General features: G+C 38.3%; 43 protein-coding genes and 1 pseudogene. 23 read left to right on the top strand and 21 right to left on the bottom strand.

Annotated features, from left to right (window positions below):
* Window positions 1-42 precede the first annotated feature (42 nt).
* From FN809_RS16975 to FN809_RS16965, 3 genes are all read right to left on the bottom strand, one after another.
* On the bottom strand, window positions 43-1,374 hold the full coding sequence (locus FN809_RS16975) for a PAS domain-containing sensor histidine kinase (protein ID WP_142534729.1): 1,332 nt from the start codon (window positions 1,372-1,374) through the stop codon (window positions 43-45).
* A gap of 387 nt (window positions 1,375-1,761) precedes the next feature.
* Window positions 1,762-3,609, bottom strand: coding sequence for a glycoside hydrolase family 13 protein (locus tag FN809_RS16970; protein WP_142534728.1), 1,848 nt, complete (start codon window positions 3,607-3,609; stop codon window positions 1,762-1,764).
* 60 nt (window positions 3,610-3,669) lie between these two features.
* Window positions 3,670-5,652 (bottom strand): ChaN family lipoprotein, encoded by a 1,983-nt coding sequence (locus FN809_RS16965; RefSeq protein WP_185957608.1) that lies wholly within the window; start codon window positions 5,650-5,652, stop codon window positions 3,670-3,672.
* Between the two features lie 355 nt (window positions 5,653-6,007).
* Between FN809_RS16965 and FN809_RS16960 the strand changes: the two genes are divergently transcribed.
* Window positions 6,008-6,685 carry a LytR/AlgR family response regulator transcription factor gene (locus FN809_RS16960; RefSeq protein WP_185957607.1) on the top strand — a complete coding sequence of 226 codons (678 nt, stop codon included), beginning with the start codon at window positions 6,008-6,010 and terminating at the stop codon, window positions 6,683-6,685.
* Window positions 6,686-7,949: 1,264 nt separating this feature from the next.
* Here FN809_RS16960 and FN809_RS16955 read toward each other — a convergent pair.
* Genes FN809_RS16955 through FN809_RS16945 form a run of 3 tightly spaced genes read right to left on the bottom strand, consistent with a single transcriptional unit; the run spans window position 7,950 to window position 13,632 of the window.
* Window positions 7,950-9,005, bottom strand: coding sequence for a SusE domain-containing protein (locus FN809_RS16955; protein ID WP_142534724.1), 1,056 nt, complete (start codon window positions 9,003-9,005; stop codon window positions 7,950-7,952).
* 26 nt (window positions 9,006-9,031) lie between these two features.
* Window positions 9,032-10,618 carry a RagB/SusD family nutrient uptake outer membrane protein gene (locus FN809_RS16950; RefSeq protein ID WP_142534723.1) on the bottom strand — a complete coding sequence of 529 codons (1,587 nt, stop codon included), beginning with the start codon at window positions 10,616-10,618 and terminating at the stop codon, window positions 9,032-9,034.
* Between the two features lie 47 nt (window positions 10,619-10,665).
* Window positions 10,666-13,632 carry a SusC/RagA family TonB-linked outer membrane protein gene (locus FN809_RS16945; RefSeq protein WP_142534722.1) on the bottom strand — a complete coding sequence of 989 codons (2,967 nt, stop codon included), beginning with the start codon at window positions 13,630-13,632 and terminating at the stop codon, window positions 10,666-10,668.
* Between the two features lie 864 nt (window positions 13,633-14,496).
* Here FN809_RS16945 and FN809_RS16940 point away from each other — a divergent pair.
* From FN809_RS16940 to FN809_RS16925, 4 genes and pseudogenes are all read left to right on the top strand, one after another.
* Complete coding sequence (locus FN809_RS16940; protein ID WP_185957606.1) at window positions 14,497-14,958, top strand: LytR/AlgR family response regulator transcription factor; 462 nt, start codon at window positions 14,497-14,499, stop codon at window positions 14,956-14,958.
* A gap of 629 nt (window positions 14,959-15,587) precedes the next feature.
* On the top strand, window positions 15,588-15,806 hold the full coding sequence (locus FN809_RS16935) for a hypothetical protein (RefSeq protein WP_142534720.1): 219 nt from the start codon (window positions 15,588-15,590) through the stop codon (window positions 15,804-15,806).
* Between the two features lie 215 nt (window positions 15,807-16,021).
* A complete protein-coding gene (locus tag FN809_RS16930; protein WP_142534719.1) occupies window positions 16,022-16,480 on the top strand; it encodes a hypothetical protein in 459 nt (152 codons plus the stop codon).
* A 252-nt stretch (window positions 16,481-16,732) separates the two neighbouring features.
* A pseudogene (locus tag FN809_RS16925) lies at window positions 16,733-17,125 on the top strand (transposase); the annotation flags it as partial.
* A 69-nt stretch (window positions 17,126-17,194) separates the two neighbouring features.
* On the opposite strand, the gene FN809_RS16920 reads toward FN809_RS16925, so the two are convergent.
* From FN809_RS16920 to FN809_RS16895, 6 genes are all read right to left on the bottom strand, one after another.
* Window positions 17,195-17,452 carry a hypothetical protein gene (locus FN809_RS16920; protein ID WP_142534717.1) on the bottom strand — a complete coding sequence of 86 codons (258 nt, stop codon included), beginning with the start codon at window positions 17,450-17,452 and terminating at the stop codon, window positions 17,195-17,197.
* A gap of 85 nt (window positions 17,453-17,537) precedes the next feature.
* Window positions 17,538-17,798 carry a hypothetical protein gene (locus FN809_RS16915; RefSeq protein ID WP_142534716.1) on the bottom strand — a complete coding sequence of 87 codons (261 nt, stop codon included), beginning with the start codon at window positions 17,796-17,798 and terminating at the stop codon, window positions 17,538-17,540.
* Window positions 17,799-17,905: 107 nt separating this feature from the next.
* Window positions 17,906-20,083, bottom strand: a complete 2,178-nt coding sequence (locus FN809_RS16910) for a M4 family metallopeptidase (RefSeq protein WP_142534715.1) — start codon at window positions 20,081-20,083, stop codon at window positions 17,906-17,908.
* 288 nt (window positions 20,084-20,371) lie between these two features.
* Window positions 20,372-20,974, bottom strand: a complete 603-nt coding sequence (locus tag FN809_RS16905) for a hypothetical protein (protein WP_142534714.1) — start codon at window positions 20,972-20,974, stop codon at window positions 20,372-20,374.
* Between the two features lie 553 nt (window positions 20,975-21,527).
* Window positions 21,528-22,475 (bottom strand): homocysteine S-methyltransferase family protein, encoded by a 948-nt coding sequence (locus FN809_RS16900; RefSeq protein ID WP_142534713.1) that lies wholly within the window; start codon window positions 22,473-22,475, stop codon window positions 21,528-21,530.
* A 27-nt stretch (window positions 22,476-22,502) separates the two neighbouring features.
* Entirely contained in the window at window positions 22,503-23,282 is a 780-nt protein-coding gene (locus FN809_RS16895; RefSeq protein ID WP_221929463.1) for a sterol desaturase family protein, read from the bottom strand.
* 116 nt (window positions 23,283-23,398) lie between these two features.
* On the opposite strand from FN809_RS16895, the gene FN809_RS16890 reads away from it, so the two are divergent.
* The 5 genes from FN809_RS16890 (at window position 23,399) to FN809_RS16870 (ending at window position 26,921) form a co-directional block, all read left to right on the top strand.
* On the top strand, window positions 23,399-24,010 hold the full coding sequence (locus FN809_RS16890) for a TetR/AcrR family transcriptional regulator (protein WP_185957605.1): 612 nt from the start codon (window positions 23,399-23,401) through the stop codon (window positions 24,008-24,010).
* Window positions 24,011-24,214: 204 nt separating this feature from the next.
* Window positions 24,215-24,427 carry a thioredoxin domain-containing protein gene (locus FN809_RS16885; RefSeq protein WP_142534711.1) on the top strand — a complete coding sequence of 71 codons (213 nt, stop codon included), beginning with the start codon at window positions 24,215-24,217 and terminating at the stop codon, window positions 24,425-24,427.
* 173 nt (window positions 24,428-24,600) lie between these two features.
* Window positions 24,601-25,029, top strand: a complete 429-nt coding sequence (locus FN809_RS16880) for a DsrE family protein (protein ID WP_142534710.1) — start codon at window positions 24,601-24,603, stop codon at window positions 25,027-25,029.
* Between the two features lie 288 nt (window positions 25,030-25,317).
* Window positions 25,318-26,070 carry a subclass B1 metallo-beta-lactamase gene (bla, locus tag FN809_RS16875; protein WP_142534709.1) on the top strand — a complete coding sequence of 251 codons (753 nt, stop codon included), beginning with the start codon at window positions 25,318-25,320 and terminating at the stop codon, window positions 26,068-26,070.
* Window positions 26,071-26,102: 32 nt separating this feature from the next.
* Window positions 26,103-26,921, top strand: coding sequence for an NERD domain-containing protein (locus tag FN809_RS16870; protein WP_142534730.1), 819 nt, complete (start codon window positions 26,103-26,105; stop codon window positions 26,919-26,921).
* Between the two features lie 322 nt (window positions 26,922-27,243).
* On the opposite strand, the gene FN809_RS16865 is transcribed toward FN809_RS16870, so the two are convergent.
* Window positions 27,244-29,175, bottom strand: coding sequence for a TlpA family protein disulfide reductase (locus FN809_RS16865; RefSeq protein ID WP_142534708.1), 1,932 nt, complete (start codon window positions 29,173-29,175; stop codon window positions 27,244-27,246).
* Between the two features lie 427 nt (window positions 29,176-29,602).
* Here FN809_RS16865 and FN809_RS16860 point away from each other — a divergent pair, with 427 nt between their 5' ends.
* Complete coding sequence (locus FN809_RS16860; RefSeq protein ID WP_142534707.1) at window positions 29,603-30,016, top strand: Hsp20 family protein; 414 nt, start codon at window positions 29,603-29,605, stop codon at window positions 30,014-30,016.
* A complete protein-coding gene (locus FN809_RS16855; RefSeq protein WP_142534706.1) occupies window positions 30,009-30,263 on the top strand; it encodes a hypothetical protein in 255 nt (84 codons plus the stop codon). Before FN809_RS16860 ends, FN809_RS16855 begins: the two co-directional genes overlap by 8 nt.
* A gap of 104 nt (window positions 30,264-30,367) precedes the next feature.
* Here the strand turns inward: FN809_RS16855 and FN809_RS16850 are convergent, their stop codons facing one another.
* The gene (locus FN809_RS16850) at window positions 30,368-32,593 is read right to left on the bottom strand and encodes a sensor histidine kinase (RefSeq protein WP_142534705.1); all 2,226 of its coding nucleotides are present in this window, start codon (window positions 32,591-32,593) and stop codon (window positions 30,368-30,370) included.
* Window positions 32,594-33,638: 1,045 nt separating this feature from the next.
* On the opposite strand from FN809_RS16850, the gene FN809_RS16845 reads away from it, so the two are divergent.
* The 6 genes from FN809_RS16845 to FN809_RS16820 all read left to right on the top strand — a co-directional run bounded on the left by FN809_RS16845 (window position 33,639) and on the right by FN809_RS16820 (window position 39,542).
* On the top strand, window positions 33,639-33,860 hold the full coding sequence (locus FN809_RS16845) for a hypothetical protein (protein WP_142534704.1): 222 nt from the start codon (window positions 33,639-33,641) through the stop codon (window positions 33,858-33,860).
* Window positions 33,861-34,025: 165 nt separating this feature from the next.
* Window positions 34,026-34,259, top strand: a complete 234-nt coding sequence (locus FN809_RS16840) for a helix-turn-helix domain-containing protein (protein WP_142534703.1) — start codon at window positions 34,026-34,028, stop codon at window positions 34,257-34,259.
* Between the two features lie 688 nt (window positions 34,260-34,947).
* Entirely contained in the window at window positions 34,948-35,169 is a 222-nt protein-coding gene (locus FN809_RS17805; protein WP_185957604.1) for a hypothetical protein, read from the top strand.
* On the top strand, window positions 35,166-36,725 hold the full coding sequence (locus tag FN809_RS16835; RefSeq protein ID WP_185957603.1) for a CHASE domain-containing protein: 1,560 nt from the start codon (window positions 35,166-35,168) through the stop codon (window positions 36,723-36,725). The genes FN809_RS17805 and FN809_RS16835 overlap by 4 nt, the downstream gene beginning before the upstream one ends.
* A complete protein-coding gene (locus FN809_RS16825; RefSeq protein WP_317131259.1) occupies window positions 36,638-38,320 on the top strand; it encodes a PAS domain-containing hybrid sensor histidine kinase/response regulator in 1,683 nt (560 codons plus the stop codon). Before FN809_RS16835 ends, FN809_RS16825 begins: the two co-directional genes overlap by 88 nt.
* A gap of 49 nt (window positions 38,321-38,369) precedes the next feature.
* Window positions 38,370-39,542: a hybrid sensor histidine kinase/response regulator gene (locus tag FN809_RS16820; RefSeq protein WP_142534700.1), complete on the top strand. Its 1,173-nt coding sequence runs from the start codon at window positions 38,370-38,372 to the stop codon at window positions 39,540-39,542.
* A gap of 99 nt (window positions 39,543-39,641) precedes the next feature.
* Here the strand turns inward: FN809_RS16820 and FN809_RS16815 are convergent, their stop codons facing one another.
* Complete coding sequence (locus FN809_RS16815) at window positions 39,642-43,820, bottom strand: PAS domain S-box protein (protein WP_185957602.1); 4,179 nt, start codon at window positions 43,818-43,820, stop codon at window positions 39,642-39,644.
* Window positions 43,821-44,650: 830 nt separating this feature from the next.
* Between FN809_RS16815 and FN809_RS16810 the strand changes: the two genes are divergently transcribed.
* The 4 genes from FN809_RS16810 (at window position 44,651) to FN809_RS16795 (ending at window position 45,948) form a co-directional block, all read left to right on the top strand.
* The gene (locus FN809_RS16810) at window positions 44,651-44,914 is read left to right on the top strand and encodes a hypothetical protein (RefSeq protein ID WP_142534698.1); all 264 of its coding nucleotides are present in this window, start codon (window positions 44,651-44,653) and stop codon (window positions 44,912-44,914) included.
* A gap of 24 nt (window positions 44,915-44,938) precedes the next feature.
* Window positions 44,939-45,190, top strand: a complete 252-nt coding sequence (locus FN809_RS16805; protein ID WP_142534697.1) for a hypothetical protein — start codon at window positions 44,939-44,941, stop codon at window positions 45,188-45,190.
* A gap of 60 nt (window positions 45,191-45,250) precedes the next feature.
* The gene (locus tag FN809_RS16800; protein ID WP_142534696.1) at window positions 45,251-45,517 is read left to right on the top strand and encodes a hypothetical protein; all 267 of its coding nucleotides are present in this window, start codon (window positions 45,251-45,253) and stop codon (window positions 45,515-45,517) included.
* A 62-nt stretch (window positions 45,518-45,579) separates the two neighbouring features.
* A complete protein-coding gene (locus tag FN809_RS16795) occupies window positions 45,580-45,948 on the top strand; it encodes a hypothetical protein (RefSeq protein ID WP_142534695.1) in 369 nt (122 codons plus the stop codon).
* A 703-nt stretch (window positions 45,949-46,651) separates the two neighbouring features.
* Here the strand turns inward: FN809_RS16795 and FN809_RS16790 are convergent.
* From FN809_RS16790 to FN809_RS16765, 6 genes are all read right to left on the bottom strand, one after another.
* A complete protein-coding gene (locus FN809_RS16790; protein ID WP_142534694.1) occupies window positions 46,652-48,343 on the bottom strand; it encodes a type IV secretory system conjugative DNA transfer family protein in 1,692 nt (563 codons plus the stop codon).
* Window positions 48,344-48,352: 9 nt separating this feature from the next.
* Entirely contained in the window at window positions 48,353-49,360 is a 1,008-nt protein-coding gene (locus FN809_RS16785; protein WP_142534693.1) for a DUF5712 family protein, read from the bottom strand.
* Window positions 49,361-49,362: 2 nt separating this feature from the next.
* Window positions 49,363-49,944 carry a BfmA/BtgA family mobilization protein gene (locus tag FN809_RS16780; protein ID WP_142534692.1) on the bottom strand — a complete coding sequence of 194 codons (582 nt, stop codon included), beginning with the start codon at window positions 49,942-49,944 and terminating at the stop codon, window positions 49,363-49,365.
* 862 nt (window positions 49,945-50,806) lie between these two features.
* Window positions 50,807-51,175 (bottom strand): hypothetical protein, encoded by a 369-nt coding sequence (locus FN809_RS16775; protein WP_142534691.1) that lies wholly within the window; start codon window positions 51,173-51,175, stop codon window positions 50,807-50,809.
* Window positions 51,176-51,229: 54 nt separating this feature from the next.
* Window positions 51,230-52,363: a ParB N-terminal domain-containing protein gene (locus tag FN809_RS16770; RefSeq protein WP_142534690.1), complete on the bottom strand. Its 1,134-nt coding sequence runs from the start codon at window positions 52,361-52,363 to the stop codon at window positions 51,230-51,232.
* Window positions 52,363-53,118 (bottom strand): ParA family protein, encoded by a 756-nt coding sequence (locus FN809_RS16765; RefSeq protein WP_142534689.1) that lies wholly within the window; start codon window positions 53,116-53,118, stop codon window positions 52,363-52,365. Before FN809_RS16765 ends, FN809_RS16770 begins: the two co-directional genes overlap by 1 nt.
* Window positions 53,119-54,074: 956 nt before the next feature.
* Between FN809_RS16765 and FN809_RS16760 the strand changes: the two genes are divergently transcribed.
* Window positions 54,075-55,112 carry a replication initiation protein gene (locus tag FN809_RS16760; protein WP_142534688.1) on the top strand — a complete coding sequence of 346 codons (1,038 nt, stop codon included), beginning with the start codon at window positions 54,075-54,077 and terminating at the stop codon, window positions 55,110-55,112.
* Window positions 55,113-55,371 lie beyond the last annotated feature (259 nt).

Here is a 55,371-nt window from a genome sequence, read left to right as displayed (position 1 = left end):
GCACTTTAAGGGGTCAGCATCCGCCGGAATGTCATGCTAAATTCATGACTTCAACCAACGTTTGCTAAGGGGGTCAGCTTGCTCCGGAATATCCATGTAAGAGGCCGAAGACTTACAATCTTTTTGAATAGTTTTTTGGATTTGTTTAGCATTACAAGGTAACGTAAAATAAAATGTTGAGCCAATGCCTTCCTCGCTTTCTACCCAAATTTTACCGCCAAGCATTTCCAGATAGGCTTCGGTAATCGACAATCCTAAACCTGCGCCCTGGTGAGCCATTTTATTGTGAATGTCAGCTTGCACAAAACGTTTAAATATGGCTTCAAATCTATCTTTTGGAATCCCAATGCCTGTATCTTTTACATAAAATTGCAATTCCTTTTGAGTTTTTGAGCCTGCTATGCTACATCCTAATTCTATTGTTCCTGCATTTGTATATTTAATGGCATTTTTAACAAGGTTGATAAGAATCGTGTTCAGTTTTTTGCGATCGGTTGTAATAATTACTTCTTCAATAGGCAAACTGGTTTTTAGCGAAAATTTTATTCCTTTCGCGTCAGCCTCTGGTCTGAAACAGGTATAGATGTGTTCGCACTGCTCGTTGATATTATATTCTATGATGTCAAGTTCCACAAGTCCTGTCTCAACTTTAGAAATATCAATAATATTGTTGATGATATTAAGCATTCGGATACCACTTTGCTCAATGATACGGATGTACTTTTGTTGCTGATCCGCTGTTAATTCGTGATGTTTTAGTAACTCGGCAAAGCCAAGAATTCCGTTCATTGGTGTTCTGATTTCATGACCAATATTGGCAAGAAAAGCTGATTTTAAGCAATCGCTCTCTTCAGTACTAAATAATTCTTTCTCTGTCTGTTTGAGTTTAGTAAGATCAATATCGATGCAGAAAAATTCTTGCATCTGCCCGGGTATATTAATGATTTCATGGCTTGAAAAAACTGACACGAGTGAGCCATCCTTTCGAATCCGTGACAATTCAGCTGCCGGAATTGGTTTTCCCGTCACGACCATCTCTTTTATCGACTCTTTAACAAATTCTTTCATTTCAGGAGGTATGATCAAATCCAGCAAATTCCGACCAATCGCTTCCTGGGTACTATATCCATATAATTTCTCGGATGCTCGATTCCAGAAATGTGTAGTGCCATCAAATCCATACCCTTGAACAGATATGTTCTCAATGTCTTGTAATAAATGCTGAAATCGTATCTCACTTTGCCTTAAATTAGTTTTCATTAGATTAAGTTCAATTTGGTTTTTTTCGTATAAAGCAATTAAGACTTTATTCTCTTGCTTCAATTCCTGCAATTCTTTTATTAGATCTTCATTGCCTTCAACTATTTCAACCATAATATCTACTATTTATTGTTCCCATTATTTATTTAATTGGTTTAGAAGCATATAGATACTTGCATAGCTATTTTCACGACCAATATTTTTCAATAATCCTAAAGTTTAATAATAATAATACTAAGTATAAAGTTGAGCTAAAGCCCGATGTGAATACATTGCAGTTCTCCCGGATATCCCATCTGTCGCCAGACAGGAATTCCGTAGATTGGCTATTACGTTTAGTATAAGTTCCTTTGACAGTATCTGTTTTGCTTCAGTTTTACTTTTTATTATTACTTCAATTATGTATTTATAGTCACCTAGAAACCAAATACCTGTCATTCAGAGCGAAACGTAATGAAACGAAGAATCTATAACATTAAGCCAGCGTTTATCGGTCAATAGTTATTTAACATCTAAAATCATTGCTGTTTTAGCAGAAATTCTTAATGTATTTTCCACAATAATCTCCTGGTCAGAAATAATCTCTTTCGCTTTAAACTTATTTGGTATTACCTCATTGTATCTGTTCATGTCTAGCAAAACACTTTCGCTGTTTTTGTTAAGTATAACCATCACTTTTTGTTTGTCATTATATCGAAAATAAACATAAACATCATTTTTATCTGGTGCGTAATGCATGAATTTTCCATTGGTAATCGCTGAATTAGTTTTTCTCCAATTTAAAAGTTTTGCAATATAGTATTGAGCTTCTTTTTCTTCTTTGGTCAAGCCCTTTCTTGTAACTGCATTTTTAGAATCACCATCCCAACCGCCATAAAAATCGCTTCTTCTCTGTCCATCGCTTCCTGCTTTATCATTGAAAAACAAAACCTCTGTTCCATATAAAAACTGTGGAATACCGCGCATGGTTGTATACATTGCTATTCCAAGTTTCCATTTTTCGAAATTTTTATTTATTCTTGAATAGAAGCGGTCTAAATCATGATTATCAGGGAATATCAACTGATTCTCTGGATGCGGAAATAAATAATCCTGTGCTACACTTTGATAAACATCTCTCCAGGTTGAAAACCAACTATCTGTACGATTCAAGCTAGAAATTACTTGCTCATTCAAAGAAAAATCCATCAAAGTTGGCAAATAACATTGATAGCCATCTGTGTTTTTTTTGTCAATTTGCCAATATGCAGTTTGAGCAATATTTCGAGAGAGCTCTTCTCCAACAATATTTAGTTTGGGATATTCAGCAAGGATGGTTTTAGTCCAATTGGATAAAAACTCTTTGTCTATATATGAAAAAGTATCTTCCCTTAAACCAGAAAGACCAGCATATTCAATCCACCAAATCGTATTCTGAATTAAGTATTTTGCAACCAAAGGATTTCTTTGGTTTAAATCTGCCATATGGTTATCAAACCAACCATCTGTATATTCTTCTTTGTCAATTTTTGCAGCGTATATATCAGTAATAGTTGATTTTAAATGATTTGTTCGTGTTCTAGATTTTGGTAAGTTCACCCAATCTTCACATGGTAAATCTTTAATGAAGTAATATTCAGAACCACAATGATTCAAGACGACATCCCAAATTATTCCAATATTTCTTTTTTTTGCTTCATAAACCAATTTTCTAAAATCTTCATTAGTTCCAAACCTTGGATCGATCTTATAGTAATCGGTGGTTGCATATCCATGATAAGAATAATTTGGTTGATTATTTTCCGTTAAGGGCGTGTTCCAAATTTGTGTAAACCCCAATGACTTAATATAATCTAAATGATTAATGATTCCCTGAATATCTCCACCATGTCTTTTGTTTTCATCTTTTCGGCTCAAGGTTTTTTCAAGCATATTGGGTATTATATCGTTGCTAGGATCACCATTGGAAAACCGATCTGGAACAATTAAATAAATTGCGTCTTTCTGCGTATAACTATCTCTTTCTGCACTGTTTGCTTCACGTTTAAGAATAGGGAATTTTTTTGTTAACAATTTCTCTCCGTTTTTTTTGAAGATTATATTTACTATCCCCGGTTTTGCAGTAGGGTTTATTTTAAGTGATAGAAAAAGGTAATTTTTATTTTCACTTTTTTCTGTATTAACAAGCAAAACATCAGGATAAGAAATTTCCGGTTGTAAATCTGAAATATCCTTACCATATAACAATAGCGTTACAGTGTTGTATTTCATTCCAATCCACCAGTTTTTCGGTTCAATTCGTTCGATTTTTTGTGAGAACAAAGTAGTTGGCAATATAAATAGAAAGCAAAATTTAATAAAGAAATTCATAATAAATATTTTTTAATGTATTGAATTTTTAATTTTTCATACTTAATTAGGATTTATTTTTCAATCACTTTTGAGCAAAAATTTTAAAGGTATTTGTAACCGTTCACTCCAAGAACGTTCAGAATGATCACGATTAGGAAATTTTTTTGTTTCCCAAGAGTTAGCGGTATACCCTTTTATTTTCATGACTTTATCCACTTTTTGTTGATAAGGTTCATAAAGACTGTCTACCCCTATAGTTCCGAAGTCAAAATATATTTTGTGATTCTTTGGATCAGGAAGATTATTTTTAAGATATTCTATAAATGCGTTGGGTATTATATCGTCTTTTCGGTTGACATCTCCAGGCCAATGTGTTGAAAGACAGGCAGCACCTCCAAATATTTCCGGATATTCACTTATAGCATAAATTGATATCAGTCCACCCATACTAGAACCTGTAATAAAAGTATACTTCGCATCCGAATAAGTTGAATATTTGCTGTCTACATAAGGTTTCAGTTCATGAACAATGAATTTGAGATAGGAATCTGTTTGAATTTTTCCTTGTAAAGAATTTTCTAAAAGATTTTGCTGTATATTTTTTGGAAGTTTCAAAAAAGGTTTCTCTGGAAAATATTCAGAATGTCTGGTTAGTCCGGTATTCCATATTCCGACTACTATAACCTGTTTAATTTTATCCATTTTGTTTAGCTCAGAGATATTTTCATCAACTTTCCATTCAGAATGATTCCAGGTAATATCTGCATCAAAGAGCATTTGTCCGTCATGCATATATAGTACTCCATATCTTTTTTTGGAATCAAAATTTTCAGGCAGCCAAATATCAATATTTCGAGGAGCAACATATTTTGAAGGAAAGTTGTTTAAACGAATTATTTCCCCATGTTGTACAGAAGGAATGGAAGTCTGAATTACATCTTTATACCTTTCCTGAATGTCTGAATATTGTCTGATTTGTTCTTTATATTCCTCAATATTATTAGATTTTCGCCAATCCGGGTCAGGAAAATTGCCTTTTATTTCCTCCCAGGTTTTCCCAGTAAAAAAATCCTCATCATAAGTACATCCATGAAGATTTTTAAATGGTTTGAGAAAAATATAACCGTCAAAATAATCCTCCATCACAAAATTGTTGTAGCACAAACTAAAAAAACTATCATCTCTTAGTTTCCCTAACGGAGAATTTTTGAGATCAAAGCCAACGGAAGGAGTACCAATACTATGCAAAATATTTTCAATTTCCCCGTTCGCTGGAGATACATAGGAAGGATTAAATTGGGCTTTTGAGCGCAATGGAGTGTGAAATGTAATAGCAAAAACTTTATCTGGAAATTTTTCATATAAACGGCTCCCAACCCAACCGCCATGATAATCACAGAAATTGTCATTATTCATCTTAAGAATTGGCATTTTATAATGAGTAAAGACGTGATAAGTCCCCATATAAATAAGTGCTTTCTCTTTTTTGTCAATAATTTCTTTCTGGATGATGCTGGTACGGAATTTATCTGGTGTTCCCAAATAGAATACTGAACTCATGTTCTCGGGATTGCGCACACCACCTTTAAAATTTGCCCATTTGTACTGATAGCTCAAATTTATAATTCTGAATTTTTTTTCTCCATTTTTTAATGTTTTATTGAACTCCCAAACCGTTTTGTATAAATCATAATATTCTTGGTAAGCCCAACCCACATTATAATAAAACATCATGTCTTTTGCTAACCGTTCATTATAGGTTTCTCCAGTTAATAAAGAATCCAATTGCTCTTGCTTTTCGAAAGCTCCAAATTCCATGCACAGGTTGTATACTCCTGCATCGTACAATTTTGGTATAAGATCATGTACAAATTCTAAGTTTTCTTTTATTGCATGAGCTTCTCCAAGCAGGACATAAGGATACTCTTTAAACTTTGAAATCAGATAATCGTCAGGTTTCTGAAAATGGGTTTTCAGGTAATCAACAGGAGAATTTTGTGCATAGGAAAAACTTAAAAATGAAAAGAATGCTAAAAAGAAAATTAATAAGGTTATTTTCATATTTAAGATGGAATTGCTTTTAGAGTTATTCATAATTAATTCATGATTAGTAAAGAAAAATATAATTATTAAAATCTCTACAAAAGTATTTCCTCATCCACACATATCAAAGCGTTTTGCACATACAACTATTTGTAAGGTACGAATGACATCACGCAAATCAAATGTTGGAAAGTTTGACGTTTTTATATAAATGCTTAAATTTGTGAGAAGTAAATTAATATATTAAATGATCCATTTTGTACTCAATTTCAACGAAAAATCAATAATTAAACATTTGTTATATTGGTCTTCATTTGTTATTTTTTGGGGGATCGTCTGGGGATTGTCCGATTTTCAGTTTTTTAGGAATATTATGATTCAGATAGCATGTATTCCTTCTAGGATGTTATTGGTTTATCTGACGCTTTACTTTTTATTTCCTGTTTTTTTTTGGACTAATCGTTATTTTAAATTTTTTGTGATGTATTGCCTGTTGGTACTTGCAATCAGCATTCTGATTCAGAGACCATTGATGTTGATTTTTGTGCAACCTGCATATTTACCTAATTGGGGCACCAATAATTTTTTTGGATATTCAGAGATTATAAATACAGCACTTGATATCAATATTGCTGCTATTATTCCCTTGGGACATCATATTTTTAAAAGAGTAGAAGTATTAAAAAAAAGCAACAAAAAATTGAACCAAGAAAAGATTCTTTTAAAAGAAAATTCTTTAACTCCAACTCTTGACGTTAAGGTAGAAAAGACAATCCATAAAGTATTGCTGACAGACATTTTGTTTATTGAAAGTCAAAGAAACAACATTAGAATAAAACTCGCAAAAACTGAATTAATTGCACGACACAATATTTCAACCATGGAAAATCTCCTTCCTAAAAATACGTTTATACGAGTACACCGTTCGTTTATTATTAATCACGGAAAAGTTTCTTCTTTCTCTCCAACCAAAATCGAAATTGATGACGTTTCAATTCCGGTTGGAAGGAAGTATAAAGAAGTGATTAAAGAATTATTAGGATATAATTGAATTACGGAATTCTTATTTCTTTTAGTAAGAATGTCCAACAATGAGCAACCAATGTCAACTATAACTGAATATACTACAACGAAGTAGATATTATTAGTAGCCACTAGTTCCATAATTAGTACAAATATTTCGACCAGATCATTGTTAGGTATCATACTTATCTAAGAAATGAAAACGTTGAGATTGCTAATGATAGAAAATAACAAAAAGAAGTCTTGTTGGATATCAGACTGACAATGAACATATTAATGGCATGGAACAATAGATGGCAACCATCACTTTTTAAGTGAACAAGACAACTTTTTATGAGCTAATAAGATTATAAAATTAGGCATAACAAACGACAAAATAGCTGCTCGCGGTGGTATTTCATTATTTCCGCGTTACATTCAAAATATCAAGATGTTTGGGTTAATATAGGTCACCTTGGTTCCGTTTATTTTTGGTAAGCGGTAAGGGCTTACAGCTGGAGCAGTTCCTAAAACAGATGTTTGCATTTTTCATTGACGGCACCAATATGACCATGTCCGGCTTCGACAGAAAGACAGAAAGAAAAAGGACGAGGGTAATGCTGCCCTGCTGGAGGAGCATACGTCCGATATGACATCTTCCCATCAGATTAAGCGTTTCTTTATGAACTTCATCTTTATCAAAGATATATTCTGTAATAAATTTTACATGAACTTTTTATTTGGAGACTGCACATAGAAAGTCCCAAGATTATTACCCTGGGCATTGACACCATGGTAATGGACAACGAGAGTTCAAACAATAGGGAGGGCAACGAGTTCACTTACAAGAGAAAGAAAGTTTTCAGCCCTTGCACACATCCATTACATAACCATAAACCGGGTATATAAAAATGTGAGAGAGTACGCCGGGGCGACAAGACGGATTGTGTGATATACCCAAACATAGGGAACAATAAATTTAAACTTGAAAACTTATGGCAAAAATGTCAGTTACCCCCAATAATACAATTTGTATAACTAGCAGAACAAATAGGAAAAGATGTAAACCTTAGTGGTAATGGGATAGATATGCCCGGATATCAAAAAATCTCACTATAAAATCAACATAATAAAATAAAACATGGCATTGTGCTCTATTTTTATACGCTCAGGCTAAAAACCCAACAAAAAAATCGTTTTCAAAATTAAATTTCCAACCAACTTTGGCAATCGCTCAATTTTGGTTGATATCAGAATGATTAAAAATCCGCATACCCCAATTATGAATAAAGGTATGCGGATAGGAAATTATATTAATTATTTTTTACGATAGAATAGGTATAGAGGGCATCGCTCAAATCCATCGTTATCGTATAGTTACCACCCTCTTGAATGATGATGTTATTTCCGTCGCTGCCTTTATCCAAAACACCGTCCATTTCGTCATCACCATATACCTTGCCCCAATCCTGGTTGGCAATAAACTTAAAGCCTCCCGCGGTCATGTCAACGGTAAGCGACCATAATCCGGTAGTTATATCATATACCATATCGGCCATGGCCCAACTGTTAAAATCACCCGTCACGGCCCAATTAACTAAAAGTTGCGAGTAGGATTGATTATTCAGGTTGACCATGAATTTATATACGCCCGCAGCTTGGGAGGCTACAATGTTATTTCCGCCCCAATTTCCTATTTGGAGGACGCCGGAAGTACCACTTTCGTCGAGATCACCGATAATGGCATTAGGATTGTCCCAGTTTGGCTGCTGCGAAAACTTGATAAGGCCGTCCTCTCTAAGATATATGTAACCTTCGTAAATTGCATTGTCTTTAACTGAGAAAATGGCCGACTCATCGTTGAAGCCCCAGGTATTGTGATCACCTGTTACATAAAGCTTGGGAAAAACAGGTACAATTTTGTAAGGCGTGATATTGGCTGTGAGCACGTTGCCAACCGCATACACTTCTTCGTGTAGCTTTCCTGTAAGCTTAAACTCTAGGTTACTAGCCACCCCGGGAACGGCGCCCAAAGTAATGAGCTTTTGATTGAACATAGCATTAGTATTCTCAAACCGAAGATCTAAGGTATTGATAAGGGTAATTGCATTTTTAAAATCGTTGCCCTCAAAATCCATTTGCAGAATATATTCCGGACTGGCCGAGGGGTAGCCGAAATCGGCAGGTGTCCAGGTAAATGCACCAAACGGTTCTTCGGCGATATCCTCGCTCAGTACAATACTTTTTCCGACTACATCCGAAGACAAAACGAGATCCACCGTCTCGCCCAATTGCAACATATTAACCTCCTCGCAGGAGCTCAATGCCAATAGCATCGAGAACCCATATATAATTGATTTATACATCATGTGTTTTTAAAAGTTGATAATTTACGTTAATAGCCGTCTTGCTTTAAATTGGGATTTGCGTTGATGTCGGAAGCAGGTATCGGAAAATGATTAAAATGATCCGGCAATGCTTTCCCTTCGTAAACGCCGCCTTTCCATTCCCAGAGATAATCGCCAGAAGTGAATTTGTTAAAACGAACCAGATCAGTACGTCGGTATCCTTCCCAATAGAACTCACGAGCACGTTCATCCAAAATAAAATCCAAGGTAAGTTCCGACAATTGGATATTACCGTCTGCACCGCCATAGGCTCTTTGGCGAACCTCATTCACGTAACTCAAAGCCTCGCTGGTGGTTCCACCCGTTGCACCTCTCAATACTGCTTCGGCGTACATCAGATAAGCGTCTGCCGTACGGAGTAGCGGGAAATCGATATCCATGTGTCCAATATTTGAACCTTTGGATCCATCCGAAGTGATGTTTTTATATTTCATTACCGAATACCCATTTTTAAATTCTGTGATCACGTCAGTGGTAGCCGTACGGTCGGTGGCATAAAACATAGCCCGTTTGTCGGTAGCTCCTGTATAATCTACAAACTTATCAATCAACTGCTTGCGGGCACGATTACCTCCCCAAGCGTTGATACCATAGCTGAAGGCATCCATATCCGAAGCCCATGCTGAACATGCTATCATGGTGGTTCCACCCCATGACAGGGCGTTGATGCCATCATTGACCACGCCTAAGATAATACCATCGGCTGTATGGTTATCGGCCAAAAACAGATTCTGGTAATTCGCATCCAACTTATACTTTGAGTCGATTACCTTTTTTGAATAGGTAAGCACCTCGGTATATTTTGGCGTAGAGATATAGACCTCGGCATTCAAATATAATTTTGCAAGCACCATCCATGCCGCTGCAACATCTACTCTTCCTGCCATATTTTGCCCAGGAGCAGGGAGCAAAGTCTCCAACTCTTTTAATTCTGTTTCGATGTAGGCAAACAAGTCCTGTTTCGATATCTGCTGGGGCAAAAAGGCGCCCACGTTGTCATTTTCGGTAACAAAAGGAACGCTTCCATACAAATCCAAGGCATGATAATAACTCAAAGCTCTCAGGAACCTTGCCTCGGCCCGATAACCAAAAATGTCTTCTTTAGCGACGTCCGCCACACCCCTGCCGTTTAACTTACCTTCCGAAGACTCTCTGATAAGCTCATTGGCCAAGGCTATTTGATAAAAGATACGGTAATACATACCCAAACTTATTTCGTTGGCTGATGTCCATTCATTGGTCTGCAACTCAGGTATGCCGGGATCGCTCCATATCCATAGTGCCATCTCAGTGGTCATATCCTGCATGTACCAATAGGCACGGATATAATTAGAAGCTCCCTCGTCTATACCCAGCACATCCTGATCTCCATCAGGGCCTACTTGTCCGGTTAACGATAATCCCCCATAAATTTTCGCCAGCACCTGACGATAGGACTCGGGGTTATCGTAAAATGTTGCTGATGTAATGGTATTTTTATCCAGTGGAATTGTGTCCAAATCATTGACACATGAGCTTAGCCCAGCAACTACTAAAGCCATACCCAATATCCATTTACTTATATTTAGTTTCATTTCATTAAATTTTTAAATTCTTAATCAGAAGTATTAAAAGGTGACAATTAAAACAAAATATTGGCGCCTAGCACAAAGGTTCTGGGACGGGGATAAACAGCATTGTCGATACCATTAAAAACCTCCGGATCGACACCCTCGTAGTCAGTAATCACAAATATATTTTGTGAGGTGAGCGACAAACGCAGATCCATTTTGTCATTGAACAGCTTTTCAAAGCTATAGCCCGCCGATACGTTGTCTAACTTAACAAACGACGCCTCCTGTACATAGTAATCGGAGTGGGCTTGCTGATGTTTGAAGTTGGTGTTTAAAACAGAACGGGGAACGTTTTGCAAGTAATTGGAGTTGTACACATATTGATAATTGGCACTACTTGCCTGCAAATCGTTATACATGTAATTTCCCAGGCTGGCTCTGGCCGCAAATGAAAAGTCCCAATTTTTATATTCTGCACGCGATGAAAATCCAAGTATAAAATCAGGTGTCGAAGATTTGTAATGATACATGTCCTTTTCGTTTACCAGACCGTCGCCGGTTCTGTCAGCATATAAGCCTTCAATGGGCATACCCTCTCCGTTATATACCTGTTGAAACATATAAAAAGAGTTGGCCGGCTTGCCCACGGAATTTATCTTGGCATAACCGCCAATACCGGTGGATATGCCACCTGTCTGCACGCCGTTATAATCCGGATTGTCCACATTGGTCAGTTTGGTTATCTCATTCACGTTGCGCGAAAGGTTAAACCCGATTTCCCAGAACAAATCCTGCGCAACGATGGGGCGTACATTTAGATTAAATTCAATCCCTTTGTTTTGGAGCGTACCGACATTGGTTAAAATTACGTTGGTAAAATTGGTACCTGCAGCAACAGGAATTTTGTTAATCAAATCTTTTGTTTCTCTCTGGTATAATTCAATGGAGCCATTGATACGCTCGTCAAGGAAACCATAATCAATACCTACGTTAAAAGTAGTTGTTTCTTCCCATTTTAAATTGGCATCGTAACCGTTCGGGCGAGCCATGGTCACCCATTCGTTGCCCATCAGATAGCGAGCGGTTCCCCTACTTAAATTATACTTAGCTAGATAAGGATAATTATCGGAGGTGATGTATTGTTGTCCTGTGATACCGTAGCCTAATCTTAGTTTTAGGTTAGATACGGCATCTATATTTTTCAGAAATGTCTCTTCCTTTAAGCGCCATGCTAGAGCCAACGAGGGAAACATGCCCCAACAGTTATCTTCCGAAAAACGCGAAGTACCATCCTGGCGAACTGTCACAGTTAGCAGATACCTGTCTTTTAAAGTATAGTTCATCCTGCCGAAAAAAGATACCAAATAATTTTCGGTAGGTGTTATCTGCTCCGGTGTAATGAGGTAAGCACCGTTTACACTAGTGGCTTTCACCTCATTCTCGCGCCAAAAATGTTGCCACGAATAGCCGCCCATTACATTAAGTTTACTGTTGATAGAAGGAAGTTGTTTTTCGTACTTCAGGTAAAAATCCAACAGCTCATTCTTTTTGTCCTGCCCATAGCTCCTGTCCTCGCCGCTAATATCGGAACCGTCGCTGGCCTTCCGATAGGCAAAGGCAGCCTCTTCGGGAATAAACACCGTGCCGTCACTCATAGAGTAATCGTATCCCATGTTTAATGTAACCGTCAGTTCGGGCAAAAAATGGAAGCTATAATCGAACTTGGCATTGCCGATACTACGGTAAACCTCTGAACGATCCTGCCTCTGCTGCAAAAGAGCCAATGGATTTGAGGTGGCCAAAGTACCGGGTTTATTGCCGTCCATCCATGTAAAATAGCCACCGTAGTCACTCGTTTGGTCATAAACCTCTTGCGTGGGATCAAATAGCATGGCAGTGTTAATAGCTCCATTGTCCGTAAAACGGTTTTCGATATACATTCCTTTTAGGTTCAATTCCATCTTAAGATGATTATCAAACAAAGATGGACTGACACTTAAATTGGCCGTATAACGATCCAAGCCTGATGTCTTCAACAGTCCTTTTTGATTTGAATAACCCAAAGACAAACGGAAAAGGGTGTTTAACTTGCTCCCCGACATACTAAAATTATGATCATGCCCGAACGACGTTTGGAAAATCTCCTTTTGCCAATCCGTATCGGCGTGCCCCAGCAAAGCTCGTGCATTGGAGCCTTCACCGTAACGGGCTGAAATAAGCTGACGGTAATCGTCGGCCGAAAAAGTTTCTATTTCGTTGGTACGGAATCCTACCGAAGCATTGGCGTTGTAATTGAATTTGAGACCTCCTTTGGCGCCTTTTTTTGTGGTGATAATAATTACGCCGTTAGATGCCCTGGATCCATATATGGCGGTTGCAGAGGCATCCTTCAATACCGAAAATGATTCGATATCATTTGGATTGATGGTATTTAAAGGGTTTCGCATCCCCGATACCCCATCGTTGTCGATGGGTACTCCATCGATAATAAATAAAGGGTCGTTACTTGCTGAAAGTGATGATCCTCCACGGATACGGATAGTTGCCGCGCTGCCGGGCTCTCCGCCAGCAGTAGTTATCTGTACACCCGAGGCTTTGCCCACCAAAAGATCTTGAGGCGAGGTAATAGCTCCTTTGTTAAAATCTTTGGTGCTCACGGAGCTCACGGACCCCGTGGCATCGTCTTTTTTGAGCGAGCCGTAACCGATCACCACCACTTCATCAACACCAAACACTTCGGACTCAAGCTCTACAATGATGTTTTTTCCGTATACAACCACCTTTTCTTGGCTTATAAATCCTATAAAGGAAAATACCAATACATCGCCATCCTTGGCCGCTAACGAAAAGGTTCCATCGGGCCTTGTGATAGTACCAGTGGTGGTATTTTTCAGGATTACCGTTACACCGGGCATCGGTTCCTTGTTTACGTCTAAAACAGTTCCTTCAATGTTGACATCCTGACAAAAGGCCAAAACGCTCAAAAACATTAATTGTACTGTAATGTACATCTTAATTTTAGATAATCTCTTCATTTACACTATGTTTTACATTCTGATTATTAATTAATTACATACAGCTTCGCCTTAACCTTATCCTTTGAAGCTAGGCTCAATTTATTATAACACGGTTACGTTGAGTTGTCCTTTGTTTAATCCCTGCGATTCTGCTACAATGTTAAGTTTCCTTTTTTACTACCCGCTTTTAGCAGCATAGTTGCTATTCCAACTTTCGCTTCCATGGGGTTTATGCCAATCAACTCGGCATCCCCCTACAACTATAAAGGTGATGATAATTTTTGCGTCGGGGACAATAGTCCCATTTGTATCCACAACCGCTACGTACAGAAATACCACATCGTTGCAGCCATGTTTAAAAAGTTTGTTGATTTCATCTGTCCACACTAAAATACCATTTGGCTCCTGTGGTATTCGGTGCGAATGACTAGCGGCTTGTTCGTTGTTGATAAAACCTTTGGCAGTAATGTTATCTTCGCTCTTAACAGATATGGATGTGCTGCTGGGGTTAATTTAGTTTTCATTAGATAGAGTTTAATCAGGTCTTTTTCTTATAATGCTGCCATTAAGACTTTATTCTCTTGCTTCAATTCCTGCACACCTTTGATTAGTTCATCATTGTTTTTAGAGTTATTCATAATTAATTTGAGATTAGAAAAGAAACATACAATTATTAAAAACTCTACAAAAGTATTTCCTCATCCACATATATCAAAGCGTTTTGCACATACAACAATTTGTAAGGTACGAATGACATCACGCAAATCAGATGTTAGAAGTCTGTCGAATTTATATAAAAGCTTAAATTTGTGAGAGCGTAAATTAATGTATTAAATGATCCATTTCGTGCTCAATTTCTACGAAAAATCAATAATTAAACATTTGTTGTATTCGTTTCATTTGTTTTTTTGGGGATTGTCTGGGGATTGTCCGATATTCCCTTGGAACATCATATATTTAAAAGAGTCGAAGTTTCGAAAAAAACAACAAAAAATTGAACCAAGAAAAGATTCTTTAAAAGAAAATCCTTTAACTCCAACTCTTGACGTTAAGGTAGAAAAGACAATCCATAAAGTATTACTGAAAGACATTTTGTTTATTGAAAACCAAAGAAATAACATTAGAATAAAACTCGCAAAAACTGAATTAATTGTACGACACAATAGTTCAACCATGGAAAATCTCGTTCCTAAAGATGCGTTTATACGAGTACACCGTTCGTGTATTATTAACCACGGAACAGTTTCTTCTTTCTCTCCAACCAAAATCGAAATTGATGACGTTTCAATTCTGGTTGGAAGGAAGTATAAAGATGTGATTAAAGAAGTATTAGAATACAATTGAATTACGGAATTCTTATTTCTTTTAGTAAGAATGACCAACAATGAGCAACCAATGTCAACTATAACTGAATATACTACAACGAAGTAGATATGATGAGTAGCTTTAATGCTAGTAATCCGATTTCGTGATAAGAGAATCGAATTCATCAGTCTTAACACTTAGCCTCAGCATCGACACCACCATCGTCCAAGAGCGGTTAGCCTTTAATATTTTTGCGGAATTTAAAGGGAAACTGATATGGGAATGAACCATGGCTAGCTTGCAAGCGGCTCGCGAATGCGGTAGGAATTATTGCCCGAAGCCAAAAAAAATACTTATACATGGTAAGCCTCAGTTTGCAGCGTATTGTAAAAGTAAAGTTTTTTTTCCAATCCGGAAGTGACGACCAGGGAGTTGGGATATACTGACCGATTTAATGGCATAAAGCGAACCTTGATAGCCAAATTGTGCGTATATACTCATAATCGAAGTAAAAATAGAATAAACTGTGCTATATCTTAATCTACTCATATACTGTTCTGTATTAGTCCTAAATCATAGGTTTAGACCACTTCTATAGTCTAAACCTATAAGATTGAACGATTGTCGTTGCCTTTTGATTTTAATTTGTAGAATAAGTATTAAAATGTATGGTTTATATTAAAGGAGAAAGAATAAAACTAATAGACCCGATATCAATAGAACATGTTACAATATTTAAACTAACGGGAGAATGTCTTTTTGATAAAAAACTGCCTATTGATGAATATTTAGATATTCCAACTTTTGGGGGTGAAACTCTTTTGGTAGTAGTAATCACTAAAACAAAAATTTCTCAAACTTTTAAGATCTATTATGCAGATGCATAACTTTACTCTTGTAGAGTACGATGTTTTTTTTCCGAAATAGCAGAATGAAAAATACTAGTTGATAATACCCCACAGAGCTGCTAAAATGACAAATAAATTTACATCTATCAGTACAAAACCTTAAAACTTATAAAAACTGCAATTTTACAAATATCAAGCCATCATTATAAATATAGCATTAATAAAAATCTTTTAAACATCTAAAATAAATAGTCATGAAACACAAAATTTTTATCGCTACTGTCCTATTGTTTACTTTTTCAACGCTTTGGGCAAAACAAAAGATGGAAGGAAACACGTACACCACTTTTGGTAACTACACGTTAACTGAGACTGACAACGTGGTTGTTATTAACAATGTAGCCTATAAAACTTGGGATCTTTGCTATCATAAATGCAAAGAAAAATATCAAATCTTATGCGCACCATGCAATATAAAAAATTGCTATTTTATTGTGCGTGGCGAAAATTTCGAGGTCCAATACTCCAGCAACAACAATGGATTTGGGGCTAGACTGGTTGACAAGTCATTACGTTCGGTTAAAACGAAGGTGGTAATGAATAAAATTGATAGAAACGAACTGATTAATCAGGGAGTTTTAACCAACAAAGTTCAAACCTCCGATGGATATTTAGGTTTAATCGCTTGCTTTATGCCGCTATTATTTGTGTAATATATATAATGAAATCCCACTTGCAAAAATAGAAATAAACTAAAATTAAATGTCTTTTATTGATCTGCATTTTTTGCTTGACTCATCGATAGTAAATGGACAAGTCATTTAATAGTTAATTCGGGTCTGCTGTTTTTATATAGCTACTCCAGTAACGTGTTGATAACTAAGCTTAAATGTTGATAAAAAGGCTTGTCCTGATTGGCACAAATGCATGATTTTTATTAAATTATAGTCAAAACCCTTGCAGTTATGATCAAATACACGCCTCAAAATCAGCTATCGTTAGAATTATTCAAACATCCGTTCGAAAGCGAACTGGGCGTGAACAACAGGTGGGTTGTCCTTGCCAAACTGGTACCGTGGAACGACTTAGCCAATGTTTATTGCAGCAAACTGGATGCCACCTCGGGACGCAAAAGCGTTGACGTAAGGACGGTTATTGCCGCACTCATTGTCAAACACAAGCTGAAACTGGACGACAGGGGGACTGTGGACATGATTGCCGAAAACCTTTACCTGCAATACTTTTGTGGGCTGAAAGCGTTCACGACCAAGCCGGTATTCGATGCGAGCCTTTTTGTCGATATCCGCAAACGAATGGGCGGTGGATATTCCGGAGCAACTTTATTCCTCAAAAAAGCACTTTAAGGAGTCAGCATCCGCCGGAATGTCATGCTAAATTCATGACTTCAACCAACGTTTGCTAAGGGGTCAGCTTGCTCCGGAATATCCATTCAGCCGGCGTTTTCCGGATTTCACCACAAAATTATCGAGATAAGATGCTTCCGGTTCTTTGGATCGAGGCATCGGATCATCCCCTGCATGGGCCCGGCTGTATAAAATATAGTAAATCAGGTTGATAAGCACACAGAACGTTCCTGCCACAGGCAATTCGAGATAAAATACGGAACTGTCGCGGAGTTTGATGCCGATGAAAGAAAGATAAATGATTTCGAGACCAACGATCACTCTACAGGCACTATTATGCCCAGAACTATTTACAGGACAATTCGTTGTCTGTACCGGGTATTCCAGTCGAATCTCTTTTCCAGATTCAGAAAAGAACACGAAAGTACCAACCCGTTAAATATACACAAGTTAGCGCAAAAGCAATATCGGAATAGTAACTGGGGATATGGAGCAACTGGTCAAAGGTGTTGTCGTTGCCAATATGAACCGCCAACAAAGCCAAAACGGGGTAAACCCAGATGAACATCCACCTGTCGTTTACCCCTGTTTTGTCTTTGAAAGAAACCATGGCACAAAATAACAAAAACCGTTTTAGCGGCATAGCCGTATTCGCTTTTGTGGGCATATTAAATTAAAAAAAGCGAAACCCCTGCCTGACGACAGGGGCCGGAATTATTGGAGGGATGAACCGGGTGCAGGGACAAACCAGAAGAACCCTGGGTTAAAGTTCGGTTAACGCTTCACCACGATTTTTCCGGTAATAACTTTTTCCGGGCTTCCTTGTATTTTATAGGTAACCCGCACAATATAAACCCCTTCTTGCCAGCCGGATGTGTATATTTTTGTACTTTTCCCTCGCAGGCTGGTTTTCTTTGTTTTCAACAATTGGTTTGTGCCATAAATCTCCATGTCCCATACGATGGCCTCATCAAAACTTTTTTCTTCCGACACCGATTCGATGGATAGGGTGGTTTCGCCAACTGTGGGGTTGGGGGAGATGGCTATTGTAGGGATGGACTCTGGGTGCAAGAACACGGGAAGAACATAACCTGTGCGTGTGAAATAACTTCCCCACCCGCACAAATTCCCTATACGAACCTTTACTGTAAATGGTATCTTAGTATCTGTCGCAGTCGCCGTTTTTACAGTTAGTGAATTAGTTCCCTGCCCATTTAATATTGTGCCACCTGACACTTCCCAGTCCCAGTCATAGGAAATATTTTCAAATGCTGTGCTGCTGGTTGCAACGAAACTGTAATACTGATTGCTGCCAAATTCCATTCCGTTCGAATTAAAATAACGCATCCAATCCGGGGCTGAGGGGAACCCCATCCACAAATCGTGTCGCAATTCAATGCTATGCCCTGATTTGTACACAATGGTAGCCGTAACATGGGTACTACCGTGCAGAAAAAAACCATTATGACTCAGGACATTAAAAGTGCACGAAGAGGTATTTTGTCCAGAAACAAGAACCAGCCCTACCCCCTTTTCCCAAATGATAGAATCGACCGCCGGCAGGTTGTTGATGTTATAAGTGTATGTTCCCGGCTCACAGATAAGCGTAGGACCGGTAATGGTTGCTGTTATCTCATTGCCAGGAACTCCTACCGCGTTCCAGGCATTGGCGACCTGTTTAGATTCATTCGAACCTAAGCCATAAATATTTTCTGCAGCTATTATCGTCGCATTCCTGAAATCAGAAAATTGACTCTCGAACAGTAAGAAAGGTAGTGCATTAAATACTATTTTTGCTCCTTTATCGATGCCTATCCCATTTACATTGTAATATGTACCATGATCGTTATTGCCACTTCCTCCCATTGAGAGCAAGTACATCCAATGATTAATTACTCCATTATTAACGTGCACTCCTCCATTATTTGCATAACCTCTAAAAAAATATAATCCTTCATACGTATCTGGTTGGCCATTTAATGGAGTTGAAGAACTTCCTTCAAAATGAAAACCCAAACTATTCGGGTCTCTAAATGAGCGCATCAATTTAGGATCGTTTTTTATAACATCTTCTCCCATCGTTTCGATACGATGTTCATTATAGCCTTCTACGTTGTATTGAATCGCACGAGCAAAAATATCCGAAATTCCTTCTAATAATGCTCCAGATTCATCATGATAGGACGACGGATCACTTAAACCATTTGTATACTGATCGGATATATGGTGTCCATACTCATGTCCAATTATGTCAACGGAAGCCGCATCTCTACAAAATGGCTTATCTCTTGAGTAAATAATACGATTAGATGTTGGATTATATAATGCGACTTCATCAGATGGCAAATCATAATCTGTATTTGCCCGTAAAACCACAGACCAATTAATATTAGGAGCTGACAAAATATTTTTAAAGTAAAGATATGCCCGTTGTCCTGCCCAATAGGCAGAACCTACAATTTTAGTCATAAAGTGACTATTTTGACTTGGTGAGTCATCCTCTTTATACCACATGTTAAGATCGCCTGCATACAGTGTGCCTGCACCAACCTGTCCATATAAATAATTCCACCAAGTATTTGAGCTACCAAATATATTATGTGTCTTCTCAGTTTTGAAGTAAGCTGTTTGAAAACCATTATATAGGGTTTCAAATGTATCTGTACTAATTGTGAAGCGCTTGGAATTTAAAACTTCGTGTAAAAGATCGCCGTTTTCTGCATCAATATGAATTACATATTCTAATCCATCCCTTATTATAGCTACTTCTTGAACTAGTATAAAAAGATTCTTTATTAAAGAATCTTGTATATAGGTTAGGTCAGAAGATAAGATGGAATCACTTTTAGCAATTTCCTTGATGTTTTTTGTGTTTACCTTATTATCCTTTCCGTAAAAGATTATATCTTCTGGTATTCTACTGCTGCAGTGTTTTATCTGGCCGTCTTTCATTAGTAGTGTAACAAAGCATCCTTTTACCTTAATTCCTTTAAAAAACACATCGTATAAATAAAAATCTAAACCTTCTTCCGTTTTTATAATTTCTTTCTCAACATAATCAAGTTTCGTTGTCTGAAAGTATTTATCATTCTTAATTATTTCCTCAAATTTATTTTTAGAATTTATTTTTAGACTTAAGATCTTCTTTATGCCACTTGATTTTAATTTTGGTAGAATCAGATTTCATGCTGAATATGTTAAATGAAACCATTAATGTGACTAGTAAAACAAATGTATTTTTCATAATTCCAACAATAAGTTAATATTTATTCCAATATTATTAATGTCAATATTATCATTCTTTGCTTTTCGACAAAATCCTCCGATACTTAACTCAGCATTATCCCCTAACTGAATAAAGGTTCCAAAGCTAAATCCATACATGAAATTATTGAACTCTATTTTTCCTAAATAAGGGGAATCCTTGAAATAATAATTAGTTAATTCTCTTGTCTCGTTACGATAAATTCCTGAAATCTTCAGATATGGATTAAGCTTTCTTCCTGCTCTATGTTTGTACTTAATCGAAAAAGGAACAAGCAAAAGTTTCTTTTCTATTTTACTGATATAAGGCGTTGCATCATAAACAAATGAATTATCTGTAACTTTATCATAATTAAACCATTCCAATTCTACCTCAAAAGAAATAGAATTGGTAATAGCATAGCCAATAAAGGGAGCAATAGAACTAATAGTTTCGTCATTATCACTCATTTTATTTTTTTCAACAAAAAAGTTATTGGAAAAACCAATAAGCCATTTTGTTTTGGTTTTTTCTGTACCAAATGCATTTACACAACCAATTAGTGACAGAAAAACATAAAAAATAAGTTTGTTCTTCATGATAGTATCATTTTAATATGTGTTATTAACAATAATTTTGTATTAAATATTATTCCATTAATATGGAATAATATAGTAATGTAAGCTGAAAGGTTTATTTACCATGGTGGAGTCATAATGTAAGTTTTTTTAATGTTTACAAAAGTATATTATCCAATCTGATGAAGGCTCTCCTCCAGCTTTTTAAGTAAAATGTTACAGGCTTCGTAACTCTTTATCTTCAAAAACTAACTACTGAACCAGTCAGATGCAATTCTATGTATCCTTTTATTACATAAGATATGCTAATTTAAAAAAAAGGTTGCGCTAAATAACATGAGTTTTGTCAGGGATATAAACCCATTCGATGAAACCATGCAGGAACCCTCGCTGCATTACGATTGTAGCGTGTGGAACAGTTGCCAAATTATTTTACAGTCGGTATTTTAGAGCATTTACCTACATAAGTGAGAGAACAAAGACGAAGCTATTTGTTGAATGGAAATAAAAAAAACGAAAAAGCCTGCCTGCGGTCAAACCACAGGCAGGCAAAGCATCAAAGCATCCCATCCCGTTAGCCATCCATATTGAACAGGTTTTCACAAATCTCCTCAATATGGGTGATATCCGTCCCGCAGCATCCGCCAAATACTTTAATGTGCGGATGCCGGTTTTTAAATATGCCGTACCATTGGGCCAGTTCTTCTTTATCGCCCGACTCCAGTACGGGCGACTCGTCCAGTTCGGCGTGGCTCTTGCACGAGGCATTGGCACGGATTCCACAGATACGCTCCGACAACCCGTTCAAAGCGCTTAGCTTCTGCTCAAAGTGTAGGGGATGTGCGCAGTTGATCATAAAGTAAAGTGCATAGCTGTCCGTCAGGCTGTCGATTGCCTCTATGGCCTCCTGCAGCGAGTGCCCGTCGGGCAGGTTGCCGTCCATCTCAACGGTAAACGATATGACCGTCGGCACGTTTATATCCTTGGCGGCCATCACGATGCCCAGAGCCTCCTCTTTACTGTTGATGGTTAAGGCGGTTACCATGTCCACGCCGCAATCCCTCAGGGTTTTTATTTGCGGCGAATGATAGGATTTATAGTCCTCCCAACCGTCCTTGTTTACTGCATAGCCATCGTACCGGGGCCCGATGCAGCCACTCACCAATATGTGATCGATGGATTCCAAGTATTCCTGCCTGAGTTCTTTTACCTGTTCAACCGCTTGTCGATTGACCTCGGCCAACTCCCGTTGCGTATAGCCCAGCGTAGGCCCCCAGTCGGAATGGGCCCTCCAGGTCACGCTCTCGAGTATAAACCCGGTGTTGTGTTTCGCGGCCATATCGAGGTATTGCCTGAAATAACGATCTATAGCCTTGCGGTGTAGGGGATTTTTTAACAGATCGAAAGTGGCGAAATAAGGGATGTCGATACCCTGATGAAAAATCAAGGTGGTCTCCATGCCGCCATCGGTCAGATAGTATTTTTCGGGTAATAAAAGGTTGTTTTCTTTAAAGTTCTTCATAACTTTTATATTTTGATAGTTTTTACTTTATCCATGATTTTGTTTCGTTACATCCTTAAACAGCAGCATGTCCAACACCTTGTTTGATGCCCCGAGATAGTACCCGGTTTCGTGGCCATAGGATTTAGGGTTTCTAAAAGTCCCGAACATCATATCGATCAACGGCAAATCGGTGTAGTTGTACTTGTGGATACCTTTGGCATGGTGCACGTTGTGGCTCTCGGGGCGCTGGACGAGGTAGCCGATCCACCGTGGCGTGTTGATGTTGGCATGCTGAAAAATACCGAGGAAGCTGGTCGTGAGGATGATGATGGTTATCGCCTGGGGGGCCAATCCCATGATCAGGGCAAAACTAACGGAACCTACCAACGACAACCCTATCATATCGTTGATGCTGAACATAAAAGTGCTGGGCACGTCGATCCTTTCGGCGCTATGGTGTATCTGGTGCGACACACGGAACAAAAAATCGGATTTGTGCATGCTTATGTGCCAACAGTATTGAACCAACTCAAAAACAAAAATACCCAGTAACACCTGCGATATCAAGTTTAGACTGCTCAAGTCCATCAATTGGTACTGTGCAAAAAAACCGTCCCACAGCAAAGGGATATAAGTGGTGAAGAGCACAAAGGCCAGAAAGAAAATCGAGCCCCGCAATCTCCAGAACCTTATCCTGGGCAGCTCACGGGCCGGAAAAATCGCTTCCCATAGCAGCAAGCCGGCAAGAAGGGCATATACGATCAAAGAAATGGGATCCGAGAGAATCTCAAACGGGGTGGGCAATTGCGAAATAAAATCTTCCATAATTCATGTTTTTAATTAATAATGAGCCTGCATTTAAACAGACTGGTTGGTACAAATATAAAAACTTTTTTATTGTACCAACTGGTTTGTTTAAAATAAATTCCTATATTTGTGCTATGGCACGAGACGGAAAACCCACGAGGGACATAATATTGAGCGAATCGAAGAACCTGGTATTTGAAAACGGATTTTCGGGCACCAGTATTGACCTTATATTGCAAAAGGCCGGCATTACCAAGGGAGCGTTCTTTTATCATTTTAAAAGCAAGAACGCCCTGGCGAAAGCCATGATAGAAGAGTATGCCAGGGAGGATATGGCACACATGAACCATGCGCTGGAAAAAACTAGGCAAACGGGTAGGGATCCCCTTCACCGGCTTTTGGAGTTTATTCAGGAGTTTATCGACATGATGACGGATTTAAAATCCCCGCCCGGTTGTCTGTACGCCTCTTACATGTACGAGCCCAACCAGTTCAGCCCCGATATAAAGGCGCACATCACTGAAACGATACTATCGTGGCGCAAGACTTTTGAATTTTTGCTCCGTGACGTTTTGGAAGAATACCGCGCACCTGAAAATGTTGATGTCCATTCGCTGGCCGATATGTTTACCGTAATTTTTGAGGGTGCATTAATCGTGTCCAAGGCCCTTAACGAGCCCGACGTGACCCATAAACAACTGCTTCACCTGAAGAATTATTTTGAGCTGCTTTTTGTGAAAAAGTGAAAAACGCTATCTCCCTTTAGGTACGGTTAAAAGCAGAATTTTTACTTTTCGGAAATATTAAAAAAATGAAACAGGCTATGGTTTTTTTTAGTATGTGGCTTGGTTTTATTTCGGCAATTATAGCTAAAAAGCCTACGGTACTGTTGGTTTTACCGCGGGGGCTGGTACCCATATTGCAATGCCGATCTTTCCGAAATACAAGGAGTGCAAAGCGAAGTAGTTAAATTGGGCTATCAAATTGTGGCCATCAGCTCCTATTCGCCCGAAAACCTGCAAGCAAGCGATGGGAAAGATAAACCGGATTACAGCCTGTATTCCGATGCCGACGGAAAATTTATCCAATCGCCTGGAATAGTGCTTAAAGCACCTGACAAATACTCCGGAATGTTGAATGAAAAATTGGGAGGTTTAAACTGAAGGCTTCCTACTGGTTCCATCCGTGTTTATAGTTGATACTTCAGGGAAAATACTGTTTGAGCACATTAACCCTGACTACAAAACCGGATTGAGCGCCGACCTATTGATGGCTGTGTCGAAAGAATTGAAAAACGAAAAAAAGTAAACAATACCCAAGACTAAAAAATAGAATAATGAAAACTAAAATTTTACTTGCCATATTAACCACAATTTTGTTTTTTGATACTACAAAAATTATGGGGCAACAAGAAAAATCCGAAAACACGCCTGATAAACTGGTAATAGTCTGGACCAGTGACGATCCGTACCTGGCCGAAAGAATGGTATTAATGTATGCGCATGCAGCTAAAACAGCTGGTTGGTTTAAAGAGGTAACGGTGGTTATCTGGGGACCTTCGGCAAAAATGGTTGCCGAAAACCTGAAAATTCAGGAGAAACTGAAAGCCATGCAAAAAGACAGGGTGGAAATTCAGGCCTGCATTGCCTGTGCTACAGCCTATGAAGTAGTCGATGAGCTCAAAAATCTCAATTTTGAAGTTAAAGGAATGGGCAAACCACTAAGTGATTACCTGAAAAGCGGGGCAAAAGTCATCACATTTTAAGAACGCCAGCCTGATGGCTACAAAAAAGAAATGATTGGGGCAAGTTAAAGTAACATTTGCATAATCGATTCCTATGCCTTAATTAGTTTCGTATACCTCTCCCTTATATATTGCTTGGATGAGCGAAGATAATGGGAAGAAGAAGAATGACAAATAAAGCACGGATACCGACCCCAATTGGGAGGGTAAACAAAACTTACAATAAGGATATATACGGAATCATTTGTTTACCTTTACGTTGTGCGTCATGGTAGAGCAACATCCTGCCACCTCTAAACCGATAGAAAAATGATAAAAAAGGAATTTTTGATATTAATATTCGGACTGATTGGGTTATTTTCATCTAAAGCACAGACCAATGAAAAAATCGTGATTGATAATGACATTCAATTGATTCATCTTCAAGATTCTGTATATATCCATGTGACTTGGCATCATCTTGATAATTTCGGACGATTTCCATCAAACGGACTGATTGTAATTAAAAACGGACAGGCTCTGATGATTGACACACCAATGGATAATTATAAAACCGAGAGATTAACAAAGTATTTGAAAGATTCTATGTCTGTTGATTTGGCTAAATTGATTATTGGACATTTTCACGATGATTGCATGGGTGGTTTGGGTTATTTACAAAGTATCGGAATTGAATCAATTGCAAATTCAATGACAATTGAGAAATGCAAAGAGATCGGATTACCTATTCCATCAACATCTTTTACTGATTTGTTGACATTTGATTTTAACGGAGAACTAATTGATTGCCGATATTTTGGAGCGGGACACTCATTTGACAATATCACGGTTTGGATTCCGTGTAAAAAGATTCTTTTTGGCGGTTGCTTGATAAAGTCAATTAATTCAAAAGGACTGGGTAATATGTCTGATGCTTTTGTAAATGATTGGGATATGACAGTTGAAAAGGTAATGAAAGAATACCCTGAGATTAATACAGTGATTCCAGGACACGGAGATTTTGGTGGTATTGAATTATTAACACATACGATTGAATTAGTTGATAAAGAGAAAAATAAGTAAAAACCAAAATACAAAGAAGATATATTCAATAGATGAAATATATAACTGCCGTTAGATTAATTTTTTTAAACTCTTCACTTAAATTGAACGAACTAATAACATACTTTTTACTCCTATCAACTTTATATATTTTATTCATTGCTTTTAAGAAATACTACTTGCCAAAAATTCTTGGAAGATTAGGAGAATATTATGTTGCAAGAACTTTAAAAAGATTAAATAAAAAAGACTACGTAGTTTATAACAATATTTACTTAAGAAATAATGGAAATACATCTCAAATAGACCATCTAGTGCTGTCCATATATGGAATATTCGTAATTGAAACTAAGAACTATAAGGGTTGGATATTTGGAAATGATAGATCCAAATATTGGACTCAAATACTTTACAAAAAGAAATATAAAATCTATAATCCCGTCATTCAAAACTGGACACATGTAAATTTTCTTAAGCGCATTTCCTTTGAGCTAAAAAATTCAAACTATTTTCCCATTATCGTGTTTGCAGGTAACGCAAAACTGAAAAAAATAGTTTCTTCTGTACCCGTCATTTATAAACGTAAGCTCATAAGAACTATTAAACGAAATAAAGAAGTTCACATTACACATGAACAATTGGCAAAAATTGACAGGACAATCAAACAATCACTGATCTCTGGAAAAGTCATAAAAAAAGAACACATAAAAAATGTAAAAAGGAATATTAAAAGGAAGAAAGCCAAGAGACGTGGAGATTCAAATATCTGTCCAAAATGCGGAGGGAAACTAGTGATTAAACAGGGGAGATATGGATGGTTCCAGGGTTGTTCTAATTACCCAATTTGTAAATCCACTAAAAATGTCAAATAATTAGCTTCATCAAATCGAATTCCAAGACCTAGATAGTCTCGCAAAACCTCCTAAACAGCTTCTGACTTGGCGACATTATTTACAGATCAAAGTTACTATCAATAGGCCAGCCTGAAACAACAACTTTGAACCATATCGGGAGATGGACAAAATAGCCTATGGGTTTCAATCTAAGCGACAACAGCATTGTTGGCCGTTTTAGCAGCTATGTGGTCACTGCGCCCAAAAGAAGATTTTGCAGCCAAAGCCAATTCTGCTTGTATTTTTTGTGCAAGCAGAATTGGTCCGGCCCTTGGACAAGTACTTGAAAAAACCTAAAGGTTTAACCCAATCCTTTTTTTATAGCAGCTTCAAGCGTGGCCACACCGGGAAAGCCCGTATGCTTTTCTATTTGTTTTCCTTCCTTATCGAACACAAAAAACGTAGGAATGGCCGAAACCTTATACTTGTCGCGCAAATGTTGCATAAGGGCATTGTCAAACCGGTAATGCTGCCCATCAATTTTTTGAAGATACTCACTCCACAACCCAATCGGGGATGAACCGTCCGTAAAATATACAAATACGACATCTTTATCGGCCATACTCTTCTTCAGGGGCGTCATCGGTTCGATAGACGCAATACAGGGGCCACACCAAGTTGCCCAGAAAGCCACCACAACCACTTTTCCCCGGTGCTGTTCCAAAATTGCCTCCAAAACCTGACCGTCCTCTACTTGCGGCACCTCATTGATAGTGAAATCTCCCCCGGAAGCCTTCTTGGCGGACTCCACCATCGCGAGCATGCGGTCATTATCATCTATTATCAACCTTGCGAGTGCCGGATTGCTCATCAATGCAAGCATTTCCTCCTTGTTCTGCTCATCCAGGGCACCCTTCCGTTGAATGGCATCTGAAAAAAACCGGGCACATGCCAAATCCATAAAGAGTGCATTCTCACCCAAAACGGCTGGCACATTTTCTTTGAGATACAAAAAATGCTCTTTTGCCGAAGCATTCTGTGTTTTCAGCTGCAGATGGTTAATTTTTCGGTATCGGTCAACAGCCATGGCTCCTTGTGGAAACAAAAAACCTTTGTCCTCAAAAAAGTTGGCCAGGGACGAATAGTAATCGGGACCGGGTTTTTCCACTTCTATCTCAAGTTCGTGCCACCTTTCACGGGGCAGACCGCTGGATTTTGATTTTACAAATCTGACAAACCCCTCATAGGACAATAAATAACCAAGGGCCTCCATCCGGTATTTAGCCCTTAAAATATCTTGTAGCTTATCTGAATTTCCCTGGGACCGCCCCTCCCCCATCCTCATGTCTATCTGCTGCTCAAGATACGCTTTCAATTCCATAGGGCTCTTCTCGGCAGCGGCCTCCGACAGCTCATCAAAACCGACCAACATAGATTTTTCCAGTAAGATAAGATCAGCGCCGGACATGCCTTTCATGTCTACCGTATAATACAAAGAATCGGAAGCTTCTTTGTCGTTGCGATGACGCGACTCGAAACGACTTTTCCTTTTCAGATCCATAACAATCCTGGTTTCTTCCCCCGGAACCAGCAAAACGGCTCCCATATTTGCTAAATGCCACATTTGGGGGAGTCCCGGATATACCTCTCCGGAGAAATGGCCATCTGCCGAAATACTTATGGAAGTCTGATCGTTGGTCAATGAAAACACATTTAATCCATGCAATACCAACTCATCGCCGAACGCTTCCTCACTGTATCCCAATATGGTACCGGAAATCCTGGCCGGTTCATCGGAAAAGGTCATGGCAGGGAATTCCATGTCCCTTTTACCGGAGCCTTCAAATGTTAAACCATCCATTTTAATCTTTGAGCCGGGCAAGAGATGGATGCCCCATATTTTGAAACAATTCTCACAATCGCTTTCTATAAAATCAATCTTGGTTATTCCCTCGGGAAGCGGAGGGAAAAATAGCTTAAACGAAGCTTCGCCACTTTCCGGCAGAAAAAATTCCGTATCAAGCTCCAGGCCTTCGGCATGGGAAACCAAAAGGCGTTCTTCGCTACCGCTCTCACGTATATATGTATCCGATGCGATTCTTATCCACCATTTCGGCCTGTAAAAAGCATCGAAATGAATGACGGTGGAGGAGTCTGTCAATTCAATTTTATCAATTTCTATAGCTGTGCTGTTCCACACCTCGAAAACCGGACGTTCAACCACGTCAGGTCTTTTGGGGCTACAGCTCCCTAACAGAACTATTCCCGCGATGGTCAAAACTAAGTTTTTCATTTTTGAATATTTGTCATTTATATTAAAATTATCTCAATATACAAAAAAACTTTCACATAATTTTTTTTATTCCAAAGTCCTGTGCGGACAATGTGAGATCGTAAAAATAAGAAACGGCCTAAAGCTGTTTCTTATCTCTTTATATCCTGATGGATGTACTATCGTTTGCCGTTTTCGCAGGTAGGCTTCACCTCCAAGAATCACCCTACGTGGATAATCCGGACTAAGTTGACCCCCCTATTACACTAGTTTCGAGGCTATGCTCTCTAACTTGTTGTTTTCCCATGTGAATAATCCCATTCCGACAATTGACAAAGACATCCTATGGTCAACTCCCCTTTATTGTATTGCTATCTAATTATTTATGTCGTATCTTGTAAACATACAAATATCACTTTGTATTCATTTCAAGTTTATTCTAATACCAATGATAAAGTATGACCTACATACAGGAATGTGGTTCTGTCCCTTCTCCAAATGGACGTGGGAAGAAAAGAAAGGAATAAAAATACCAATAGAAGAGTATATTTCACAAAATCCGGATACTTGTAAATTTGAATATATTGTTTCTAATATTGCAGACGAAGATATCTCGATTGAAATAACGTCCAATGAAATTTTGCTGAGAGCCCAAAGTGAGATTATAAAAGATGTAGAACCTGCTAAAGAAGGAATACCCTCCTTCTTGTTCCGTAAAAAAATAGTTATTTCGGACGATATGGATCTGGACAAAATGGTTTTTGAGCATAAAAAAAAATCATTGGCCTTAGTTATCCCCAGAAAAGATTCACCTGATAACTGTACATTTACCACCTCGTTTAAAGAACCTTATTATGGATAAAACATGTTATAATGATGGCAGCAGCATAGACCAAAATTTTATTCCCACGATGTTAGACCATCAAAAGAAAGTATTAGAGGAGGTTGGCAACAACAAGGAAAGGTTTAAAAGGGAATTAATAAAGTCATTGCAATGGATTTCTTCACGGGAACATACCCAACTTAAAATCTGGGTTATCAAGAATTTTTGCTACAAATACCCCGACATCATTAGTCGTATTTTTAAAATTGATACGGCTTGCACATAGTTTATGTATTAATAAACCATAAGAATCAAGATGTCTTACGCTCTCGATACCTCCTCCCTATCACCTTATCAATGGACCGTTGAAACCTGCTGTGCGGTTGCCGTTTATTCCAATGGGAAATTACTGTTGTCTGTAGGCACGTAGGGAATTGAAAAATAGAACGTGCTTCCTTTTCCTACTTCCGAATTGATCCATATCCTGCCTTTGAGTGCATCAACATAAGCTTTAACAATAGAGAGTCCCAGTCCTGTGCCTTCATACGTCCTTGTAAGACGTAAATCGACTTGCGTAAATCTATCAAAAATTAATTCTTTGTGCGTTTCAGAAATTCCGATACCGGTATCCTTTACAAAAAATACAAGCTCATCTTTAGCTAAGTAGTTTCCAATTTCGATATGGCCTGTTTCCGTAAATTTTAACGCGTTGTTTGTTAAGTTCACCAGAATATTGCCCAATTTGGTTTGGTCAGTTTGTATATCTGCCTTTTTCCCGGTCAGGCACGTTTCTGACAATCGTAGGTCTAAACCCTTTTTTAAAGCCCGGGCTTTAAAGGAAATAATATTCTGCTGTATTAATTGGTGAACATTAACTGCACTTGTGTGAATATTCTTAACGCCTGATTCTATTTTGGAAATCTCCATAATATCATTCACCGTATTCAACAGTCTGGTTCCGCTTTGATTGATGACTTCCACAAATTCATTCCTCGATTCTGGTTCCAGGTCCGGTTCCTTTAACAATTCCACAAAGCCAAGAAGCGAATTCATCGGTGTCCTTATCTCGTGTGATATATTTTGTATAAAGGCTGTCTTGAGCATGTCACTTTCCTCCGCTTTTTCTTTTGCCGCAATCAGATCTTGTTCAATTTTCTTTTGGCTTGTGATGTCTTCCCCGAAAGAAACATAGTTAATTATATTCCCATATTCATCAACTATGGAAGAGATTGTTTTACGCTCCCAATAAAAATCCCCGGACTTTCGCTTATTGATTAGTTCTCCTTTCCACACCTTGCCTGAGTTTATTGCCGCCCACATATCGACATACACCTGCTTGTTCACCTTAAACGATCTCAGGATGTTGGGATTCCTCGTTATAACTTCGTCTTTTCCGTATCCCGTAATTTCGGTGAATTTTTGGTTGACATATTCGATGTTTGCTTTATTGTCCGTAATAATAATCGATATCGGACTCTGCTCCACGCCCTTGGAAAATATCAATAGTTCATTTTCCTTCATTTTTCTTTCCGTTATATCGATAAATACACCTCTGACAGTAACGATCTGGTTGTTCTCGCAAATAGGCTGAACGTGGCTTTCTATCCATACAATATCATTGTCGGGCAATATACATCGAAATTCTTGTATGAATATTTTCCGACACTTGATCAACCAATCCTTGCCGTCTATAATTTTATGTCTGTCGTCGGGGTGCACCAAACTTTTTAAAAAATCAAAAGCAAGATCAGTATGTTCCAGATCAACTTTTAAAAGATGGAACATATTCTTGGACCAACTGCAAATGTCCTTGACCGGATCATACTCCCAACTCCCCATATTGGCAACGACCTGGGCTTGTCGCAAGGCATCCCTTTTTTTTAATATAGCAATTTCGTTTGTTTTCCGTTCCGTAATATCAACATTGACCCCCCTGAGCTTAACCAGTTTATCGTTAATGTAGTATGGCTGAATACTATTCTGCATCCACATGATCGCATTTCCTGGTAGAAGTACACGAAATTCAATTTCAATCTTGTTTTTGAGGCCCAACAATTGCTCATATGCCTTGGCAATAACAAATTGATCGTTTGGATGTACCCTGCCCATAAAATAATCGTACGAGGGAACGACACTGCCCGGATCCGACCCAAATAAACGATACATATTATCAGACCATTTGGTAACATTGTTTAAAATGTCCCATTCCCAGCTCCCCATTTTAGCTATTTTTTCCGAATGACTTATTTGTACTTCATTTTCCTTCTTGTCGGTAATGTCAATCACCGAAGAAAAGATCGAATAGTCAGCGTCACCTTGTTCATCGGGAAGCAATACAACGAACAAGTCACCCCAGATTATTTTGCCGCTTTTGTGTATGTACCTCTTTTCAAGCCTATATTCGGTAATTTCCCCGCCCGACAATTTCTTGGTCAGCGCAATGTCCGTGTCGATATCATCGGGGTGAGTAATCTCCGTATATTTTTTTGATGCTAATTCTTCATTTGAATAACCTGTAAAAGCAGACCATGCCGGATTGGCATATAATATTTTGTTTTCAAGACTAACTTTAGCAATACAAATTGGGGATTTCTCGATCAGCAGTTTAAAATTCATGATTGTATGATAATATATAATTTGAGGATCGTTTAAATGTTATTAGAGCTTAGGGTTATAACTTGTAATAGATTTATGTATAGTTTTGATCAACATATTTAGTTTTGATGATCAGGATATTAAGAAAAGTAAAAATATTAGAATAGGTGCAGGAGGTATTTGTATTGTGCAAAGATTAATACCTATAGGTCTGATTCTCTCGTTATACTTGTTAACAACAAAAATGTTACATGCTGACTGAACTAATTTTCACATCATGTAACCACAGCAAGCAATTATCGTATATTTGGGCGTGATTAATTATTTGTTCACAAATTTTGCAAACGATAAGGGGAGGCCTTTAAACGTAAAGGCTTCCTCTTGTTTTTTATAATTTAATAAAACAACACATAAAATTCATGAACTAGATTAAGGTTTGGGTTGCTCGTCCCCTCCCCGACTATCTCGATTTTCTGTATTTTATTCTTGATGATTTCTTGAACACCTCATGGTTTTCGAATAGCAAACCTCCAATTGTTAAATTTGCGATTGGCAAACTATAGGCATGGATAAATTCAAGTGTCCGTTGCGAGGTTAAAACAATCATGGTAAGAAGAAGAATGGACAAATAAAGTACGGATACCGACCCAATCGGGAGTATAAACAAAACTTGCAATAAAGATATATATGGGATCATTTGTTTATATTTTCGTAAGCTACAATTAGAACCCACCAAAGAAAAAGAGCATAAAAGAATTGAAAAAAGACGATTGAAACAGACTTTTTCCAGTCGAATCGGTCGACCGCAATCCCGAATGGAAGAACATTTACAAAAATGAGAAAGAACAAACAATAGAGAAAGTTGGGAATGAAATAATTTTACGGACAGGACACTTCAGCGGTACATCAATCCCCAATATAAAACCAAAACCACATAGAATCAAAGGTTCAAGTCCCTACCGAATTAAATTCCTTCCCAACGGTTACGGCCATATAGCAATATCAAACGACCAAAGGGTCACGATCACCCTTTGGTTATAAAATTCAAACAAAGCAAACTTGAAAAATGAAAGAAAAAGATTTAGGACAGGAAGCCGAAAGAGCCATAAAGTACTATTCGCAGTTCGACATCAACGAACCGACAGAGCAAGACTGGCGGCATTGGCTTGGCACACTGCCCAAAAATATCGCTGTCGATTTTTTCGATAAAGGTTTCTCTTATTCCCTCAAGTCGATACCGTTCCAAGCTTGGTATCTGGAAGAAATTAAAGGGGTAGAAGAAGACTGACAATAGATAAAAAACGGACACAACATAAACATCGCGCCAACGATAATAAGCCGAAGCACAAAAACTAAGGAACGAAAGGTCAAAAAGCAATATTATCATATTTTGTCTCAAAAAATGACGAAACCAAAGCCATTTATAAAATAAATAAACACGGATATTAAGAATATGGGTGAACAAACAAATAAGAAACCGGGGGCAGAAACAAAACGTCCGAGGATAGCCAAGGGAATGGCACAACTACAACTTGGAGAAGCAATATCGACGAAACAGGCAAATATTTCACAATTAGAAAAAGGAAAGTTAAATCCATCGGTCGAGGATTTTGAAAAAGTAGCCCCGGTACTGGGGATAGAAGCAAAAGAATTATTCGAAAATATGAAATTACACTCCCAAGCATAAGGACCGGCAAATATTAACTCCGGGATACTTCCAATATGCAAGCCTTAATAATTGACCGTTGAAACTTACCGATTAAGTTCGACTTTTTTCAAATAACCGCCAATGCGCCCCTCTCACCACCTTCGTATGCACGTCGGGATTTGCAGGCGGAATTTGCTCCTTTATCAGTCTCGCCAACCCCTGATAGATCCCGATTGTTGCAAATTAAATTGGCTTTTTAGCACATTAAAATTATTTTTATTCACTAAATCCAACTTAAAAAAATAGATATGGGCAAGTTTAGACTAATAACTGAAATGACAAAAACCAATCCTGGAAATATAATATGAAGAAAAAATAAGGCTGGCGAATATGAAAACTATATAATAGGTAAATACATCCTACCAGATAATAAATATGAGGTTTACCCAATTGGTAAGGACTTTACGGGCACAGGTGCCTTATTGTATTATTCCAAAAGCGACATGATCAAACTTGCATGTCAATAACGGATAGATCAACGGTTACAGCCCCACCTGACAATAAGCATACCATTGCTCCTTTAAGGTCAACAAAGATGGGGTAAGCTATCAGGCCCTACCCCACCGCACAAAGGGAACAAACACATCCCGAGCCCACAAACCTTTCACAACTGGATCGATAAGATAGAAAAATGCGATATCTTTTGTTTTTAATTGCACGAATAATTATGAAGACTACAAATAATTGGGTATCATGGTTAGTATTAACAATAAGCCTGTTAGCTACATTTGCAGCAACCATTTATGTTAAGTCTGAGATTGATAAAAAAGATGAAGCTGAATTCAGGTTTGAAAGTAAAAACATTGCCGAAAAATTGAAACACGATTGCATTCGCATGCGCTATTGCTCCGCAGCGGCGCTGCTTTTTTCAACGCATCCGATCATGTGAGCCGCGAGGATTGGAAGAATTTTAACGGTCACTATAATCTTGACCTCAATTTGCCCGGTATCTTGGGGATAGGATTTTCTTTGAAAATACCAAAAGATAAGCTAAACGAGCATATCCGACAAATAAGGGACGAAGGGTATCCGGAATACGTAGTCTGGCCGGAATATGGGCGGGAGATATATACGTCCAATGTCTTTATTGAACCCTTTTCGGGGAAAAACCTACAGGCTTTCGGCTATGACATGATGACCGAACCGGTACGCAAAGAAGCCATGGAGCGTGCACGTGATATGGATTTGGCAGCACTTTCGGGTAAAGTGCGCCTAGTTCAGGAAAATGGATCGGATGTGCAAGCGGGCAATTTGATATATGTCCCGGTCTACCAAAAAGGGCTAGCGATCAATACTGTTGAACAACGACGTGCAGCCCTTAAAGGCTGGGTTTATAGCCCCTGCCGGATGAATGACCTTATCTCCGGGATTCTGCGCAATTGGGAATTAGAGGACAACCTACATATATACTATTTACATATTTATGATGGGTTGATACGTTCTTCCGAATCGTTGCTGTTTGAATCCCATTACCCCGACGAACAAAAAATAGCCGAAAAAGATCGATTCACATTAGATTTGCCCATTGATTTCAATGGCCATCGGTGGACCCTCGTATTTACCCAAAGGGAAGGAGGCATTTTTATTGATTACCTAGGTGCATGGGGCCTACTTGTGGGAGGATTTATTATCAGTATTCTATTGTTCCTTCTCACACGGTCACTGATTAACACCCGGTACAATGCTCAAAAAATAGCGGAAAAATTAACCGTTGAACTAAAAGAAAGTGAAAACAGGCCTCGCACGATCATGGAAGCGTCCCCCGTACCCATGATCTTGAGCAAAATGGATAATATGGAGGTCATCATCGCCAATGAGACTTTTGGTAAACTGTTTAAAATTTCTGTATCTGAAACCATCGGGCAAAAACTGCCCTATTTCTATCATAATGAAAAGGATCAGATTTCTCTACTGAGAGCTGTCAGGACAATGGGTTTTGTCGATAATTACGAACTATTATTAAAAAAATCTGACGGGGGGCCGTTCTGGTGTTCAATGTCTCTCAAGCTACTGACCCTTGATGGTGAACAGGTTTTAATTACCGCATTCCATGATATCACGGAAAGGAAAAAAGCGGAAGTAGAGATAATCAAATACCGGGGGCATCTTGAAGAAATGGTAGCCGAGAGAACCAGGGAATTGACAGTTTCGGAACAGAAATTACAACAAAGCCTTAAAGAAATCTCAGATTACAAACTCGCTCTGGACGAAACAAGCTTAGTTGCCATTACCGACAGCAAAGGAATTATCATGCATGCAAACGATACATTCTGCAAGGTATCAAAATTTAGTAGGGATGAGCTGGTCGGCAACACCCATAGGATCATTAATTCCGGTTTTCATAGCAGAGATTTTTTATTGACCTTTGGAACACAATTTCCGAAGGCAAGGTCTGGAGGGGGGAGATTAAGAATAAAGCCAAGGATGGCAGTTATTATTGGGTAGATTCCACGATCGTTCCTTTTCTTGACCAAAATGGGGAACCTTACCAATATGTTGCGGTTAGGTTTGATATCAGCGCTAGAAAATCGATCGAAGCAGACTTAATAAAAGCGAAACAGGCTGCCGATTCCGCAAACCGTGCCAAGAGCGAGTTCCTTGCCAATATGAGCCATGAGATCCGTACGCCCATGAACGCGGTCATCGGATTTTCCGACCTGCTCGCCAAGTCGGCAAAAGATGAAAAACAGCGCTCTCAGGTCGAATCTATCCGCAGCAGCGGTAAAACCTTGCTAATGATCATCAATGATATCCTGGATCTTTCGAAGATAGAGGCCGGTAAAATCGATATCATTCCGGTACCTGTCAACCTTCGTGATATGTTCAGTGAAATTGAAAATATGTTTGCTGAAAAAGTGAAGGAAAAAGGAATCGTTCTCTCAATTGAATATGAAAAAGCATTCACAAAAACGCTTCTTCTCGATGAAGTCCGTTTTAGGCAAATACTGTTCAACCTTATCGGAAACGCAGTTAAATTTACCGATACAGGTTCTGTTGCCCTAAGCATAGAAAACAGGGAAAAAGAAGCAAATGTCGATCTGACCATCCTGGTGAAAGATACCGGCATAGGTATCCCCGTTGATCAGCAAAAATATATTTTCGACCCATTTAATCAACAGTCGGGGCAAAACCATGTTAAATATGGAGGAACGGGCCTTGGATTGTCGATAACTAAAAAATTAGTCGGAAAAATGGGGGGCACTATCAGTCTTATAAGTGAAGTCGGCAAAGGGAGTACTTTCAGAATCGACCTTCCCAATGTTCCGGTCTTGGACGCTGACATCGACGATAAGCAAAAGGCGTTTGATACTTCGACCGTGTTATTTAAGCCTGCCACAGTACTGATCGTTGACGACAACGATGAAAACCGTAAACTGCTTATCGACTTACTTGCATATTCGTCCTTAACTGTCTTGCAAGCTGTAAATGGGAAAGAAGCCGTTGAAATGGCAAAAAAACATATCCCCGATCTAATTCTTATGGACTTGCTTATGCCGGTTATGGATGGCTACGAAACAACAAAAATTCTAAAGAATGGCAATCTTACAAGGTCAATACCGATAATGGCGATCACAGCTTCAATCAAAAGTCCGGGAGAGAGGGATAACATTAAAAAAATATTCGACGAATACCTGCTAAAGCCTTTGGACATTGCGCAATTTTTCGAAAGGTTGAAAAAACACCTAAAATATGAGTTAGCAGAAGCCCGTGACGGCCCGGATACTTTCCGTGTTGGAAAGCCTGTGTGTAAATTATCCGAAGAACTTAAACAGAAAATTCCGGCGTTTATTGAGACCCTCGAATTAGAATTTATGCCGGAATATGAAAAGGTAATCAAAAATCAGGTAATTAATGAAATTGAAGAGTTTGGGTTAAACCTGCTTCATGTTTCTGAGAAAATGAATTGTAAACTTTTCATCGGTTACGGCAATGAAATAAAAGTTTATGCAGAAAATTTCGACTTTGAAAGACTGATACAGACCTTAAGGAAATTCCCTAAATTAGTGGATTGGCTGAAGGCAGAAACTAATGGCGTTTAACAAAAACGAATATAGTTTGTTACAGAAAAAAAAATAATTTATCTATAGCATGGAGATAAACGACAAAAAGCAATATAAAATTCTGATCGTAGACGACCGGCAAAAGAATATTCAGGTTCTGGGAAGTTTGTTACGACAGGAAAATTATATAATCGGGGTTGCAACAAATGGAGAACAAGCCTTAGAGATCCTTATAGGGTCGAACGATTACGACCTGATATTACTGGATGTAAACATGCCTGTTATGGATGGGTTCGAAGCGTGTAGGGCCATTCGTGTTCATGAGGATCTAAAGGAAATCCCGATCATCTTCCTAACCGCAATGGTCGACACGGACAGTATCGTTACCGGATTCGAGGCAGGAGGGCAGGACTATGTAACAAAACCCTTTAACTCCAATGAGTTATTGGCGAAAGTTAACACGCACCTTGAGTTGAAACATAGCAAAGACCAGCTCAGAAAAGTGAACCAATGGCTTGAGGACAAAGTACTGGAACGAACAAAGGAGCTCCGCCATTCGCATTTAAAACTTCAAAAGGCTTATCAGGAACTAAACGTGCTGGATAAATCAAAATCTGAATTTCTGGCCATCATAAGCCATCAAATAAATACCCCGTTAAACGGAATTCTTGGATTTATTGGTGTTTTAAAGCATGAAATCACCGACACACATCTTCAGGAAATGTTCAAATATCTGGAAATTTCAGCCCATAGGCTCGACAGTTTCTCAAAAGTAAGTTTAAAGATCACCCGGTTGAGAACCCGGACTCTTCCTGTGGATAAAAAGCAGATCGCCATAGAAGACCTTATCCGGTCAAGCCAGGAAAGTCTTGTGGAAAAGATAAAGTCAAAGAATATAGCCTTTGACATAGGGGGTGCCGGCAATATGATAAAAGGAGATCCGGAACTGGTGGAGTTTTGTATTGAAAGTATACTTGACAATGCAATCAACTATTCCCCCAATAATGGGATCGTGCAAATAAATATCAGTTCCGCGGGGAACAATACGAGGTTTGCCGTTATCGACCGTGGGAATGGGTTTAACCCCCGATCCCTCAATAATCTGTTTGAGCTATTTGTACCCGACCAAGAACATTCGGAAGAGAACAAAGGGCTGGATTTGGCTTTGGCCAAGCTTATCATGGATGCACATGAAGGTACTATAGAGGTGCTGAACAACGAAGGGAAAGGGGCAACGGTAATACTGACCTTTCCAAACTGAGCCTAAATGGCGCCCCCTTCATATCATTTAATGTTTCACATTAACCTTATGGGGCATTGGGCCAGTGATAGGTATCAACTATCACTTCTTGCCAACGACCTAATAACGAATCAGGTTTTTAAACAGCTTGATTAATTTCAGAATCTCCTCGATATCAAAACTATCGATTGCCTGATGAAATTCCGTGGCATAACTTTTAAAAGAGTCAATGTCATGGTTCAATCCTGTTTTACCTATCATATCAGCAAACTGGTTTAGGTCTTGAAAGGATTGTCGTTCTTTTATCGATTCGTATAAGGGTAGGATCATTGTTTTTAATTCTTCGCCAATCATGTTGACTTGCTCCAAGCTTAAGGGCTTCAAAGATCCATTTTCGATAATTGAAGCCGTTTCCACAATGGTATATGTCAGGTATTTCTTTAGCTCACCGATAAGAGATTCCAATGGGATGGGCTTGAGCATGACACCGTCGAAGTCATGTTTTTTTATTTGTTCCAATTCTTCATTTAGCACTGAAGCCGTGGTCACTATACATGGCAATTCTTTAAACCTGCCGCCCCTTAGCTTATTGACAAACCCATAACCGTCCAGCTTGGGCATTTTTAGGTCACAAAGAATGATGTTGATTTCTTCTTCCTCCAGGATCTGGAGCGCCCGCAGTCCATCTTCGGCCGTTGAAACCGTCAAGCCCAATTCACAAAGGGCGCTCTTCATGTATTCCCTGTTTGTACCTATGTCATCTACAACGAGCACACGCTTGGGGTCAAAAAGTATTTCCGGGCCTTGTTGATTTCCATTTCCCATCCCGTCACTGGATAAGGAACATTTTATCCCCTTTAATGAAAAACTAAAAGTGCTGCCTTGGTTAATTTCTGAATTAACGGAAATATCTCCACCTAACATATTTGCTAAATTTTTACTTATAGATAGCCCCAATCCGGTACCTCCGTATTTCTTTTGATCCTGACCATTCTGCTGGATAAATGGATCAAATATATTTTCCAGCATTTCCTTTTTAACCCCTATTCCTGTGTCCTCTACTTTGAACAGGATATTTGAGACGTTATCCCGGGATTTTGTCCCATTGATTTTTATATCAGTTTGAACCCTTATGGAAACGGACCCTTTGTCAGTAAATTTAAGCGCGTTCGAAATTAGGTTGAACAGGATCTGGCGTACACGTACTTCGTCAGAAACAAATGAAGCACATGCATTCTCGTCTATATAGATTGAAAAAGTCAAGCCTTTTTTATTAGCCTGTACCTCAAATATTCCTTTCAACTCATTTAATAACCCTGCCAGATCAATAGGGCTGTACTCGAGTTTAATCTTACCTGATTCAATACTGGATAAATCCAGAATATCGTCAATAATCGCCAAAAGATTTTTCCCGCTTACTTTGATAGAATTGAGATATTCCCGATGCGTTTGATTTTCTATCTGCCTATAAAGAATATCTGTAAAGCCAGTCACGGCATTCATTGGGGTACGAATCTCGTGACTCATATTGGCCATAAATTCGCTTTTGGCCTTGTTGGCTTCTTCGGCTTCCTTTTTGGCTGTTTTTAATTGTTCTAAAAACTTTCGCTTTTCGGTAATATCCTCCTTGACCGCAATAAAATTAATAATATCCCCATTTTCATCTTTTATAGGCGATATGATGGCTGACTCCCAAAATATTGTTCCGTCTTTCGCTCTGTTGCAGAGCTCCCCTTCCCAGGTGTCACCCTTTAAAATGGTTTGCCATAGGTTTTTATATACTTCTTTCGGGAGAACATGTGCATTCAATATATTGGGATTTTTACCAATAACTTCCTGTTGTTTATACCCGGTAAGGTTCTCGAATGCTGGATTTACATATTCTATTAAGCCTTTGGTGTCGGTAATTTCTACCACTACCTGACTTTGCTCCACTGCTTTGGATAATTTAAGTAAATCCAATTCTGTTGTTTTGCGTTGATCTATATTTTGGGTGGTTCCAATAATGCGTTTGGGATTTCCTCTTTCGTCCTTCTCAATAACGGTTCCTTGATCATAAAACCAGATATATTGACCTTTTTTATGTTTAAACCTTAATTCGTGTTTGAAAGAAGATGTTTTACCGGAATTCATTTCCTGGAAGAGTAGATCTGTCTGTTTAAGATCATTTGGGTGTACCTGTTGTCTCCACCACTCATAGGTGTTGCCTATTTCCAAATCTGTGTATCCCAGTATTCTGTATCGCGAAGAATGGGTATGAAATACCTTTTCGGTGACCTGGTAGTCCCACCATCCATAGTTACCAACGGCAAAAGCGGCATTCAGCCTGTATTCACTTTCTTTAATTTGAAGGTATGATTGTTTTAGTTCTTTAGTCCGTAATTCCACCCGCTGCTCCAACTCATCATTTATCTGTAATATTTTTTGTTCGTGTTCTTTTTGTTTAGAAATGTCGATCACAGAACAAATGCTACCGATAACATTTCCCCTGTTGTCGTATCGGTTCGATATGGAAAGATGTCCGATAAAGGAAGTGCCATCCTTTTTCTTCAGCACTACTTCTGTTTGCATCTTGGTTTTGTCCGCAAATTCATCGGATATCCGCTTATGGGTATCGGGGAGATGTTTATCTCCATAAAGCAGGCTGACATGGCACCCCAATACCTCATTTTGTCCGTAACCGAATAACTCCACAGCTCCATTGTTCCAATATGTTACCGTATTTTTGTTGTCCAATGACAGTACTGCCTCAAACACCTGGTTTAAAAGTTGCGCATTATCAAATACCTTCTCCTCATTAGCTTTCCTTTCCGTAACATCGCTTACAGTTCCGATAATATTAGCTATTTCGCCATTGTTACCCATTAACAACGAGATATTTAAGTCACCCCATATTACTTTGCCATCTTTTCTAATATATCGCTTTTCAATATTATAGTTGTTTATTTCCTTATTGATAAGTCGGTTAAATAACTGGGTGTCTTTTTCGATGTCTTCAGGGAACGTAAATTCCTGAAAAGTTTTAACAGAAAGCTCCTGGGAAGAATATCCTAATATATCGCAAAGCGTTTTGTTCGAGAATTCAGGCTTACCATCGGAACCCACCAATGCAACACCAATACCGGCATGGTTGAACAAAGAAAAAAACTTACGCTCGGTAACGGTAAGTGCTTCCAGCTTTAATTGAAGCGTATGCTCCAGTTTGTCTTTTAAAGTAGAAAGTTCAGATTCCGATTTTCTTAATACTCTATTTTTTTGCTCCAGACGATACCGTGAATATTGCACCGCCAAAATTATTGCAGCAAAAAGAATGGCTATAATTATTAACGAAACCCACCGTGCGAAATTATAGAATTGATGACTTTCACTCAGATAATTGTTTTCAAGTTTACTGATAAGGGTAAATTCTTTATTTGCATCAAGAATAAACCTCTTATCCAGGTTTAGGTTAAGTGTAGGCGAAAATTTAAAAAAAGCATATGAGTATTCCTTTGACCTATAAAATCCTTTTTGATTATTCTGAATTTTATTCCAAAGATTATTGCAAGATTTCTTTAGGTTGATACTGTCCTTTCCGGGTTTGATATGGCTAAATGTTATTTCAGGATTATTAGCCATAAGCCAATAACCTTGATTGTCAACTAGCTCAAAGGAGGAATGGATGTTATCATCGTAGGTTATCAACTTGCTGGATAAGTCATTGATATAGTGGTTTGTGACGATGATTCCTGTGTAATTTCCATGTTGGTCATATACCTTTTTTGCCGCCCTGACCACGGGATTGTACGGTGTCTCTATCTGGCCATTTTCAATATTCAGGTCTATTTTAGAAAAATAGATTTCGTTGGGCGCCAATCCTTGGGCACTTTTAAAATAGTACCGGTGGCTTTTGTTTTGAAGATATTTTTGCTCGATGAACTGTCCTTGATTGTGATCTTTATAATCAACACGTATTACTTCATTGCCTAGGGTATCCATATATCTAACCTGATCGTAACTCTTTCGTACCGTGGAGAATCGTCTAAAAAAATCCATTTGCTTCAGAGTAGAATTTTTCACCTGAGAAAAGTTTGCGTTTGTATATTCCCAGCTCAACAGATCGATATCTTCGACAAGGGCGGTAAAAAAGTCGTCGATAATAATCTTCTTTACTTTAAGCTCGTTTAGTTCAGAATTTAAGGTAATCTCGGCTTTATTCTCCAATAGGGTGTCGTAATAGTGAAAAATGCCAAAATAGCAAACTAATATTATAGGTATATAGATGAGAAAAAAACGAGCGAAACTTATATGTTTTAGCATATTAAAGTTTAAAGTGCCATATAGATAATTGTCCTTATTTGACATTTCTCTCTAAAGTTTCAATTTCCTGATATTTTTACTTGAAAGAGGAAACATATATAGCAGTATACGTCGAGAATAAGATCGGCAAAAAAACAATCAAAATTAACTTTGTTCTGTATTCAACTATAGGGAACTTAAGGATGTCATTGTCGCTTATTACGAGAGCAGATGTTCTTTGTTGCCGGCAAAAAAGAAGTTTAAAGATATTTAACATTACAGCTATACTGTCCTTCCAAACAATTATAGCAATCAATCATCTTTGCTAAATAGCTCTGGATATTTGAAATTTTACCGGATCTATTAAATATTCGAATTAAAATTGGTAACCTCTACTTTCCTCTATCTTTTTAAAATCCAAGCTGTAGAAAGATATTTTACGTTGACTACCTTGCCAAAACTCATTAAAGATGAAACCTCCCATAAATGTAAATTTTACACTTACAAAAAAACAGGTCAGATTTATAATAGTTACATACTGACTGAACTAATTTCCACATGTTGTAACATCAAGAAATAATCATCGTATATTTGGGCGTGATTATTAATGGTTCACAAATTTGCAAACGATAAGGGGAGGTATTTAAACATAAACGCTTCCTCTTATTATTACTATTTTGATGAATCCGTATTGCTACTTCGCGAATAAGTTAGAACCTGTAGCTTATCCCCTCCCCTACTATTTGCTATTTCTATTTTCCATATTTGGTTTTACTAACTTTTACAAGTGCTTTCGGTTTGCGAATAGCAAACTTAATGTCATTATATTTGCGATTAGCAAACTGTATAAAATGAATAGATTTAAAGCTACCGTTGCAAGATTAAAACAAGAATCTGAACAAAGAAAAATATTGAGTGCGGTAAATAACGAATGGGTGGTCAAACGACTGGCAGAGTTAGGTTTATCACGCCAAGACCTGATACGAGACCTAATGCTCGACAAATCCTCTTTATCCCTTTATTTAAGGGGAAACCGCAAAATGAATAAATCCACAAAGGCTGCTTTCTTTTACTATTTTGCATTTAAAGAATCGGTGAAGAGTGATATTGGATAGATATCCTAAAGGTAAATCTTAACAATGATGGAATATAAAATATTAGAATCACATATCGTTTTTAATCATCCGTATGATGACTACATCATCAGTATTGCCATAGAATCGGTTCCTGGTTATTGGAAAGCCTACTATAATCAGGTACCGGAGGTACCTGTCAAATCTATGCTTTCAGTCGCAGCAAGCGGTAAAAAGCAGACCAAGCATCGAGCCAAAGAAATATTCACCGGATTAGCTGCTCAGAAAATTGCTGATAAGCTAATTTGTGAAAACTAGCCTAAATTCCTGATACGCCCATGAATAAAGTAATAGAAACCTAACCAATAAAGACAGAAAATGAAAGACCAAAAAGCCATATTATTAAAATGCCTTAAAAACGACGAACCGGCCTTTGTGATAGCCGGCCACGATGCCTTTGCCGTTGCAACTATGGAAGCATATTTAAAAATAGCTACTGAAAATGGAGCAGACAGGCCGTTTTTAGAAGATATTCAACTAGTTATCGACGAAATGAGATTATTTCAGAAACAGGAAGCCCACAAAATAAGGATACCTTCTTTAAAAGAAGATGAAAAAAGGAAAACCCCCAACCCAAATCAATAATGATTTATTAGAGAATAGGTATAAAGAAGATTGGCTTTACTTTTACTGCAAAATTGCGATCAATGAAACACCCCATAAAAAAGATACAAAAGAACCAGGATGATTTTTTAAAAAATTGTCCTGATAATATGAAAGAATTTCATGCCAGAATGTTTAGAATAGGAAATGCCTCCTACAGATATCATAAACAGGCCAATTCGTTGAGCGTTAAAATGGCGAAAAAGTATTTTCATGAGTGGTTAGAGGGATTACCCGATAGCATTACGGCCGATATGCGAGCCAAAGGTTTTGAAGCCTGCAAAACGATGCTTCCCTTCACCAGGTATGTAAATGAACGTTGCGATGCTGGCATGGACGATTGGATGAAAGAACATCTTTCGGAAGAGGATTTCAAAGTTTGGCTCAATCAAGGTAAAGAAACTAAAGATTAGTCGCACAGAAGCATCGACCTTAAGTGCAAGGTTTGCACTTATAAAAACTTGTTCTATCTATTCATTACCCTGTTCTTGCAGTTCCTCTGTCCTGTCGGGGGCACTACCCGACCCTGCGGAGCAAAACAAAAGAAATCTAAGGTCGAGAAAAGGACGGTTCAGTTTTTTCCGCAATACGCAGTATCGTCTCTAAGGAAAAAAGTTAACGTCCCACAATTTGAGGCAAGTAAAGAAACTGACTTTACCTTTTGGAGGGGATCATACAAGCTTCCATTTATTTCTTGCATTATCCTCGGTAGAGGATACCAAAGGCAGTTTCGCTTGGGTCAAATTTTTTCGGTCAATGAGCAAAGTGATGGTTCTATCTGGTGTGCGGGGAAAAAAGTACTTGTCCCTGTTTTGGGGTTAAAAGTGTCAAAACCTGTTTTGGCTCTGGTACACAAAATAGGGACGGGTACCGTGGGGGTGGAGCAATTATTCGTACCAATAACGGAGTAACGGCTTAGGAGTAACGCAGTGAAAACAGTAGCTGTGCGAAGTATTGGGCGTCGTGAGGAATTCCACTAGAAAGGTAGAAAAGTTCTCTCTTTCACTTAGCGTATTAGTTCATTATAAATGGGTGATATTAACTATTAAAATACGGATAGACAGATACATATTTCATAAGTGCAAATTTTGCACTTATGAAATATAAAGCCAAAGCCTATTCAAAATTACTTACCGCAATAAGTATATTTTTGTAGTTGTCCTCAATATCCATTTTAGTGACCGTACGCTTGGGTTTGGGAGGTATCCTTTCAACAGGCATCAGTTTAAACCTTATCTTTTCGCTTTTACCATCGGCATAGCAAATAAACTCTCCTGCCCCTAAGCCGGAGATATCCTGGTTCTTATATTTTGTTGTTTCCCTCTCCCCTTCCGATATCCTTTTGCCGGAACCGGCTATAAAAGTATCCGTTTGGGATACGGTCGTTGTTTTTTCCTTTACTTCTTCCAGTAGATTTTTATAGTACCTAACCGAATCAGGATCATTAGCTTTACCAATGAGCAAATAGGAAAGATTGGCCAATATAGCCTTTGTTTCTTTGTCGCTATACGTTAGATCCGAGATGACTTTATCCTGTATGCCATACACGGTAGCAATATCGTACGAACGTCTGGTAGCTGGTATCTTGTAAAAATTAGGAATTTTGGTAGTAGCGCCTTCATCCAGCAATAAGACAGAATGGGAACGGCCCCTGACGGACATTTGGTTGATGATCATGGAGATGCACATCGAATAAAAAGGACTATAGACAGAATCATATTTGGGTGAGTTGATAATGTTCAACATGACAGGCTGTAAGGGATTGTTGAGTTCTAAACTGAAATCGTTACGCTGCAGCACATAAAACATGTTGGGCGATGCATATTGCCTTAATATATCTGCCAGGGAACCCATGATACCCGTCATTTGATCGCCTACGTGTAAGCGTCCTTTTTGATTGACCGCGAAAGACTTTAAAAAAGCGGACCCGATGACCTTTGCTGTCATTGATTTTGAGATGAAACGGGCCAATTCCAGGGCATCCTTTTGCATACACAGGGCAATGGCATACGGCAAGGAACAGTGCCCGGGATAGTCTTCTTTCAAGCGCCAGATTACACCGCCCAGACAACTCTGCGGGGCATTCTCAAAAAAATCGTACTTGTTCTCCGATTTCTTGTTATAGGCAAACAAGGTATTTAAAGCTAAATATAAATCGTCCTGCGAGTGCAGATACACAGGATCTATGGGATTGATAAAGTCCGAAATTTCCGGTCGGTGCAAACAAAGATTCCTCACCTCTGCCCTTGGCACCCCCGCTTTATAGTTTTCAATATGGTCGTACTTGGTGTAATAATAATTGATAATTTCCGTAAGTTCGCCATCCTTAAAATCAAGGTTGATACCGGCAAAATTATGAAAGGCACAATGGTTAATCACCGGCACATAGCAAGATTCCGTTTTGCCCGATCCCGATGCGCCGAATATGGCCACCCCCCGTTTTAGATTTTCGAGCGCATAGCGTTTCCGTTTTTGGACAGGTAAAACAAGCTTCCATATCTCACCGGGTACAAGCTTCAAGTTAATCTTCGACCTGTCCCCGCCACTACCGGACAGCAATGCCCATAATAAAATGGTCAAGGGTAATGAGCTTATCGCATAAAAGGCATGTACCCCTAACGAATACTTTGCTAAATACGCAAGATATAGAGACAACAATACCTGGCTTCCCGCTATAAAACAGAATTTAGCCCAATGGCTCCTGAGGCTCAGACCAAATCCCTGTACCGCTGAGAGAAGGACAACCTGAAAAACGATAGAAAGCTGTTGGGCCAGCTCCAAACTTAAAAAATGCCTTAAAGTATCCATAAGATAAAGTTATAAGGATAGCGTTTTTTGTACCGCTTTCTTTTCGATGTCGAGAACAATTTTTTGTGGGGCGATACCCTTGCTGATGATATTGAACAGCTGCTGTGTTTGAGCCGTGAAACCTTCAATATTCTCCAATCCGAGCTCGCGCATGAGATCTTGTTTCGGGTTACCGATGGCACTTGTTATCTGTTGGCCGGCCATTTGTTTTATCATGCCTTTGTAGGGATACGACATGGCATGTTTATATTCAAAGGAATGCTTGAACGGACGGTCATAGTTAAACTGCTCGTCAAATCGCTTTTCGGTATCGCCCACAAAAGCTTTCCGGTCAAAACCTATCTGCACTTCCTTTCCGTCCAGTTTATTTTTGGCGTTACGGGCATTGGCAAAGGGGGAAAGCTTTATTTTGTTGGTCGCATCTTTACGCGAAACGACGACATGTACATGGTGCTGCATCCCTTCTTTGGGCATGTTCTCTTGGATAACCTCCCCTTTTGAATTGCACATATAAGCCCCCTCCCCCGTTTTTTTGACCCCGCGGTTATGTTTTACTTCTTTTGAAAAACGATCGTATTTCCTTTCCGTCTCCACCTTTGCCACATATACCAAATCTTTTCCTTCCAGTCCACGGTTAAAATTCCGTGCATAACCGTCCATCACGTTATGCGTATAATCCTTCAGGGCACGGTCGAACCTGGCCATTTCATTTTCGGTCATTACACCATAATCCCGCACCCTTTTGCCAGTCACTTCCATAGCGATGTGTTCCAATTCCTTTTGGCTGGGATTGATGGAAATATGAAAGAACTTGGAATCCTTCTTTCCGAGCTTGGCCTTATTGCCATCGATGATGGTTTGTGCTTCCAAACCTGAAATATGGTCGCGGTTCAGATTAAAAAAACCCTTTGACTGACCGAGTTCTTTGATATCCTCTTTCTCCAGATATTCAATGAGGTTTTTACAGTCGCCTTTATTGTGGTTGTGCTCCGTGGGTTTATTGATTTTTACGTACATAATCAGATCTCAAAAGTTCGTACCCATTTGTAGGAGTCCTGGAATTTGGCCTCATCCAATAAAATTACATTCTTTTTTTGCATACCGGTAGATTTTTTTTCTACGGAATCACAAATTTCAAGGAAATACTTTTTCATGGTTTGCAGCTCTTGCCTTTTTATTTCCAGCTGGTTCTTTAGTCTTCTAATTTCCCCGCTATCGTCCGGAATCTGATGTGTGCTTTCGGACGGGGTGGCAAGTGATTTGTTTTGTTTTAGCGCATTGGAAACCTTGGGTTCAGTATTAGATTTTTCTTCTTCTATCAAACGTACCATCATTTCCATTAAGGACTGCATTTTTCCGAATGTTGGTTTGATATAATCAGCCTCCTGTTTTCGCATAAAACCGATAATGGTATCCCGGAACTTTTTTAACTCTTCAGTTGGTGAAGGCATCAAAAAACTATCTGGATTTGTGCCGGTATTTTTGAAGTATACCGCCATTTTATAAATAAAATCTCGTTGTAGTCCGCCATGATTTTTCACCAGGCTATCAATGATTTCCTTCGTTTCAGCAGTAATTTTGAGGTTTTTTAATTCGCTCATAATTGTAAATATTATCCTTGAAAGTATCCTTTTTTCTCATATAAATATATTGTTTATCAATCATTTATAAAAGTAATTCTCCATTTATCCCTAAAATATTATTCTTATAAACAATCAATTATTATATATCTACCTAATATATAGCACAATCGGGCACAGCCCGATTTATAAATTCGAGTTTTGCCCGAATCCATCTTGCTTTCCTATCGGAAACTATCCCCATCCGAAATGTAAGTTCTTCCTTGTAAAGAAGATTCTATCCGATGGAAAAACTTCTCTATGCCTAAAAGGCAAAATATTTCATACGTTTAAAATATTTAACAATACGCAATTTTCCATGAATACGAACCTTGCAAGTATGAAAAAGTTACAAGAACGATGTGACATAAAAAATTAATACTTCGATTGGGATAAGGTTATATTTTGGATGGGTCTCTGACAGAGATAGAAACGGCAAATAATGAAATATACGATCCTATTTTTAAGCTGTCGGATAGCGACCGTAGGAAGCTCATCCGATGACTATAAAAATAAACCGTATAGAAAATTATTTAGAGTGGATATCCCGGCCGTCAGTATTAAAAAACAAAACATGAGCCTCAAAAAATGATTAACAGCCGTCGCTCCGCGGGGGATTTTTTAAGATATGGCTTTGCCAAAAGATAAAGTGAAAATGATTCGTTTTACCGAAAAAAATGCAAGAAATAAAAGGAAGAAATATTATTTTTTTTACAACAAAAAATCGTATATTTGTCATGCATCGTGAAAAGGAAGTGGGCTCTGCAGGGATGCAACCTACCAGAGATAGCGGTGTCTTTATACAAAAAGTGAAAATAAAAGCTCCTTTAACCGGGAGCTTTTTTTATAGGGTAGGCATGGTAAATATTTTTGCCAAGGTATCACTTTGCATAGCATGTTTACGGTTAAGAAAATCGGAGACACGGGCTTGGGAAATACCCGTATTTTCTTTGATGTGGGTCTGTTTGACTTGATGCAGTTTCATAAATTCGTTCGTCATCCTGACAAAATCTACTTCACCTTTTCCGGTGGTCAATTGGGCGACAAACAAAGCCAGGGCTGGACTGTCCAAATTTTGGCCGTTCAGAACAACTTTAAAGACCTCCCGGAACAGTTCGAGCACATGGATTAACTCCCGTATTTTTTTGTTTTCAGGACTTTCGTGAAATTCCGTATGGAGCAACTCTAATTGTTTGTCTATAATCTGGATCATAAATCAATGATAAAAAGCATAAGTGCAAATTTTGCACTTATGGATAATAAAACCTTAACCCCGTATTGTTTTTTTGTTCTTTAAAAGTTTTTTGAACCTCCGGTCCCGTTCGGTTTTAGACGTGAAGGTATTTTCCAGGATTTTCCATGAATTGGTGTCCTTTGAAAAGTATTTGATATGTATTTTAGGGCTGTCCCCGCTACGAAGGATCGTATAGCCGTCGTTAGCCAGTTTAACGTGGTCGGACTGGGTAGATCGCAGTTGCAGTATATCGTTAAAAACACTGGTAAGTATATCGAGTTCAAGATCCCCGAATTGTTCGGTAAATTTAGCTTTCATCTCCAAATAACGTTCAAGACGTTCCCCATCCCCCATTTCTTGATGAACAGTATCATTTTTGTTTATATGGAATTCGGCCGATTTTATTGTTTTACCATTTTCTGGACTATTCTTTTCGCTGACCTGTTTTTTCTTTTTACCTACCGTTTTCCTTTGACGTACCTTTTTTACCTCTTTTTCTATTTGCTCAATATTTTCAATCGGTTTTTCTGCATCACTGGAAGCCAGTTCCTGGATTGTTGCTTTGGCTATTCTTTCTTTGCCGGAAAGAATATGTTTTTTTAGCTCAGGGGCAAGTTTATTGATACCATCCGCAAAGTCACCGGCATTTTTAACCGATCGTATGGAGCTTCCCGTTTCCTGTGAGATCTTATGTGCCGTGTTCCTTTCAATCTCCCCGTCAAAGTTCCTTTCATATTTACCTTTCTCATATTTGCTTGTGTTGTAGAGAAGGCCGGTTAAATAAGTTCTGTTTGCGTCCGATAGATTTCTTCTGCCCAGTTGTTTTTTTAACATCCAATTTTTTACCTCTACGAGAGAATTAAATTCTCTTTCCGTGGTTTTTGGAACCGGCATTTTATGTTTGAGCCTTATGATGTTACGGTTATGGCCGTCAACGATAATAGTTTTCCCGATAATATCCTTGTTTCCCCCTGCGGTTTTTTCAGTCGGTATCCACACATCCAAAGGGGTTTCTACGCCTAACTCCAAGATTGATTCCTCTAAATTTTTGTACTCTTCCGTGGTCAATGGAGGGATAAGCCTTTCAAGTTCCGGCAAAGCGGTCAATTCTTTCACTTCGGAACGAAACTGTCCGAGCCCCCCCTTTAATCCTAATTTTTTTGCCATTATGATATCCTTTTTAAAAACTCCTCGACAAATCCGTTATATGCGTTAGCACCCGACGAATTTGGTGCATAGTCAAAAATAGATTGTTTTGAAATACCTTGTTCCGAAAGCGCTATATTTTTTGGAATGATAGTTTGGCAAAGCAATTCAGAACGGTTTGAAATCAACTCATCTACGACTTCGGTCGCCAAGGTTGTGTTACTTTCGTGTTTGGTCACAAGAATGTCGGTCACCTTCATATCCAGGTCCTGTTCCAACCGCTTTTCAAGGTTATAGTAACCCGTCAGAGACAAATAGTCGGAAAGTACGGGAACCATGATACGATCCGAGGCCACATAAGCATTTACGGTTAACATATTAAGGGCAGGGGCCAGGTCCAGTATGATGAAATCGTAATTTTCCTTGATGGGGTCGATCAGGCTTTTAAGTTTATTGTCTCCGCTTCTTAAAGACGACTGCAGCTCAAAATCGATTCCAATCATGGATTCGGAATTTGCGCCGACCACATGCATTTTGTCGCTGACCTTATGAATAAACAAATCTGTTTTTCCCCTCAAAGTATTGGAAACGCAACGTTCATCCGTTACTTCACCCAACAGCCCGAAAAGGTCGGTAAGATTAGCCTGGGGATCCAGATCGAAGGCCAGCACATCGAATCCCCTGTTGGCCAGTCCATGGGCCATATTTACGCTTGTGGTCGTTTTACCGGTTCCCCCTTTAAAATTGCTGATGGCAATAACAATGTTTTTTTTCATGCTATATTTTTGATAATAAAACCCTAATTTTCAAGAAGGCCAATTATTATAGAATATCAATACAAATATTAAAAAATTAAAACAGATAATAAGAGTTTTAAAGGGCAAAGAATGCGTATTGGCTTTTTTTACAAAGAAATTCGTGGCAAATTCCAATTGACACAATACATTACTCATTATTTAATCAATAAATATATCAAATATAGAATATTTATAATTCAAAATTAAAAAAAGTTAATGAATATCACTTCATTGTATGAATAATTAATTTATGCATCTTTAATTTGCGCAAAAATCCGCTAGAGATTAATCAATGATTGGAAGATTAACGGGAGGCTCATAAAAAAATTAATATATTTGAATTTCCAACTTGAAGCCAGGAAATGACTTTACGGATAGATCTGTTCCATTTGCATCATAAGTGCAAAATTTGCACTTATGAAACCGATATACGTCGGAAACAATAAAAAATTCGTGTGGCAAGAATAATAGGGCACATGATCCTTCAAAAAATAGTATTCAAAAGATACATTTTGTTTAATTATGAATATTTTTACACTTTTGGTAATGATATGTCTAATAAAATCCCCCGCGGAGCGACGTTTTTAAATGCACATTTATTATTTAAATATAACGTTATGTGATTTTCTTGAAAGTATGGAAAGTGTATTTTTTAGAGAAACTGTCAGAACTATACTTATGTCAAGTAGGATAAAAATCACGCCTTTTAAATTAAAACTATAGTAGTGAATAAATATCTTTAAACTAATTTAGATAGAGAATAGCTACCTTTGTAACTATCTATTTTACAGTTGTATATAAGCTCTTAAATGACGGAAATACAGTATATAATGACGGATATACAGTTTAAAATGACACATTTTCAGTTTATTAAATGACGGATATACAGTTTAAAATGACGGATATACAGTTCCTTAGGATTTTCAACATATTAAATGACAAAGACGCTTGTGCTTGTCATTAATATTTGTAATTTTGATTTTAAATCATACTCAAATCAATATATTGTGAGCGAAAATCCCAGCTATAATTCATTCCAGTTCCCAAACGTTCTAAACAAAGCCGTTCATAACTTTGAATCAGCTCTTTCTAAAAGAATGTTTTATGTACTCATGACAAAGCTAAAAAAGAGTACAGAACTACAAATTGATTTTAACCAAAATCTTTGGATAGAAGTCCCCACGGTTTTATTGAAGCAACAACACCATGATGCTCTGGCCAAAGCAGCCGACGAACTACAGGCTGCTAAGTTTTCCTTCATGGATCCCAAAAACGAACGATTCAACAAAATAACACCTTTCCCTGTGGTTCAATACCAAAAAAGATGGGGGTATGTAAGAATTAAGGTAGAAAATGAAGCTTTGCAATTCCTGGCCCAGCTTACTTCCGGCTATATTTGGATACGTTTAAAGTCCATTCTGTCGTTAAATAGTAAATATTCACAGCGATGGTATGAGTTGTTCATGTCCAGAAAAGACTTTGGGGAATGGAAAAATGTAGAGATAGACTACATAAAAAAAATCATGCAAATAGAGGATAGCTATAAAGACAATGCCGGATTCTTACGCCGCGTAGTATATGAACCTATTAAAGAAATCAATAACAAAACCCCTCTATTTATTGAGTATACGCCAATAAACAATCAAAAGCGTCCCATCTTAGGCTTTGACTTTACCATACAGAATCAGGAAGCAAAAGGGGAAGCAGAAATATATGCAAAAATAGAGAAATATTATGACGAGCTGCATAAAATGCAGCCTCACCAGATAGCCCAAAAGATGACTAACCTGATACAGGAATACGGACTTCCACCAAAGATCTATGAAGAAATGATGGCTAATGTATCCTTGATAGATGCTGTGCTGGAGGCAGATGTGAAGATTAAGGCTGGTCATGTTAATATAGAAACTACAAAAAATCGGTATATGGGTGGCGTTATCAAAAACGCACGCAGAAATGTTAAAAATAAGTAGTTTGCTTAAATGACGGATTTGCAGTTTACGTCATTGTGTCGGCCATTATTGCCATCTAATATCCCATGAGCCGTAGCGTACAACTGCATTCACGTCATTTTAGCGCCACATCCCTTATCTTAAATGACGGATTTACAGTTGAGACAATTTCACAGCACTTGTTTCCTGACTTCGACACTTTTCTGAGGATTAAATCATAAATAACACATAATCAGCCTTATATATCTTTTGCGAGGGTGATTTTGGGTGTCCCAGGATA

The organism is Saccharicrinis carchari, assembly GCF_900182605.1.
Taxonomy (GTDB): domain Bacteria; phylum Bacteroidota; class Bacteroidia; order Bacteroidales; family Marinilabiliaceae; genus Saccharicrinis; species Saccharicrinis carchari.
The sequence above is the reverse complement of the archived record's forward strand: the minus strand, read 5'-3'. Positions and strand labels throughout refer to the sequence as shown.

Coding starts and splice junctions, on each gene's coding strand:
- FN809_RS16895 (WP_221929463.1), bottom strand. CDS start 23,282: ATGGAAGATTTTATTTCGCAATTGCCCACCCCGTTTGAGATTCTCTCG.
- FN809_RS16890 (WP_185957605.1), top strand. CDS start 23,399: ATGGCACGAGACGGAAAACCCACGAGGGACATAATATTGAGCGAATCG.
- FN809_RS16845 (WP_142534704.1), top strand. CDS start 33,639: ATGAAAGAAAAAGATTTAGGACAGGAAGCCGAAAGAGCCATAAAGTAC.
- FN809_RS16760 (WP_142534688.1), top strand. CDS start 54,075: ATGACAAAGACGCTTGTGCTTGTCATTAATATTTGTAATTTTGATTTT.
- FN809_RS16935 (WP_142534720.1), top strand. CDS start 15,588: ATGGTTTATATTAAAGGAGAAAGAATAAAACTAATAGACCCGATATCA.
- FN809_RS16965 (WP_185957608.1), bottom strand. CDS start 5,652: ATGAAAATAACCTTATTAATTTTCTTTTTAGCATTCTTTTCATTTTTA.
- FN809_RS16815 (WP_185957602.1), bottom strand. CDS start 43,820: ATGCTAAAACATATAAGTTTCGCTCGTTTTTTTCTCATCTATATACCT.
- FN809_RS16765 (WP_142534689.1), bottom strand. CDS start 53,118: ATGAAAAAAAACATTGTTATTGCCATCAGCAATTTTAAAGGGGGAACC.
- FN809_RS16775 (WP_142534691.1), bottom strand. CDS start 51,175: ATGATCCAGATTATAGACAAACAATTAGAGTTGCTCCATACGGAATTT.
- FN809_RS16960 (WP_185957607.1), top strand. CDS start 6,008: ATGATTCAGATAGCATGTATTCCTTCTAGGATGTTATTGGTTTATCTG.
- FN809_RS16790 (WP_142534694.1), bottom strand. CDS start 48,343: ATGGATACTTTAAGGCATTTTTTAAGTTTGGAGCTGGCCCAACAGCTT.
- FN809_RS16955 (WP_142534724.1), bottom strand. CDS start 9,005: ATGATGTATAAATCAATTATATATGGGTTCTCGATGCTATTGGCATTG.
- FN809_RS16795 (WP_142534695.1), top strand. CDS start 45,580: ATGAAACACCCCATAAAAAAGATACAAAAGAACCAGGATGATTTTTTA.
- FN809_RS17805 (WP_185957604.1), top strand. CDS start 34,948: ATGAAGACTACAAATAATTGGGTATCATGGTTAGTATTAACAATAAGC.
- FN809_RS16850 (WP_142534705.1), bottom strand. CDS start 32,593: ATGAATTTTAAACTGCTGATCGAGAAATCCCCAATTTGTATTGCTAAA.
- FN809_RS16870 (WP_142534730.1), top strand. CDS start 26,103: ATGAAATATATAACTGCCGTTAGATTAATTTTTTTAAACTCTTCACTT.
- FN809_RS16880 (WP_142534710.1), top strand. CDS start 24,601: ATGAAAACTAAAATTTTACTTGCCATATTAACCACAATTTTGTTTTTT.
- FN809_RS16805 (WP_142534697.1), top strand. CDS start 44,939: ATGATGGAATATAAAATATTAGAATCACATATCGTTTTTAATCATCCG.
- FN809_RS16915 (WP_142534716.1), bottom strand. CDS start 17,798: ATGCCCACAAAAGCGAATACGGCTATGCCGCTAAAACGGTTTTTGTTA.
- FN809_RS16820 (WP_142534700.1), top strand. CDS start 38,370: ATGGAGATAAACGACAAAAAGCAATATAAAATTCTGATCGTAGACGAC.
- FN809_RS16930 (WP_142534719.1), top strand. CDS start 16,022: ATGAAACACAAAATTTTTATCGCTACTGTCCTATTGTTTACTTTTTCA.
- FN809_RS16910 (WP_142534715.1), bottom strand. CDS start 20,083: ATGAAAGACGGCCAGATAAAACACTGCAGCAGTAGAATACCAGAAGAT.
- FN809_RS16780 (WP_142534692.1), bottom strand. CDS start 49,944: ATGAGCGAATTAAAAAACCTCAAAATTACTGCTGAAACGAAGGAAATC.
- FN809_RS16905 (WP_142534714.1), bottom strand. CDS start 20,974: ATGAAGAACAAACTTATTTTTTATGTTTTTCTGTCACTAATTGGTTGT.
- bla (WP_142534709.1), top strand. CDS start 25,318: ATGATAAAAAAGGAATTTTTGATATTAATATTCGGACTGATTGGGTTA.
- FN809_RS16785 (WP_142534693.1), bottom strand. CDS start 49,360: ATGTACGTAAAAATCAATAAACCCACGGAGCACAACCACAATAAAGGC.
- FN809_RS16865 (WP_142534708.1), bottom strand. CDS start 29,175: ATGAAAAACTTAGTTTTGACCATCGCGGGAATAGTTCTGTTAGGGAGC.
- FN809_RS16970 (WP_142534728.1), bottom strand. CDS start 3,609: ATGAATTTCTTTATTAAATTTTGCTTTCTATTTATATTGCCAACTACT.
- FN809_RS16800 (WP_142534696.1), top strand. CDS start 45,251: ATGAAAGACCAAAAAGCCATATTATTAAAATGCCTTAAAAACGACGAA.
- FN809_RS16770 (WP_142534690.1), bottom strand. CDS start 52,363: ATGGCAAAAAAATTAGGATTAAAGGGGGGGCTCGGACAGTTTCGTTCC.
- FN809_RS16855 (WP_142534706.1), top strand. CDS start 30,009: ATGGATAAAACATGTTATAATGATGGCAGCAGCATAGACCAAAATTTT.
- FN809_RS16840 (WP_142534703.1), top strand. CDS start 34,026: ATGGGTGAACAAACAAATAAGAAACCGGGGGCAGAAACAAAACGTCCG.
- FN809_RS16900 (WP_142534713.1), bottom strand. CDS start 22,475: ATGAAGAACTTTAAAGAAAACAACCTTTTATTACCCGAAAAATACTAT.
- FN809_RS16860 (WP_142534707.1), top strand. CDS start 29,603: ATGATAAAGTATGACCTACATACAGGAATGTGGTTCTGTCCCTTCTCC.
- FN809_RS16950 (WP_142534723.1), bottom strand. CDS start 10,618: ATGAAACTAAATATAAGTAAATGGATATTGGGTATGGCTTTAGTAGTT.
- FN809_RS16945 (WP_142534722.1), bottom strand. CDS start 13,632: ATGAAGAGATTATCTAAAATTAAGATGTACATTACAGTACAATTAATG.
- FN809_RS16810 (WP_142534698.1), top strand. CDS start 44,651: ATGAATAGATTTAAAGCTACCGTTGCAAGATTAAAACAAGAATCTGAA.
- FN809_RS16975 (WP_142534729.1), bottom strand. CDS start 1,374: ATGGTTGAAATAGTTGAAGGCAATGAAGATCTAATAAAAGAATTGCAG.